Consider the following 54808-nt stretch of genomic DNA (forward strand, 5'->3'; position numbering starts at 1 on the left):
GCGCCCCTGGACTGGGCCGCCGACCAGATCGGCCTCGCCGACCTGGCCCTGGCCCGCCATCGTTTGGGCGGTCCCGCGCCCCGCCATCTGAACCTCATCCTCAACGAGGCCGTGGCCACGGCGAATGAAATGGGCGTGCCTGTTCTGGCCGAACGGGCCGGCGTCCTGCTGTGGAAGTCGAGCCTGTCCCCCTCTTCCTGACGCGCTCGAACTCGGCTACCGGCTTCGGGCCGCGTGTTGCGAGACCCCTGAGTATGTTTGGATCCAAGCCCGCCTCTCCGGCCGATCGACGCGGCGAACCCCGCCGGTCCGCCAACGCCCGAGGGGTGGTCTGCGCGCCCGGCATCGAAACCGCCTGTCTGATCGTCGATCTTTCGGGGGCGGGCATGCGGCTGAGGCTCGATCGGGGCGCGGCCCTGCCGTCCGAGGTGGTGGTGGTCGATGTCGCCGAGGCCGTGGCCTATCCCGCGACCGTCGTCTGGCAAAAAGGACAGGAGGCGGGCCTGAAACAAACCGGCGCCAAATCGCTCCGCGGCCTGGCGCCGGCCCGCCTTATCCCCGCCCGCGACGCCTGGCTGAGGGCGGGGGGGCGTTAGCCTCGACGGCTCACCTCTCTTTCCTTTCGTCATTCCGGGCGAAGCGCAGCGGAGACCCGGAACCCAGCGGCGCCGAAGGCGAAATGGGTCCGCCGCAGGATGCTGAAAGATCGAGACCGCGACAGGTTCGCGCTCTCGCGCGCCGCTGGGTTCCGGGTCTTCGGGCCAAGCGGCCCTCCGCCCGGAATGACGAAAGATGTTGGGGGTAGCGCGCACAATGACGCTGCTTCCACCTCAAAGAATTCAACGCGCTAACAGAATCTCACCCCCCGCTCCTAACCACCCCTCAACCCCCCCGCATAATCTCCCCGGTCTCGTCGCTAGGAGGGCTCGTAAGGCCTGCGACCTTGCGGCGGCGGGAGCGTAGGGATCAGGGGCGGGGGTGAGATTCCCTCGCGCCGCATGACGGTGCATCGGTGGGCTCATCCCGCGCAGAAACGTCGGCGGAGGACTCGGGGTTAGGAACCCGGTCGCACTCGGGACGGTCCTTCGCAGGGATCGCCGACCTGACGCAGGCCTTGGGGAAGAGGCATCACAACTGCCGCTTCAATATCCCCGGCCGGCAGAAACACCCTGCGCGCGGAGCGTCTGTCTTCGTCGAAACGGTAAAAACTAATCCATCCCGGGCGAGGCCCGGCGCTCCGTCCTGCCCTCCACACTTCGCAGCGAAAGCGCGTCGTCGCCTCCGCACGCCCTGTAGCCTTCCATCGCCCAAACCCTTAAATGCCGTCCCCTGACGAAAGATCGCCCCGTGACGCCCGACGATTTCGAACTCGATCTCCCGCAAGACCTCCAGGACGGCCTGATCGCCGTCGGCGAGGCTGCGCGCGATCTCGATCAGCCCTGGTGGATCTTCGGCGGGGCGGCGATGGCCCTGTACGGCCTTACCGACCTGCATGTGCCCGACATCGACGTCCTGTGCGCCCCGCGTGACGCCCGCGCCCTGCTGGCGGCCCTGGACGGCCAGATCGTGCCCGATCCGGGCGAGGGCCTGTTCCGCTCGGCCGTCTTCGGCCGCGCCCCGGACCAGCCGATCCTGGTCGAGGTCATGGCCGATCTGGAGACCCGCGACGGCGCCGAATGGCGGCCGGTCGCCTTTACGTCGCGCCGTCCGGTCTTCATCGACGACGTGCCGCTGTTCGTGCCCGACATCCGGGACCATATCGCCCTTTACCGCCTGTTCGGCCGCCCCAAGGATCTGGCGCGGATCGAACAGCTTGAACGACTGATCGCCTGATGCCCTTCCCCTTCGAGATTTCCGCCAAACAAGGCCGCGCCCGCACCGGCGTGCTGAAGACCGCGCGCGGCGACATCCGCACCCCCGCCTTCATGCCCGTCGGCACTGCGGCGACGGTCAAGGCCATGACGGTGGACCAGGTCAAGGCGACCGGCGCCGACATCATCCTTGGCAACACCTATCACCTGATGCTGCGCCCCGGCCCCGAGCGGATGGAGCGTCTGGGCGGGCTCCACAAATTCATGGGCTGGGACAAGCCGATCCTGACCGACAGCGGCGGCTTCCAGGTCATGTCCCTGGCCGGGATTTCGAAGGTGAAGGAAGAGGCCGTGACCTTCTCCTCCCACATCGACGGCTCCAAACACGTCCTGACGCCCGAACGCTCGATCGAGATCCAGGCCGACCGGATCGGCGCCGACATCTCGATGCAACTGGACCAATGCGTCTCCTGGCCGGCCGAGCGGGACGCGGCCCAGAAAGCCATGGAGCTGTCGATCCGCTGGGGCGCCCGGTCCAAGGCCCGGTTCGGCGAGCGGGAGAACCAGGCCCTGTTCGGCATCCAGCAGGGCTCGACCTATGAGGACCTGCGCCGCCAGTCGTCGGATCAGCTTCAGGAGATCGGCTTCGACGGCTACGCCATCGGCGGCCTGGCCGTGGGCGAGGGCCACCAGGCCATGTGCGCGGTCCTGGACTATGCGCCCGAGATGCTGCCCGCCGACCGGCCGCGCTATCTGATGGGGGTGGGCAAGCCGATCGATCTGGTCGAGGCCGTCTATCGCGGCGTGGACATGTTCGACTGCGTCCTGCCCACCCGCGCCGGTCGCCACGGCCAGGCCTGGACCTGGGACGGGCCGCTGAACCTGAAGAACGCCCGCTTCGCCGAGGACCAGGATCCGCTCGATCCCGCCATCGACGGGCCGTCGTCGCAATATTCAAAGGCCTATCTGCACCACCTGATCCGCGCCGACGAAATCCTCGGCAAGGTCCTGCTCAGCTGGCACAATATCGCCTTCTACCAGGCCCTGACCGCCGCCATGCGCACCGCGATCTCCGAAGGCCGATTCGAACAGTTCCGCCGCGACTTCCACGCGCGGCATGTGTCGAACTGACCATGCGCATCGAGAAGTCAGGCTTCCACGCCTACAACACCTATCTGGAAGAGCCGCCCCGCGACGCGGGGAATGAGACGGCCCTGCACCGCCACGTCATCATCATCGGCGGCGACAAATATTCCTTCTTCGCCCACTGGTCCGGCAAGTTCGCGCACAAGGGCGAACGGATCTCCTTCAACTGGGACTGGGACCGGACCGGCGAGTTCCGCAACATCGACAAATCCTCCTTCGAGGCCTTCGCCAAGGACGGCGCGGTTCAGATCAGAGGCGATCGCACCGACAAGCGCCGGCCTGCCGGCAGACGTTAGATCCCGTCGGTCATGGGTCGAACCGCTAAGCCGCCCCTCCCCTTTCGTCATTCCGGGCGCAGCGCAGCGGAGACCCGGAACCCAGCGGCGCGCGAGAGCGCGAACCTGTCGCGGACTCGATCTTTCAGCATCCTGCGGCTTACAGATTTCGCCTTCGGCGCCGCTGGGTTCCGGGTCTTCGGGCCAAGCGGCCCTTCGCCCGGAATGACGAAAGGTGTGGGAATTCTACCGCTTCGGCCGGAACCAGCTCGGCGCCGCCGGCGGGGCGCAGTTCCTCTGCATGCCGATCCCCTTCAGAAACGCCCGCCGCATCCGCCCCGACTGGATGGCCGACTGGACATGGCGACTGTGCTGGTCGGCCCCGCTCAGCCGGCGGATCCAGCTGCGGCCCGGAATGAAGTCGGTGGTCGTGCCGCGAATGGCGTCCAGCGTCGCCTTGGCCGCCGCATCGGCCGCCCGTTCGCTGGCGTAGGAGCCGTCCTGGCGCGGCGGTTCGTCGGTGTCGGGCCCCAGGGCCTCGTCCAGCCGCGCCACCTCGGCCCCGATGGTGGTGCACTGGTTCAGATTGCGCAGGTCATAGGGATTGGCCTCGGCCTGCAGCAGGACCGTCGGAATCAGCTGGCGGCGCAAATTGAAGTCGTCCAGCGGCGCGGTGACCGCCTCGCCAAATCCAGCGCCCACCTGCTCCGCCCCGCCCATGGCGGACCGGCCGGCGTTGCAGCTGGACAGGACGACGACGGCCGCAAGGGCCGGCAAAAGGATCGGCTTCATCCGGCCCTTAGAGCACGCAAGCCGTTCCGATCAAAACATCCGGGCCAGGCCCACGACCATGACGCCCCAGGCGAGCAGGCTGAACACCAGGCCCAGGGCCAGGCCTCCCGCGAAGTCGAATTCGTGATGTTGATCGTGTCTCATACTCGCTCCCTAGGGTCTTTTTTGTTTATCCCCGGAGCTAATCCCAAAATGGGCCGATCTGCAATCAGGCTTCTTACGGATTATCCATCACGAAACCGTCGTCTTCATAGGCGACCGATGCGGAAAGGGTCAGTTCACCCCATCCCGCGCCATCAGCATGGCGCCGTCCAGCCCGGCGTGCTCACGCTCGGCGACGACCAGATAGCCGCCCTCGCCCATCACAACCGCCGCGCCATAACCGTTGATCCGGCGTCGCGCCGCCGCCTCGACCTCGGCGATCAGCCCAGGCGTCGACATCACGCCGCCGCCCATGACGATTCGGTCGGGGGACCAGGCGAACACCAGGCCGGCGACCAGCTGCCCCAGATAATCGGCGGTCACGGCGCGGACCTCGTCCGCCTCTTCCAGCCGACGCCCCGCCAGTCTGGCCTGAACCGCCGGCCCCGCCGCCAATCCTTCGGCGCAGTCGGGATGGAAGGGGCAGGCGCTGGGCTGGACGTCGCCCTCGGCGCGACGCACGAACATATGTCCGATCTCCGGGTGCAGCGCCCCCTTCAGGGTTCGGCCGTCCACGCACAGCCCGCCGCCGATTCCGGTTCCCACAGTCACATAGGCCACGGCCCGCGCGCCACGGCCCGCCCCCAGTCTCGCCTCGGCCACGGCCGCCGCGTTGACGTCGGTGTCCACCACGAAGGGCGCCTGGAGCCGCTCCGCCAGGGTTTTCGAGAGATTGAACCCGGTCCAGCCCGGCTTGGGCGTCGCCAACATCAGGCCGCGATCCTTCGACGCCGGATCGACCACCAGGGGACCGAAACTGGCCACCCCCAGGCCCGCCACGGTCCTGTTTCCCGCCGCCGCGACCAAAGCCTCCACCGCCGCCTCGGGCCGGCCCGTGGCGAATCGTCCTTCGTCCAGCACCACGCCGGCCGCGTCCTCGATCCGCCACACGATCTTGGTCCCGCCCGTCTCGACGGCGAAGAAGACAGACTGGTGCATTGGAGCTCCGCAAAAGGGAGAAATGGTACGTCCTCTCGGGCTCGAACCGAGGACCCTCTGATTAAAAGTCAGATGCTCTAACCAACTGAGCTAAGGACGCACCGCGCGACGTCCGGGGCTGGCCCGAACCGTCGAAGGGCGCCTTCTGTTGCAATCCGCCCTTCCGGTCAAGACCAGGTCTGCTACTCGATGCACATGAAACCGCTGAATGGACTTCGCATCCTCGAATTCGACGGCCTGGGACCCGTCACATTCGCGGGCATGATGCTGGCGGACATGGGGGCCGAGATGTTGCGCCTGACCCGCTCCGCTTCAGCCGGAGCCTCCGCCTTCGACGAAGTCGGCGGGGCCCTGCTGCACCGGGGTCGGACCGCCGTCCCGGTGGACCTGAAGTCGAACGCCGACCGCGAAGCCGTCCTCGCCCTGGCCGCCCACGCCGATGCGGTGATCGAGGGCTTCCGACCCGGGGTCATGGAACGGCTGGGCTACGGTCCCGAGGCGCTCCAGGCGCGCAATCCGGCCCTGGTCTACGGTCGGGTGACGGGCTGGGGCCAGACCGGGCCGCTGGCGAACCAGGTCGGCCACGACCTGAACTACATCGGCCTGACCGGCGTCTTGCACGCCATGGGCGAGCCTGACCGTCCCCCCTCGCCGCCGCTGAACCTGATCGGCGACTATGGCGGCGGAGCCATGATGCTGACGACCGGCGTCCTTGCGGCCCTGCTCGAGGCGAAGACGACGGGCCGGGGCCGGATCGTCGACGCCGCCATGACCGACGGGACCGCCCTGCTCGGCGGCCTGTTCCAGGCCCTGCGCGGCCAAGGCGTCTGGAGCGATCGCCGGGCCGCCAACCTGCTGGACGGCGGAGCCCCCTTCTATCGCTGCTACGCCTGCCGCGACGGCGGCTTCGTCGCGGTGGCGGCGTTGGAGCCGCGCTTCTACGCCGCCCTGCTGGACGGTCTCGGCGTCGACCCGTCCGACGCGCCCCAGTACGACACCGCCGCCTGGCCCTCGCTCCAGGCCCGGTTCGCCGCCCTGTTCGCCACCCGCGACCGGAACGACTGGGCCACGCATTTCGCGCAAACCGAAGCCTGCGTCACCCCCGTGCTTACCTTTGCCGAGGCGCCGAACCACCCTCACAACCTGGCCCGCGCCACATTCGACCAGGGCCTGCCCGCCCCGGCGCCCCGCTTCGACGGCCCCACGCTCGAGACCGCCGCAAAGCCCCCTGTCGCCTCGCTGAACGACGCCCTGTTCGCCTGGCGTCCGGAGGCGGGATGACCCCCGGCTTTTTCGGCGCTATGGAACGAAACGACGCCCACGGCGTTGCAACGGTCGATACCCCGGGGACTTGGTTTGATGAGACGCTCGATTTTCGTTCTGGCCGCGACCGCGCTCGGCGTGCTGGCGCTTGCAGGCTGCGACGACTTCCAGTCGGGTTCGCAGGACGACTACGCCGACGCCCCGCCGATCAAGGAGCAGGCCCCCTCCGCCGAGGATTCGGCCGAACCCGTCGTCGCCCCCGAGGTGACCGATCCCGCCCCTACGCCTGCGACGCCTCTCCCGCCGGAAGAGCGGACGTCCGAACAGTCGGTTCAGCCCGAAAGCGAAACCCTGTTCTATTGAGGCGCGCCACGTCGTCGCCACATCGGCACGCCAGGGCGTATACAGGCGCCGACTTGGAGTCCGCGCCCTTGACGAAAGCTAGAGTTTGACGTTCCGGCCCATCCTGTTTCTCGCCGCTCTGGCGACCTGCAGCCTCGCCGCCCAGGCCGCCGCCGCCGAACCGCGCGCCGCCATTCGGGGCGACATGGACGCCGAGTTGCGCCGTCTGTTGGAACGGGCGGTCGGCGAGGTGGACGGCGCGCCGGAAAGCCGGTTCGAAGCTCGCCGCCGCGCCCAGGGCGCCATGTCCGCCGCCGAAGCCCTGCTGCGGTCAGAGGCCTATTACCAGCCCGTGCTCGAAGACGTGGTCGAGGGCGAGGATCGGCCATCAGCCATCGTCGCCGTCCAGCCCGGCCGCCGTTTCCTGCTCACCCAGCCGACGATCTCCTGGATCGAGACCGCCCCCGACGCCGACAGCGCCGCCGACGCTCTGGAGGCCGTTGGGCTGAAGCCCGGCGACCCCGGCCGCGCGGTGGACGTCATCGCCGGCGAGGGCCGAGCCGTGGCGACCCTGTCCCGCAACGGCTACGCCGACGCCAGAGCCGAGGCTCGCCGCGTGGTGGTCGATCACGCCGCCTTCACCGTCGCCCCGGAATACCGCATCAACTCAGGCCGGCTGGTTCTGTTGGACGGGGTCGTTCTGCAACGGGCCGGGCGTACCAATCCCGCCTGGGTCGCCGGACTGGCGCCATGGACGGAAGGCGATCGTTACGACCCGGAACAGGTCGCCGAGCTGGAACGCCGTCTGCTGGACACGGGCGTCTATGACGGCGTCGGAGTCGCCCTCAGCCCGATTGGTCAGACCAATGCCGACGGCCACCGGCCCGTCATCGTCAATCTGACGGACCGTCCCCGTCGCGTCATCGAAGCCGGCGCCACTTGGTCGACGGCCGAAGGCGCGGGCGTCGACTTCATTTGGACCCGATACAATCGCTTCGGCCGTGGCGACACCCTGCGGCTGGAGACCCGCTGGGCCGACATCGACAGCCGGATCGGCGCCGACCTGTCCCTGCCCCACTGGCGCAAGCCGGGGCGGACGCTGAAGCTGAGCGCCGGCGTGGTCCAGGAAGACACCGACGCCTACGACCGCACCGCCCTGGTGCTGGCGGCGGAACTGCAGCAGCGGATCGGCCGGACGTCCTACTTCAACTACGGCCTCGGCCTGGACGCGGGCCAGTACAACGAGAACCGCTACGACTTTACCTCGACCCCGCCCAGCGCCGTCACCTTCGACCGCGACCTGGCCATCGTCACAGGCCGGACCAGCGCCTATATCGACAACTCGAACGACCCGCTGAACCCGACCAAGGGTTGGCGGATGACCGTCTCCGTCCAGCCCACCGCTGTGGCCGGCGAGGACACCGTCCTGTTCCTGCGCAGCGAGAGCCAGGCCACGGCCTACCTGCCCCTTCAGGACCAGGCCAGGACTGTGTTGGCCGGCCGCCTCCGCATCGGCGCCATCATCGGCGGCGATGAACTCAGCGTGCCGTCCGACCGTCTCTTCTATTCGGGCGGCGGCGGCTCGGTGCGCGGCTATTCCTACCAAGGCGTCAATCCGGAACTGCCGGACGAGACTCCGCGCGGCGGCCTTTCCCTCTTCGAAACCTCGCTTGAGGTGCGTCACGACATCGGCCAGAGCTTCCAGGCCGTGGCCTTTGTCGACGCCGGCGCCGTCGGCTTCCAGGAAACGCCGAACCTGACCAACATGCGCTACGGCGCCGGGGTCGGGGTGCGCTACAAGCTGCCCTTCGGACCCATCCGCGCGGACATCGCCGTGCCCCTCGACAAGCGCGAAGGCGACTCGGCCTTTCAGATCTACATCAGTATCGGGCAGGCGTTTTGACCGAAGCTCCGCCCGACAACACGCCGGACGCCGTCCCACCGGAAGAGACCGCCGCCGAGGTCCGCAAGAAGCGCAGCCTGTTGCAGTTGCTGGCCCTGATCGCGGGCGGCGTGATCGGCGGCCTGCTGGTCCTGCTGATCATCGCCCTGATCGGGGGCCGGATGTACATCGTGTCCGACGCCGGACGCGACCTGGTGACCGGCTTCGTTCAAGGCCAGAAGATCAGCCGCTATGGGCGCATCAACGTCTACGGGCTGAAAGGCGACCTGTTCGACGACTTCACCCTGGACCGGGTCACGGTGACCGACCGCGACGGTGTCTGGCTAGACGCCCGCAACGTCCGGGTCGACTGGTCCTATCTGCCCCTGATCACCCGCCGGTTCCACGCTACCGAAATCAGCGCCGATGTAATCCAGCTGATCCGTCGCCCGATCCTCGACGCCCCCAGCGGCGCACCAGGCGGGCCTCAGCCCATAGACGTGGACATCGATCGTTTCGCAGCGCGCGTTGAACTGCTGGAAGGCTTCTCGAAAGAATACGGCCGCTGGAATCTCGCGGGCGATGTCAGCCTGCCGCGCCGCGGCGCCAAGAGCGCCACGGTCAACGCCGCCAGCCTGAACCGTCCCGGCGATTATCTGCGGCTGGCGGCGACCTTCGGCGGCAAGCTGGAGGATACCCGCGTCAACCTGCGGGCCAACGAGGCCCAGGGCGGTCCCCTGGCCGGCGCCATGGGCTATTCGCCGGACCAACCTTTCTCTGCCGTCGCCGTGGTCAACGCCGACATGGTGCACGCCAAGGTCCAGACGGGCCAGTTTACCCCCCTGATCGTCGATGGCAGGTTCGGCGAGAACGGCTCGCGCGTCTCTGGCTATTTCGACTTCAGCGGATCCGACCTGTTCGCCCCCTTCATCGAACGCGTCGGCCGCACCGCCCGCTTCGGCTTCGCGATGGTCCCGACCGGGGACAAGGCCTATCAGGGTGTCGGCTGGAAGCTCACCTCGGACAACATCGCCTCCGAGGCGCGGGGCGTGATCCGCATGTCCGACCGCAGTTCGCCAGACGGGATCCGGCTTGAGGTTCAGGCGGCCTCGCTCAGCCGGCTGATCGGCTCGGACATCGCCGGACCGGCCGCCTATTCCGGCCTGTTTAAGGGCGACGCCCAGACCTGGACCCTGCAAGGTCAGGCCACCCTGCTGAACGCCAACCTGGCCAGCTATCGGGCCACCCGCATCACCGGCCCGCTGAACGTCCAGATCAAGGACGGCCGTATGGATCTTGACGGCGACATCCGCGCCAACGGCGGCTCGACCGAGGGTCTTATCGGCGGTCTGCTCGGCGCCGCGCCGCGCGTGCAACTTGAGGCCGCCCGGATGAAGGACGGGGCCATTTTGCTGGAGCAGGTCGATCTGCAAGGCCAGGGCCTCACACTGAAGGGCTCCGGCTCCCGTAACCTGCTGGGCGGCATGGGCTTCCGTGGCGAGGCCCAGCTGACGGACGCCTCAAGAATTCTGCCGAACGCCGGCGGAGGCTTCGGCGGCCCGATCCGCGCCTCTTCCGCCAAGACGGGCGCGCCCTGGGTGCTGAACTTCGACGGTCGCGGCCGGAACCTGACCGTAGGGCTTGATGAACTGAACCGCCTGCTGGGCCGCACGCCCCGCCTGCAATTGGCCGGTAAGCTGAACGGAGGGCGAATCGAGGTTGATCGGGGCGAGTTGACTGGCGCGGCGGGCCGCGCCGGCGCCAAGGGCCTGATCGAGACCAACGGCCGGCTACGGCTGGCGCTGAACTGGAACGCGCGCGGACCGTTCGCGGCTGGACCGGTCGAGATCGGCGGCGACATGAACGGGCAAGGCGCCCTGACCGGAACCCTTTCGCAGCCGCGCGTCGATCTGACCGCCGGCTTCGACAAGGTCACGGCCGGCGGTCTGACCCTGACTGATGCGGACCTGATCCTCAGCTTCCGCCGCGGCGCCGACGCCTCGGACGGCCGGATCACCGTGACCAGCGGCTCGAACTATGGCCCGGCCCGCGCATCGGGGAACTTCTTCCTCGGCGGCGACCGGATCCGCTTGACCGACCTCGACGTCAACGCCGGCGGCGTCACGGCCCAAGGCGCGGTGGCCCTGTCGGACAACATCCCCTCCAGCGCCGACCTGACCTTCACCGCGCGCACAGGGGCGTTCCTGGCTTCGGGCGAAGCCAACGGCCGCATCCGCCTGACCGAGGGCGGCGGCTCTGACAGCGCCATCCTGGACGTCAGCGGTCGCAACATCCGTCTGGCCGGCCAGAGCTGGAACATCCGCACCATCGACCTTGACGGGCGCGGCACGCTGGACAACCTGCCCTTCACCCTGGCCTTGGATGTCGGCGGCGGCACGCCGGCTCAATTCAACGGCACAGGCGTCTACTCACGGCGCGGCGACGCCCAGACCCTGACATTGCGCGGCGGCGGCCGGGTGCGCGAAGTGGCCTTTACGACCCGCAGCCCCGCTTCGATCATCCTAGACGGTGCGACGCGCACCGCCCACCTCGATCTCGGCGTCGGCAGCGGCGTGCTCTTGGCCGATTTGCGCCAGGACGCCCGCACGGCGATCATCCAGGCCGACCTGACCAGCGTCGATCTGCAGACCCTGTCGCCGCAACTGCGAGGCCGCGCCACCGGCCGGGTGGCGCTGCGCGGCGCCGGCGAGGACCTGTCCGGCTCGGCCAACGTCACTCTGGAAGATGTCCGCAGCATCGACGCCCCGCGCGGTCTGGCCGTCGATGGCCGGCTGGACGCGACCCTGATCAACAACAGCCTGACGCTGAAGGCGACCGCTACCGACGAAGGCGCGGTCCAGGCGTCTGCAGACCTGGTCCTGCCGGTCGAGGCCTCGGCCGCCCCCCTGCGCCTGGCCATCGCCCGTCAGCGCCCCATGTCAGGCACAGTCTCGATCAACGGCCAGATCCAGCCGATCTGGGACCTTTTCCTCGGCGGCGAACGCAGCCTGGCCGGACAGGTAGCCGGACAGGCCACGATCGCCGGCTCCCTGGCGGCGCCGCGCCTGAACGGCCGCTTCGACCTGACCCAGGGTTCCTATCGTGAAAAGAGCGTAGGCCTGGTTCTCGGCGACCTGAACCTGCGCACCAGTTTCGACGACACCGTCGCCCAGATCGAGACCTTCGCGGCCAACGACACCTCCGGGGGAACCGTCACGGGCCAAGGCCGCATCGGCCTGCGAGAAGGCTCGGGCTCGACCGCGCGACTGACGCTCAATCGTTTCCGCGTCATCGACAACGACATTGGCGAGGCGCGCGCCTCTGGCCCCATCACCATCGTGCGGGGCCAGGATGGCAACATCCAGCTTTCGGGCGAGATGACGGTCGACGAAGCCCGCATCGAGCCGGAAGTTCCGGGTTCGACCGGGATCGTCTCCATGGACGTCGTCGAGATCAATCGCCCCGGCGGCGATCCAGAAGAGACTGTGACGCGTCGAACCGGTCCGCAGATCGGCATGGACATCAGCCTCCGTTCCGCCGGCGGCAAGGTGCGGGTCAGCGGACGCGGTCTGAACGTCGTGCTCGACGTCAACGCCCGGGTGCGCGGGACCATCGCCCAGCCCCAGCTGACTGGCTCGGCCAATGTGGTGCGCGGCGACTACGAGTTCGCGGGCAAGCGGTTCATCTTCGACGATACCGGCCGCGTGACACTGTCCACCGATCCGAAGCAGATTCGCCTTAACCTGTCGGCGACGCGAGAGGACACCTCTCTGACCGCCTCGATCAATGTGACGGGCACGGCGGACCAGCCACAGATCGCCCTGACCTCGACCCCCGCCCTGCCCCAGGACGAAATCCTGTCGCAGGTGCTGTTCGGCCGATCGGCCTCTCAGTTGTCGCCGTTCGAGGCGGCCCAACTGGCGGCGGGCGTCGCGGCCCTGGCGGGCGGCGGCGGGTTCGACGTGATCGGGAACCTGCGCGAACTGGCCGGGCTCGACCGCCTGTCCTTCGGCGGCGAGGCCTCGGCCGTGACGGTCGCCGGCGGCCGCTACATCACCGACGACGTCTATCTAGAGGTCATCGGCGGCGGCGAAGGCGGAGCGGCGGTCAAGGTCGAATGGCAACCACGCCGCAACCTGGCCATCAGCTCGCAGTTCGGCGGCCAGGGCGACACCAGCCTGTCGATCCGCTGGCGCCGCGAAAGCCGCGAGGCCGGCCAGCGCGCCGACCGCCGCCCGAACCGGAACTAGCGTCAGGGCTCCCGGCGCAGGCGGTGCAGCAACATGGCGCCCTGCAGGGAGGCGACATAGATCACGGTCGAAACAACAGACGCCGGCCAGACCACGGCGAGGATCCACAGCGGCAGCTCCGGCGTCGGCATGCTTCCCAGCAGCCGCATGCCGACGTTGGCGACCAGGCTGTAGGCGATCATGGCCAGCATGATGATCGGAATGACCCGCGTCATCATCCGCCACTGCACAGCGGCGAGCACACCGTAGAGCAGGACCGAAAAGATCGCCCCGAAGCCGACCATAAACGGCCACATCGCCTTCATCACCGCGCGTTGGGTTGCGATCTGGTCCGAGGACAGGTTCATACGGGCATATTCGTCATTCATCGCCGTCTCGAACCAACCGGACGTGAACATCCACCAGGTCGGGACCAGACTCACGACCAGGGCGATCCCCAGGCCGACGACCATGGCCCGCGCGGACCGCTGCGCCTCCGCCATTCCCCTCGGCAGAATCAGCGGGTTCATCGCCCTGAGCCAGAGATCGATCGTGGAACGCGTCATAAAGCCATCCTGAGTTTCGCGGCGCGAACCTAGCCCCGATCGCTCGGAACTTACAGCGCTCGACCTTCACCTTTGGCGCGGTGACGGCTAGGGTCCGCCGATGCGGATTCTGACCACGGACCAGGCCGTCCTCGACCACGTCGCCGCGCGACGCGAGGCGATCATCGGCCGCACCATCGACTGGGCCAATATCAACTCCGGCAGCCGCAACGCCGCCGGACTGAACACCGTGCTGGACGCGCTGGAGGCCGAGGCGAAGACCCTGCCCGCCGTCGTCGAACGCATCCCGACCCAGCGCTCGACCACCGTCGCCGACGACGGCTCGGTGCGGACCGAAGCCCACGCCGACGCCCTAAAGATCACAGCTCGTCCTGAAGCGCCGATCCAGGTCGTCCTGACCGGCCACTACGACACCGTCTTCCCCGCCGACAGCCGCTTCCAGACCGTGACGCCCCGTGCTGACGGCGCGCTGAACGGCCCTGGCGTCGCTGACATGAAGGGCGGGATCAGCGTGCTGCTGGCGGCGCTCGACGCCTTCGAAACCCATCCCGACCGGCACGGCGTCGGCTGGACCGTCCTGCTCAGCCCCGACGAAGAAATCGGCTCGCCCGCCTCGGCCCCGCTACTGGCCGAACTGGGCGCGCGGGGGCATGTGGGCCTGACCTATGAACCGGCCCTGGCGGACGGCACCCTAGCCGGGGCGCGCAAGGGCAGCGGCAACTATCATCTGATCGTGACGGGCAGGGCCGCCCACGCCGGCCGCGCCTTCGACGAAGGCCGCAACGCCATAGCCGGGGCCGCCATCATCGCCGCCGCCCTGCACGGGCTGAACGGCCAAAGGGACGGCGTCACAGTGAACGTAGCCAAGATTTCCGGCGGCGGCGCACTGAACGTCGTCGCCGACAACGCCGTGGTCCGCTTCAATGTCCGCGTCCCGGACAAGGCCGCCGCCGACTGGATCGACGCTTCGGTTCGGGCCATCGCAGGCGCGCCGCCGTTCGAGGGTCTGACCCTGGATCTACACGGCGGCTTCACCCGCGCACCCAAGCCGATGGACGCCGCCCAGACCGCCCTGTTCGAAGCGGTGAAACAAGCCGGCGCCCTGCTGGGCCAGCCCATCGCCTGGAAGCCGTCGGGCGGCGTCTGCGAAGGCAATAATCTGCACGCCGCCGGCCTGCCCAATATCGACACCCTGGGCGTCCGGGGCGGCGAGATCCATTCGGACCAGGAGTTCGCCTGGCCCGACAGCTTCGTCGAACGCGCCCAGCTCAGCGCTCTCCTTCTGTGCAAGATCGCCTCGGGCGAGATCGACGCGGCCAAACTCAAAGCCCTGCGGATGGAAACCCTCTGAATGCTTGTCATCCGTCCCGCCGGTCCTGCCGATCTCGACTATCTGCTGGAGCTGGCCATCCTGTCCGGTCCCGGCTTCACCAGCCTTCCTGAAGACCCCGACGCCCTGGCTGACCGGCTTGAACTCAGCCAGGCCAGCTTCCGCGGCGAGGTCGCCTGGCAGGAGGCCTGGTACACCCTGATGCTCGAGGACGGCGACACCGGCGACATCGACGGCGTCGGCTCGGTCAAGGCGACCGTGGGTCTGAAACGGCCCTTCTTCTCGTTCCGCGTCGTCAACAACACGGCGTCCTCGCCGTCCTTGGGGGTCAAGCTGGACCACCAGACCCTGGTGCTGGTCAACGAATGCACCGGCTGGACCGAGGTCGGCTCGCTGTTCCTCAAGGCCGACCGGCGCAAGGGCGGCGCGGGTCGCCTGCTCAGCCAGTCGCGCTATATGCTGATCGGCGCCCAGCCCGAACTCTTCGCCGAGAATGTGCTGGCTGAGTTGCGCGGGGTCTTCACCCCCGACGGCGCATGCCCCTTCTGGGACCATGTCGCGCACAAGTTTTTCCCCATGGAGTTCGACGACGCCGACCGGATGAGCGGCTCGACCGACAAGCAGTTCATCCTCGACCTGGCGCCCCGCCACCCCATCTATACCGAGCTTCTTCCCGAGCCGGCCCGCGCCGTGATCGGCAAGGTCCATCCCCAGGGCGTACCCGCCATGGCCTTGCTGGAGAGCGAGGGCTTCCGCCCCAACGGTCTGGTCGACATCTTCGACGCCGGCCCCACAGTCTCGTGCGGGCGGGACAATATCCGCACCGTCCGCGACGCCCGCCGCCTGACAGTCGAGTTGGTCGATACAGTCCAGGCCGAACTGCCGGCCCTGATCTCGACCGACAGAATCGCCGCCTTCCGCGCCGTCCGCGCCAAGGCCGACATCGAAGGCGACATCGCCCGCCTGACCGCCGAAACCGCCGCCGCGCTGAAGATCAAGACCGGCGCCATCGTCCGCGTGAAATCATGACCCTGTTCAAATCCACCGATCCCGCCACCGAAGCGACCAACTGGGAGGGCGAGGCCGCCAGTCCTGTCCAGGTCCAGGCCGCCGTTGACGCCGCCCGCGCCGCCTTCCCCGCCTGGGCCGACGCCCCACGCGCAGACCGCATCGACGCCGTCAAACGTTATCAGGCCGTGCTGAAGGACCGCGCGCCCCAGATCGCCGAGGCCATCGCCCGCGAAACCGGAAAACCGCTGTGGGAGACGAAGACCGAAGCGGCCGCCATGATCGGCAAGGTGGACATCTCCATCCGCGCCTATGACGAGCGCACCGGCGAGCGCACCAGCGACACCGCCTTCGGCCGCGCGACCCTGCGTCACCGTCCGCATGGCGTGGCGGCGGTGCTGGGTCCGTTCAACTTCCCCGGCCATCTGCCCAACGGCCATATCGTCCCGGCTCTGCTGGCGGGCGATACCGTCGTGTTCAAGCCGTCGGAGGAGACGCCCCTGGTCGGCCAGGTCATGGCCGAGGCCTTTGCCGCCGCCGACCTGCCGACCGGCGTGGTCAATGTCGTCCAGGGCGGCCGCGAGACCGGCGCGGCCCTGCTGGACGCCGGGATCGACGCCCTGATGTTCACCGGCTCGGGCGCGGCCGGCGCGCATTTCCGCCGCAAGTTCGCCGACGATCCTCACGTCATCCTGGCGCTGGAGCTGGGCGGCAACAATCCTCTGGTCGTCTGGGACGCCGCCGACGCTCAGGCCGTAGCGGGCATCGCGGTGCAGTCCGCCTTCATCACCACCGGCCAGCGCTGTTCCTGCGCCCGTCGCCTGATCGTGCCGGAAGGGCCTCAGGGCGACGCCATCATCGAAGCCATCGCCGCCCTGTCCGACCGGCTGGTGTTCGGTCCTTGGGACAGCGATCCCGAACCCTATGCTGGACCGCTAATCTCCGCCCGCGCGGCGGAAGCGGCGCTGAAAGCGCTGCAGGAACGGATCGACGCCGGAGCCAAGGTCATCCGCCCCTCGGGTCCCGTCGCCAACCTGCCGGGCGCCTTCGTCAAACCCGCCATCATCGACGTAACCGGGATCGACGTCCCGGACGAGGAGATGTTCGCCCCCTTCCTGTCGGTCGTCCGCGTCCCAAGTTTCGACGCTGCGATCCAGGCGGCGAACGCCACCCGCTACGGCCTGTCCGCCGGTCTGGTCAGCGACGATCCGGCGAACTGGGACCACTTCATACGCCGCATCCGCGCGGGCGTGGTCAACTTCAACCGCCCGACCACCGGCGCCGCCGGCGACATGCCATTCGGCGGCCTGGGCGCCAGCGGCAACCACCGGCCCAGCGCCTACTACGCCGCCGACTACTGCGCCTATCCGGTCGCCAGCTTCGAGGCCGACGCGGTCGCGAACATCGAAGGCGAGATCAAAGGGCTGCAATGATCCACGCTGTCGAAGCCAATGCCGACGGCCTGATCGGGCCAACGCACTCCTACGCCGGTCTGTCGCCGGGCAATCTGGCCTCCAGCCTGAACAGGGGCGAGGCGTCGAAGCCGCGCGCCGCGGTGTTGCAGGGGCTCGACAAGATGAAGACCCTGGCGGACCTGGGCCTGCCCCAGTTCGTCCTGCCCCCGCACGAGCGGCCGAACATCCCCTTCCTGCGGACGCTCGGTTTCACCGGCTCGGACGCCCAGGTGCTGGAGCGGGCCTGGAAGGACGCGCCCTCCTTCGCCGCCGCCGCCTGCTCAGCCTCGCCCATGTGGGCCGCCAACGCCGCGACCGTGACGCCCAGCGCCGACGCCGCCGACGGGCGGGTGCATTTCACCCCCGCCAATCTGCTCACCAATCTGCACCGGTCGCTGGAACACCAGCAGACGAAACGGGCCCTGGACGCCCTCTTCCCCGATGCCGACCGGTTCGCCGTTCATGACGCCCTGCCCTCCGTCGCCCATCTGGCCGACGAAGGCGCCGCCAACCATGTGCGCCTGTGCGCCGACCACGGGGCGCGGGGCGTCAATCTGCTGGTCTGGGGCCGCGAGGCGTTCGAGTCCTGGGACGGTCCCTATCCCGCCCGTCAAACGCGCGAGGCGTCGCAGGCCGTGGGTCGTCGCCATAGCGCAAGCGGCGTCGTTCTGGCCCAACAGTCGAAGGCCGCCATCGCCGGCGGAACCTTCCACAACGACGTGGTCTGCGTCGGGGCGCTGGAGACCCTGTTCTTCCATGACCTGGCGTTCGAGGACACGGCCGGGACCCAGGACGCCATCCGACGCGCAGCCGAAGGCCTGTTCGACCCGATCTTCGTCGAGGTCTCGTCAGCCGACCTGCCCCTGGCCGACGCCATCAGCAGCTATCTGTTCAACTCCATGCTGATCCAGATTCCGGGCGAGGACCGCCTGACCCTGATCTGCCCGACCGAGACCCGCGACAACCCGCGCAGCCATGCGGTGGCGCAATCCCTGGCCACCTCCAACGGCCCCATCGGCCAGGTCCGTTACGTCGATGTGCGCCAGTCGATGCGCAACGGCGGCGGTCCGGCCTGCCTGCGCCTGCGAGTCGTCCTGAACGAAGCGGAACTCGCCGCGGCCAACCCGGCCATGCGCTTGACCGACGCTCTACACGCCGAACTCTCGGCCTGGGCTGACCGCTGGTACCGCGACGAACTGCGGCCTGCCGACCTGGCCGACCCGGCCTTGCTGGACGAAAGCCGGGGCGCCCTGGACGCACTGACCAAGATCCTGAACCTGGGCGGCGGCTTCTATCCGTTCCAGCGAATCTAGGCCGCGAACCGGCCGCCCTTGGCCGCATAGGACTGGGTGCCGCGCGTGAAGACGTGATCGGTCGACAGAACGGTCTCGATCGGCAGGTCGGCCTGGCCTTTCAGGGCGGCGTAGACAGGGCCGAAGTCTTTCAGCGTCTCGTCCTTCAGCGCCTCCAGGCTGTCGATGACGAAATAGACCTGCTGGAAGTCATCGATCCGGTACAGGGTCCGCATCACCCGCTCCAGGTCGAAGCCCAGGCGGTTCGGCGACGCGTCTTCCAGGGCGAAGACGCTCTCGGTCGCTGACGAGACGATGCCCGCGCCATAGATGCGCAGGCCGTCAGCCTCCTTCATCAGGCCGAACTCGACCGTGTACCAGTAGAGCCGGGCCAGGTTCGGCAACATGCCCAGGCCGGCGGCCCGCTGCCCGCCCTTGCCATAGGCCTCCATATAGGCGGCGAAGTCGGGGTCGGTCAGCATGGGGACATGGCCGAAGACGTCGTGGAAGATGTCGGGTTCCTGGAGATAGTCCAGCTGGTCCGGTCTTCTAATGAACTGCCCCGAGACGAAACGGCGGTTGGCCAGATGGTCGAAGAAGACCTCGTCCGGCACCAGGCCCGGCACGCAGACGACGGTCCAACCGGTCAGGGCCTGAAGCTTGGGATTGATGACTTCGAAGTCGGGAATGCCGCCGGCGTTGAGGTCCAGCGAATCCAGGCCGCGCAGGAAGGCGTCGCAGGCGCGGCCGGGCAGGATCTTCATCTGGCGGGCGTAGAGCGTATCCCAGGTCTGGTGTTCGACCTCAGTATAGGCGGCCCAGTTCTGGGCGATGGTCCAGTCGGCGGCCGCGCCCTCGGGCGGCTGTTCGAAGACGTGTTCGAAGTCGGACATGGGGACGCTCCTCTTTTGCCCCATCCTAACGCCCGGTCTGCGCCCGTTCAAAGGCTTGGTCAGTGAATGGCTTCATGCAGGGGTGCGTGATGGCCTTGAGCATCGACGGTGAACCAGCGCTGGGCGTCGTCGGGCAGGAGGACCGACTGGCCGTCTTCAAGCACGGCTTCGGCGGCATAGGCCACGAAGCCGCCGTCCTCGCCGAGGGCGAAGACGCGGTAGAAGGGTTGGTGCGGCGAGACCGCGCCCGTGTCGATGGCCGGGCCGTGGTAGGCGGGGTCAACGTCCATCACCACGCCCCGGAAGGCGTCGTCGCGGTGGCGGACGATCTGGCCGATGGCGAAACGGGCTGTGTGAACCTGGGTCATGCGATCCTAATACGCTTGGCGCGATGACCCTGATCCACGCAGGCCTGTTCATCTTCCTGACAGAATGGCTTGGCGCGGACGATCTTGGCGGGCTAGGTTGATCGGGACGGGCGCCGCTTTGGACCGCCCACATCGGAATGACGGCCCATGCCGGAGACCCACGGCGCGCCCAGGAGGCGCGACGAGCGGTCCCAGCCTTCCCGCGAGCGGGATGCGTCGGGTCGGGATGCGCCCCTGTATGGCGCGCTCGATCTGGGGACCAATAATTGCCGGCTGCTGATCGCCAGACCCTCACGGGACGGCTTTCGGGTGGTCGACAGCTTCAGCCGCATCGTGCGGCTGGGCGAAGGCTTGTCTCGCACAGGCCGGCTGGACCCCCGCGCCATGGACCGGGCCTATGACGCCCTGGCCCTGTGCGCCGACCGGATCGTCAGGAAGGGCGTCGACTCGGTCCGACTGAGCGCGGTCGCCACACAGGCCTGCCGGGCGGCCGAGAACGGGGCGGAGTTCATTGATCGGGTGCGCAAAGGCACTGGGCTGAGGCTGCGGATCATCGATCCGGCGGAAGAGGCGCGGCTGGCGGTCGAGGGCTGTCTGAACCTGATCGACCCCAGGGCCGAAGGGGTGGTGATCATCGACGTGGGCGGAGGGTCGACCGAACTGTCCTGGCTGAAGCGCGAGGGGTCGGACTGGAAGACTACCGGCTGGATGTCGGCGGCCCTGGGGGTCGTCACCCTGGCGGAACGGCACCCGGAGCCGGAGGGCGCGGGCGAAGACTGGTACGAGGCCATGGTCGCCGATATGGGCGCGGCCCTGGCGGGCGGCGGGATCGAGGATCCCGCCATGCTGGACCTGCTGCGGCGGGACCGGGCGCATCTGATCGGGACGTCCGGCGCGATCACCAGTCTGGCGGGCATCCACCTGAACCTGCCCCGCTACAATCGCGACCGGGTCGATGGGCTGTGGATGACGCGCGGCGACTGCGAGGCGGCGGCGGAACGGCTGAAGGCCCTGGGGCCGGAAGGGCGGGCCAAGGAGGCCTGTATCGGGCCGGACCGGGCCGATCTGGTCCTGGCCGGGGCGGCGATCCTGGAGGCTATTCAGCGGGCCTGGCCGTCAGAGCGGGTCCGTGTGGCCGACCGGGGCCTGAGGGAAGGCCTGCTGCTACAGCAGATGCGGGAGGACAAGAAGCCGCCCAAACGGCGCAGGCGCCGTCGAGGTCGAGGCAAAGGCCCGGCTCAGGCCTGAGGGTCAGCCCGGCGTCGCCATCCGCACGGGCACGTCGATGTCGCAGACCGAGAAGTCGGCGCCCTTGGCCTGGCGCGCCCCATCGATCAGTGTACGGAAAGTTTGCGAGGCCGTGTTCAGCATCTGCACCGCCGGACGTTCGGCGGCGGGCAGGTCGGAGGCCAGGCGGACGCGGGTCATACGGTCGGGATCGGCGACGATGCCGCTGGGCTCGGGGCTGGCCTTCAGGGCGCGCACGACCTCCAGCCCCACGACCACGCGGCCCCAGACCGTGTAGCGCTTGTCCAGGGCCGGATAGGCCTGGCGCATCAGGAAGAACTGGCTGTTGGCGGTGTCATTGCCCTCGTCCCGCGCCATGCCGGCGACGCCCGGGCAATAGAGGCCCCAGCCGTGGACCTTGCGGTCGGTCGTGCCGGCCATCAGGGCGTCGGGCTGGGTCTGGACCGGAACCGAATGATAGAAGCCGACCAGGGCCCCGGCCGGCGCGGCGGCGGGGGTGAAGGCCATGTCCGGTCCGCGTCGGAAGGTGAACTCGGCCTTCAGGTCGGGATACCAGCTCTGGCCGTCGCCGGTGCCCAGAGGATCGCCGGTCTGGGCCATGAACCAGTCGATGACCCGGTGCCAGGCCAGGTTGTCGTAGAAGCCGCGCGAGGCCAGCAGCTTGATCCGCTCGACATGGGCGGGGGCGATTTCGGGGGCCAGCTCGACCAGGATCCGCCCCTTGGTCGTGTCGATGACCAGCAGATTGTCGGGGGCCACGGCCCGCCATTCGCTCGGGCCGGGCGGGGGCGGCGGCACAGCCGCCTGCTGCGCCACGACGGGACCGGACACCAGAGCGGTCAGTCCCGCCGCGATCAGTGCGTTTCGAACAATCATAGCCCCTGCCCCCTTGCCGATATCTAACCGCCGACGACCTCGGCCACCGGCTGGACGTCGCAGATGCTGAAGCCGCCGCCGCGCGCCGTGCGGGTCGCGGCGATACGCTCGGCGAAGGCGGCGCTGGCGGGATTCAGAACCCGCACCGTGGGACGTTCGCCTTCCGGCAGGGCCGAGGCCATGCGAACCCGCGTCATGACGTCGGGGTTGGCCACCTTGCCGTCGTCGGCGTCCGAGCCCTTGTTCAGCTTGTTCACCACGTCCAGGCCGGAGACCACGCGGCCGAAGGCGGTGTAGACGCCGTTCAACTGGTCCCGGTCGCCCATCATCAGGAAGAACTGGCTGTTGGCGCTGTCCGGCGCGCCGGCGCGGGCCATACCCAGGACGCCGGGGCAGAACAGGCCGTGCGCGCCGACCTTGAAGTCAGCGGTGATCATCATCTGGGCGTCGGGCTGGGTCTCGACGGGCAGGACGCCGACCAGGCCGCGCACGCCCTGACCGGCGTTCGGCACGACGACGAAGCCGGCGTCGCGGCCGCGACGGAAGTTGAACTCGGCCTTCAGGTCGGGCAGTTCGCTGCCGCCCTCGCCCGTGCCCTGGGGGTCGCCGGTCTGGGCCATGAAGTCGGGGATGACGCGGTGGAACTTCAGCCCGTCATAGAAGCCCTGGTTGGCCAGGATGCGGATGCGTTCGGCGTGGGCGGGCGCGGCCACCGGGGTCAGCTCGACCAGAATTCGGCCCTTCGGGGTGTCGATGACCAGCAGGTTCTCGGGCGCGACCGTGCGCCAGTCCGCAGCGGGAGCCTGAACCGGGGCTTGGGCCGGGGCCTGAGCTTGGGCTACAGCCGGAGCCTGGGTCGCAACCGACGCCAGAAGAGCGGCGGCGGCGGCCGCGATCACACCAAGACGCATTGACGCACTCATCCTCTGTTCTTGACCTTGTCCCGTACGCGCGCGGCGATGGCGGGGCTGACGAAACTGTCGATCGCGCCGTCCAGACGGGCGATTTCCTTGACCAACCGCGAGGCGATGGCCTGATGCCGGGGATCGGCCATCAGGAATACCGTCTCGATGTCCTGATTGAGGCGCTGGTTCATGGCCGTCATCTGAAACTCGTATTCGAAATCGGCGACCGCGCGCAAACCGCGAATGATGACATTAGCGTTCAGCTCTTCCGCGAAATGCATCAGCAGGGTCGAGAAGGGCTGGACCACGATGTCGCCGCCCAGACCCGCGACCTCCGCCTGCAGCATCTCGACCCGCTCGACCGTGGTGAACAACGGCCCCTTGTCGTCGTTCTGAGCCACGCCGATGACCACGCGGTCCACCAGCTTCAGCGCCCGCTTGATGATGTCGGTGTGACCGTTGGTCACTGGATCGAAGGTGCCCGGATAGAGTCCGATGCGCATGGCGTGTCTCCCCAGCCTGTCGCCCGCTGTTCGGGTGACTTAGCAGGTGCGAAAGGTTCGGCCTAGCAGCCGGTTGGCGTAGTGACGTGTCGTAAAAACAGGGTGACAAGGCGCCAAAAGCGCCAAAGCAGGCGGGTAAGACGGCGGGGCGGATTTTGGCGTCACATTGGTCATTGAGCAACCTTACACCCGCCGTAAACCCAGGCGCGCCGATTGCTGAATCTGCTAACAACGGATTTGATTTTACTGGATTTTTCTTGACGAATTAGGCGTGCTGGACTGTCAAAGGCAGCGGATCATTGGCGGCCCAGGCGGTTTCGATCGCCGTCATCACGGTCGGATCAACGGCGAAAACCGTGTCGTCAACGGCCGTGATGGGACAGGCCGGCGTGGCGCTGTTGCAAAGGAAAGCGCCATCGAAGCCTGCGATTTCCGAAAGATGCACCGGGCGGGTCTGCGACGATAGGCCCAGGCCGGCTAAGCCTCGCTCGATCAGGACTTGGGTGACGCCCGCCAGCATCGGCGCCTGGGGCCAGATGATGCGGTCACCCTGGATGAAGCCGATATTCCAGGTCACGCCCTCGGACACATGGCCCTGATCATCGACGAACAGGGCGTCGTCGAAGCCCGCCGCGCGCACGGTGCGGCGGGAGCGCGTGGCGCCGAAGGTGGCGACATGTTTCAGGTGCGCCGGCTCGCGTTCGTAATTGACGGCCGTCACCCGCATTTGGGCGGCCAACGGCGGCGGGGGCGGCGAGACGACGGTCATCACCTTGGGCCGCCCGACGAAGGACGGGTTGCGATGGCCGATCTCGGGCGAGAACAGGCTGACCCGCATCCAGGCCTTGTCCCGTCCCTCGACAGCGCGCGCCAATAGACGCCGGAACTCGGCCTCGCCGGGGCTTTCGCCGAACAGTTCGACGGCGGCCAGGTCCAGACGGGCGAGATGCAGGTCGAGGCCCCGGACGGCGCCGTTCTCGACGCGAAATGAGGTGTAGGCGCCGTAGTTGACCAGGGCCTGGTGGGCCAGGTCGTCAGGGGTGGCGGGGAGGCCGTCGATCAGGATTTCAGACGTCATGGCCGCTCCCCTCTTTCTTCCCTTCTCCCCTTGCGGGAGAAGGTGGCCCGAAGGGCCGGATGAGGGGTCCGCCGGTGGGCCAGTTCGCACCACCGCGCCCCTCACCCTTTCGCGCAAGGACAACGGCTTCGCCGCCGTGCGCTCAAGCCCTCTCCCGCTGGGAGAGGGTGTGAACTCAGTCCTCGCCGCCCTCTTCACTCGCGACGTCCGCCTCATCCGAACCGCCGCTTTCCGGCAGGCGTTCGACCGAGACGACCTTTTCGTCCTTGCCGGTGCGGAAGATGGTGACGCCCTGGCTGGAGCGGCCGACGATGCGGACCTGATCAATGCGAGTGCGGATCATCTGACCGCCCGAGGTGACCAGCAGCAGGTCGTCGGTTTCCTCGACCGGGAAGGCCGCCGCCAGGCGCGTGCCTGCACGACCGCCCAGGCCGTGGGCCGTAAGGCCCTGCCCGCCGCGGCCGGTGCGGCGATACTCATAGGCCGAGGATCGCTTGCCGAAGCCGGTCTCGGTGACCGTCAGGATGAACTGTTCGGCGGCGCCCAGTTCGGCGATCCGTTCGACCGTCAGGGCGGCGTCCGCGACCTCGTCCTCGGCTTCAGCCGGAGCCGCGACATCCTCTTCCGCCTCCGCGCCGGCCAGGGCCTTGCGCATGGCGTTGGCGTGTTTGACGTAGGCCGAACGTTCCTCCGGCGTCGCATCGACGCGGCCCAGGATGGCCATGGAGATGACCTCGTCGCCGTCTTGCAGGCGCACGCCCCGGACGCCGGTCGAATCCCGGCCCTTGAACACGCGCACGTCATCGGCCTTGAACCGGATCGCCCGGCCCAGCGCCGTGGTCAGCAGCACGTCGTCATCGGCGGTGCACAGGCCGACGCCGACCATGCGGTCGTCGCCTTCCAGCTTCATGGCGATCTTGCCGGCGCGGTTGACCGTGGCGAAGTCCGACAGCTTGTTGCGGCGCACGTCGCCCGAGCTGGTGGCGAACATGATGTCATAGTCGCCCCAGGTCGTCTCGTCCTCGGGCAGGGGCAGGACGTTCATGATGCTGTCGCCCGGCTCGATGGGCAGCAGGTTGACGAAGGCCTTGCCGCGCGACTGCGGATTGCCCAGCGGCAGGCGCCAGGTCTTCAGCTTGTAGGCCTTGCCGTTAGTGGCGAAGAACAGGACCGGGGTGTGGGTCGAGGCGCTGAACACGCCGGTGATGGCGTCCTCGTCCTTCATCGACATGCCCGAACGGCCCTTGCCACCGCGATGCTGGGTCCGATAGGCGTTCAGGGCGACGCGCTTGACGTAGCCGCCGTGGGTGACGGTGACGACCATGTCCTCGCGCGGGATCAGGTCCTCGTCCTCCATCTCGCCGTCGCCTTCCCCGATCAGGGTGCGACGCGGCACGGCGAACTTGGCCTTTACGTCGATTAGGTCTTCGCGAATGATGGCCAGGACGTTCTTGCGGTCCGACAGGATGGTCAGGTGGCCCTGGATGGTGTCGGCCAGGCCGTTCGCCTCGCCGAAGATGTCGTCACGGCCCAGGCCGGTCAGGCGCGACAGGGTGAGGGCCAGGATGGCGCGGGCCTGTTCGTCGGTCAGTTGCAGGCTGTCGCCGTTGATGACGACGCTGCGGGGGTCGGCGATCAGCTCGACCAGGGCCATCATGTCGCCGACCGGCCAGGGCTTGGCCTGCAGGCGTTCGCGCGCCTCGGTCGGATCGGCCGAGGAGCGGATGATGTGGATGACCTCGTCGATATTGGCGACGGCGACGGCCAGACCGACCAGGACGTGGCCGCGGTCGCGCGCCTTGTTCAGCTCGAACTTGACGCGGCGAACGACGACTTCCTCGCGGAAGTCGAGGAAGATCTGCAGCAGGTCGCGCAGGCCCATCTGCTCGGGCCGGCCGTGGTTCAGCGCCAACATATTGACGCCGAACGAGCTCTGCATCGCCGTATAGCGCCACAGCTGGTTCAGGATGACGTCGCCCGAGGCGTCGCGCTTCAGCTCGATGACGATCCGCATGCCCTGGCGGTCGGATTCGTCGCGGACGTCGGAGATGCCTTCCAGACGCTTTTCGCGCACCATTTCGGCGATGCGTTCGATCAGGGTCTGTTTGTTGACCTGGAACGGCAGTTCGGTGACGACGATGGCTTCGCGATCCTTGCGGATCTCTTCGACCGAGGCGCGACCGCGCACGATGACCGAGCCGCGACCGTCGCGCAGGGCGTTGCGCGGCGCGGTGCGGCCCATGATCTCGCCGCCGGTCGGGAAGTCGGGACCGGGCACGATGTCCAGCAGGGCGTCGTCGGTGACGTTGGGATCGTCCAGCAGGGCCAGGGCCGCATCGACGACCTCGCCCAGATTATGCGGCGGGATATTGGTCGCCATGCCGACGGCGATGCCGCCCGCGCCATTGACCAGCAGGTTCGGAATCCGCGCCGGCAGGACGACGGGCTCCAGCTCCTTCTCGTCGTAGTTGGGCTGGAAATCGACGGTGTCCTTGTCGATGTCGGCCATCAGGGCGACGGCGGCCGGGGCCATCTTGGCCTCGGTGTAACGCATCGAGGCGGGCATATCGCCATCGACCGAGCCGAAGTTCCCCTGGCCGTCGACCAGCATCAGACCCATCGAGAAGGGCTGAGCCATCCGCACCAGGGCCATATAGACCGAGGCGTCGCCGTGGGGGTGGAACCGGCCCAGCACGTCGCCGACGACGCGGGCGCATTTCGAATAGCTGCGCTCGGGCGTCATGTTCAGGTCGTGCATCGAATACAGGATGCGACGGTGAACCGGCTTGAGGCCGTCACGGGCGTCAGGCAGGGCGCGCGAAACGATCACGCTCATGGCGTAGTCGAGGTACGAACGCTTCAGTTCGTCCTCGATCGTGATCGTGGAAATGTCGGAGCCGCCGCCTCCCGGAACGATCGGAGTTGCGGCGTTTTCGTAGCTGTCGTCGGTCAAGGAAGCGTGGCTTTATGCGGCCGGAATCGGAACGTGATCCGCTGTGACGATTTCTAGCATTCCAGGGCCTCGGTGGCAAAGCGACGTCGCCATGAAAGCCCGTCTCTGAAAGGACTTTTCTTATGCGCGCCAACCGCCTCGCCGCCGCCCTCCTCCTCGCCTCCCCCCTGGCCCTGATCGGGGCCTGCGCTTCGACCGCCGACGCGGCCCAGATGCAGGCCGAACGGGCGCCCGTCGGCGCCACCGGACAGGCCGTTCTGATCAACGCCCAGGGCGCCAATATCGGCCGGGTCGATCTGCGTCAGGGGCCGACCGGCCTGGTGATCAAGGTCGAGGCCTCGGGCCTGACGCCCGGGTGGCACGGCATCCACATCCATGCGACCGGCGAATGCGCCGCGCCCTTCACCTCGTCCGGCGCCCATATCAACCACGGCGAACCCAAGGCGCCGCACGGCCTGCTGAACGCGGCGGGGCCGGACGACGGCGACCTGCCGAACGTCTATGCCGGCGCCGACGGCAAGGTGAATGCCGAACTGTTCACCACCCGCGCGCGGATTTCCTCGGAAGGGCCGGGCCAGTGGCTGTGGGACGCCGACGGGTCGGCGATCATCATCCACGCCAATCCCGACGACCACTCGAGCCAGCCCATCGGCGGCGCCGGCGACCGGGTGGCCTGCGCGGCGTTGAGCGCGAGCTGACGCCTCACTCCCTCCGTCATCCTCGGGCTTAACCCGAGGATCGGACGCCGGTCGGGCTGTGCGTCGCCCCTTATGCAATGCGGCTGAACCTCCGGTCCTCGGGTCAAGGCCGAGGATGACGGAGGTGTGGCGTCACCGGCCCTTGTCGGCCAACAACCGCTCGATCATTTCAGTCTGTTCCTGCTGGCGGGCGGTCAAGTGCTCCACCTTCTCCAGCAGGGCCATGATCTCGATCTCGGCCTTCAGATTGACCTGGTAGTCGTTGCCGGCGTCCAGCCGGTCCTTCGTCGCCTGACGGTTCTGGCTCATCATGATGATGGGGGCTTGGGCGGCGGCCACCATGGACAGCATCAGGTTCAGGAAGATGAAGGGATAGGGGTCGAAGGCCTGACGGCCCAGGATCAGGTTGAGAACCGTCCAAACCCCGAGGAATGCCGCAAAGGCGATCAGGAAGGTCCAGGATCCGCCGAAGCTCGCCACGCGGTCTGCCAGCCGGTCGCCGAAGCTCTGGCGGTCGTCGAAAGTCTCGTTGATGTCGCGCGACACCGGCCGGCGCGCGGCGGCGCTGTCGACCACCTGCCGTTCGTCGGCGTCCAACTCAGCATGGCCGCGGCCCAGCCAGCGGCGGGACAGATGATCGGGGTCGAGGGGGGTGTGCATGGCCGGCTCCGGAAACTGCGGCCCTAGATCAAGCCTTGGCGGCGCCCGCGCGCAAGCCCCGTTCGGCCAGGGCGACCAAGGCCACCCCGCCCATGGTGATGGCCGAGCCGGTCAGGATCTGTGGCGTCAGCACGTCCCCCATCAGGCCCCAGCCGATCAGCATCGACACCACCGGCGTCACCAGCAGATAGGGCGTCACCCGCCCCGCCTCGCGCCGTTGCACCAGCCAGAACAGCAGGGTCGTCGCCAGAACCGACGAGGTGATCCCCGCCCACAGCAGCGCGGCCCAGACCATGGGGCTGGCGGCCTTCACCGCCTCCCACTGCCCATGTTCGAACACGGCCGAGCCGAAAGCCATGACCGGGAAGGCGCCCAGCGCCAGCAGACCCTGCATCTTCAGCGGCGGGATAGAGGTGGTGCGTCGCGCGACGACGGTCGTCACGCCCCAGGCGGCGCCGGCGGCGATGGCGACCAGAATGGCCTTCCAGTCCTGCAAGGCATGGGCGTCCAGCGTCATCCAGGCCACGCCGACGAAGGCCACGCCCATGCCGATCAGGGCGGCCTTGCTGAGCCGCTCGCCCAGGATCAGGAAGGCGAATAGGGTGGTGAAGGGAATCCATAACTGATTGGCCACGGTCACGGGGCTGACGTCGGTCGCCATCCAATAGGCGGTGTAGGCCAAACCGTACTGGATCGGTCCCCCCAAGATGACGATCAGGGTCAGGCTTTTCCAGTCCGGGAAAGGCGGGCGGACGAAGACGAGCAGACAGGCGGTGGCGATCCCGAACCGGATCGCCCCGACCAGCAGGGGCGACAGTTGCTCTGTCGCCAGCTTGGCCCCGGCGTTATTCACCCCCCACACGACGATGATGGCGACGATGGCGGCGATCTCGAGCCCGGTCAGGGCGTGAGGCTTGGCGGGCGGCGCGGCAGGGGGGACGGCGGTCATAGCCGCCCTATCGCACGGCGCGGGCCTGAGCGCCCTTCACATGCCGTGTCCAGGCGTTGCATTGACATGTACAGCCTCCACGCCCAACATGTACATATGACCGAAGTCACCCTGACCGCCCTGCGCAAGGACCTGTTCCGGCTGGTCGACAGCGTGCTGGAAACCGGCGAGCCGCTGGTGATCCGGCGCGGCGGACGGCGGCTGACCCTGGTCGCCGAGGCGGTCGAACGCAAGGTGACGCCCGAAGAACGCTGGGACGCCTATATGGCGCAAGGCGTGCGGGAAGGTTGGGAAGACTGCCCCGACGATATCGACACCAACAAGAGCCATTGGACCTGGGATCCGGACACCAAGTTCGATTTCGGCGACAAGTGACCCATCTCGACACCCAGGTCGCCCTCTGGCTCTACTATCGGCTGGATCGGCAGATCAGCCGCCCGGCGCAGGCGCAGTTGGCGCGGGCCCGCGATTTGCGTTTGTCCCCCTTGGTGTTGGTAGAGATCGAAATCCTGATCGAGATCGGCCGGGTCAAGCTGAAGACGGCCGATCTTCTGCTGCGGGACCTTCAGGACCGGCTCGACCTGTCGCTATCGGACGCATCGACCGCCGCCGTATCCGAGGCCGCCTGCCGTTTCGCCTGGACGCGCGATCCGTTCGACCGGCTGATCGTCGCCAACGCCGTGGTCGACGGTGCGAAGTTGATCACGGCCGACCAGGTGATCCTGCGCCATTTCCACCAGGCGGTCTGGTAGGCTCAGAAAGTCGGCTTGGCGACCATCAGCCAGTAGATGGCCAGGACGCCGGCGAAGGCGGGCCAGCCCAGAGCGAACCACCAGCGGAACAGCCGATGATAGGCGGGGGGAAGCGGCGCCCCCTGCCCGGCCGCCTGTTGGGCCAGTTTCATCATCCGGTACTGGATCCAGACGACCGGCAGCCAGCAGACGCCGACGAACACATACAGACCATAGGCCGCCAGCAGCCACGAACTGGTCAGGGACCAACCCTGCAGATGGATCAGGCCCAGACCGCTGATCGGCTGGACTACCACGGCGCTGGTGGTGAAGACGAAATCGGCCAGGACCACTATGCGGCCGACCTCCGCCACCGTGCGGGCGTCACGCGTGGCGTGGGCGCGCAGCATGAAGAAGGCGATGCCTGCGCCTGTGCCGAACAGCACGGCGCCGGACAGGATGTGGATGATCTTCAGCGCGAAATAGAGGCTCATCGGCGGGCGTCCGTTGCAGCGACGAACAGGCACAGCGCCATCATCGGCAGGACCTTGAGCCACGGGCCCAAGGGGTCGATCCAGTAGTGCGGCAGGCTGAGCGTGCCCGCGATCAGATAGCCGACGGTGGCCAGGCACATGAAGATCGCCACCCGCGCCGTCCACGGTCGCACGAACAGGGCCAGTCCCAGAACCACGTCAAGCAGGGCGCCCCACCCAGCCACCGGTCCGGCCCAGTCGCCGTAGCCGCCCTCGTGCAGGATGGCGACGGCGCCCGCCCATCCCGGCCCGAAACTGATCAGGCCGGTGATCAGCCAGAACAGACCCAGGGTCAGGATCGAAATCGGGCGGACGAACCACAGGCGGGCGTGCCAGACATCCTGGACCGAGGCCGGGGTCTCGGCCAGAAAACGGGTGAAGCCACGCGACGACACGCCCAAACGCTCGGCCCAGCCGCTGTCCTGGCCGGAGACGTCGTGGTCCATCTGGCGCATGGCCGTGGTGCGGATCGGCGAGGACCAGCCCAACCGCCCCAGCAGATCGCCGACCGCCAGGGCCGGAGCGGCCAGGGCGCGCGGGACGCGCGCCACCGGTGCCGGCTTCAAGCCGAGCCAGCCGCGATAGAGGCGCACCGTCTGGGCCAGGGTCACCGCCTCTGGTCCCGGCATGTCCAGGGTCAGACGCGAGGGGGCGTCGGGCCGCAGTGCCGCGACAATGGCGGCGGTCAGGTCGCCCAGGGGGATCGGACGGAAGGTCTGGTCGCCGCCCACCACCGGTGAGAACAGCGGGAAGGCCGCCAGCGCCCGGATCAGGCCCGTGCCGCCGAAGGCCGCCCGGTCCACCACCAGCGACGGCCGCAGGATCAGCCAGTCGAGCGCGCTGTCCTCGACCAGGCGTTCGGTCTGCGCCTTGGTGCGGGCGTAATCGGTGCCGGCCGCTTCATCGGCGCCGACGGCGGAGATGTGGATCAAACGAGACACGCCCGCCGCCTCGCACGCGGCGATCAGGGCGCGGGGGCCGTCGATGTGAGCGGCGCAAGTGCTGTCGCCGCCGCCGTCCTGCAGGACGCCGACGCAGTTCACCACGGCCGACACCCCGTCCAGAAAGGGCGCCCAGGCCTGGGCCGTCGTCAGTTTCGAAAAGTCGGCGGCGATCCAGTCGAAGGACGGGGCGCGACGGGACGGTTCGGCGACACGCCGCGCGCCCGCGCGCACGCGCCAGCCTTCGACGGACAGGGCGGCAGCGACATGGGAGCCGATGAAGCCGTTGGCGCCCAGCACCAGAACCCGTGCGCTCATCCCAGCACTCTATCCTTCAGATCGACGCCCGCCGGAGGAAGGGCGCACCAGGTCGAACCAGGAAACCGCCGACGGCGACACGCCACGAAATCATACAGGCGGTCGCGAATGAACTGCGGGACGATCCGACCGATGATCGCCCACCGATACGGCGCGGGCAGTTGGGCGGCGATGGCCAGAACCGCGTCGGATCGCTCGCGCGCCACCCCGTCCTGGATCAGCAGCATGGTGGAGGGATCTTCGGGGTTCACGCCATAATGCGCGAGCAGCGCCTGTCCCAACGCGGACTGGGTCGGGGCTAGCCGGAACACCCCAGCCCGGTCGGCCTTCAGCATCTTGCGCGCCGAGCCGGAGCAGAGCGCGCAATCACCGTCGAACAGGACCAGGGACCGGTCGTCCGGGAAGGCCGGGACGGCGGGATCCTCACGATAGCTGTAAGGCCCCCGCCCCACGTCGAAATCTTAGAACGGAATGTCGTCGTTCAGATCGTAGCTTTCCTTGGGACCGCTCGGCTTGTTGGCGCCGCCGGTGGAGAAGCCCGAGGAATAGTCGTCGTCGCCGCGACCACCGCCGCCGCCGTAACCGCCGCCTTGCGAGGCGCCGCCTTCCGCGCGGCCGCCCAGCATGGTCAGTTCACCCTTGAAGCGGCTGACCACGATCTCGGTCGAATATTTCTCGACGCCCTGCTGGTCGGTCCATTTGCGGGTCTGGAGCGCGCCCTCGATATAGACGGTCGAGCCCTTCTTCACATAGTTCTCGACCACCTTGACGATGTTGTCGTTGAAGATGACGACCCGGTGCCACTCGGTCTTTTCCTTGCGCTCGCCCGAGGACTTGTCGCGCCAGGTTTCCGAAGTGGCGATCGACAGGTTGGCGATACGGTCGCCGTTCGGCATGGACCGGATTTCGGGATCGCGGCCCAGATTGCCGACCAGAATGACCTTGTTGACGCTGCCCGCCATGGAAACTTCCTTCTCGTAGGGAGCGGCGAGTCCCTCGCCCGCTCCGTAATTCAGCCGGATGTCTTAGAGCCGCCGCCGGTCACCGCCAGCCGCTTTCGACATCAGACCCGCCAAACCGGTGGATTAACAAAATGTTCCACCTTTGTTCACGCCACGCAAGTCTCTTCTGCGATCAGACCGGCGCTCTATTTCGTTTCGGGCGGCGGGGCCGCGATCGCGATCGGACGCCCTGTCTCGTCGCGCTGCATGGCGCCGGGGATGGCCAGACGGCCGTCGCCTGTACGGGCCATGGCGAAGAAGCGGCTGCCGGTCAGGCTCTTGCCGAACTTGACCCCCTCGCGGTCGACAAAGATGAAGCGGCCTTGATAGGCGCCCGCCACCTCCTGGTTCGACCCGCCCATACGCAGGAAGCGCAGACGCATCTCCTCGAGCTGACCGGCGCAAAGTTCGATCTGGGCGACGTTTTCGCCCATCTTCTGCAGGCGCGGCGCCTCGCCGTCCGGCGTGGCGACGAAATAGCAGACGCCGGGTTCGAACTCGAACTTGGGCTGGTTGCTGCACGCCGCCAGAACGGCGGCGGCGGCGATGGCGGAGACAGTGAAGACGCGCATCAGTTCAGACCCGGGAATTGGCAGTTGCGGTCCTGCTCCGCCAGGGTGCGGAAACGGCTGTTGTCGCCCGACTGTTCCACCCGACGCGGCACCAGACGCAGCGTCGTGTCGCCCCAGCGGCCGTACTGGGCGTCGCCGGGACGGACGCAGGTTCCGGCGTACAGGGCCTGGACGCAGGCGTTCAGGCTCATGCCGCTGGACAGGACGCGCCAGTCGGAACCGGAGTGACGCAGGCACTGGGCGCCCGACGGCGCCGGCGCGGGACTGCTGGGCGCGGCCGCGCCCGGTTCGGGGCTCGGCATGGGATCGGCCTCGGCGATCTCAATGGAAGGCAGTTCCGGCGGCGGGGCGAAGGCGGCGGTCGGGGCGGCGGCCAGGGCCCCCGTCTCGTCGATGCCGACATCGAGGGCGTCGGTGGCCAGACCGTTGCGCTGGGCGCAGTCGGCCAGGGTCGCCATGCCGACGAACTGACCGTCGACGAAGCAGCGCAGCTCGCGCGTCGGCTCCAGCGAAGGGGCGTCGGCCAGATCGACCGTCAGCCCGCCCTTGGCGGCGGGCGGGGCCTCGGGCGTCTTGTCGCCGCCGCCGGTGAAGATCAGGGCCAGCACCACGGCGGCGATGATCACCAGACCTGCGCCGATGGCGATGATGACGCGATTGTCGTTCGGAAGGGCCATAGGGGGCTTTCGCAACTGAGGCGCCCAATAACCCGGAACCGGCGCCGGGCGTCAACCGCCTAGCCGCACGCACCCGACGTCACGCCGCCGATCAGGCCGTGAGACGGGTCAGGGCGGCCTGGAAATTGGCGAGTTGGGTCTGCTGATAGGCGGTTGAAGACCCGTTGCCCGTCTGGGTGTTGGTGATCGTGCCGGTGGTCGGGGCCAGGGACTTGTAGGCCGAGCGAATGGCCGTAAACGCGCCGGCTATGCCCTCGATGGCCGCCTTGATCCCGGCCGGGTCGTTCAGGTTCAGCTTGTTCGACAGGTTCAGGCCAAAGGTCTTGGGCGCGTCCTTGTCCGCCGTCGTCGGACCGATGAAGCCAGGACTCAAGCCCAGGGCTCCCAAGGCGTCCTTGCCGACGGCGCCGGACGATATGATCGCCCCTTCGCGGTTCGCCGCTGTGGAGATCTGCAGCCGCTGGGTTACGGGCACGGTCTTGAGGTCGGTCACGACCTTGGCGTCCAGCTGACGGCCCGAGGCGGTGACGATCTTCTTGGCCAGGGTCTCCAGCGTATCCTTGGCGTCGATGGTCACGGTCACGGCCCGTCCGCCGCCGACGGGGGAAATGCTGAACTGATCGCCGACCCGCGCCGCCGTGCTGATGGTCAGCAGTTTGGAGTCCGCCTGCATGATCTCGCCCTGGGGCAGGCCCAGCCGATCCAGAACGCTGGCGCCGCCCGAGGCGATGCTGAGGCTGGTGGGTTTGGCCTGGTCGTCGGCGGCGCGCCAGGTCTGGTTCTTCTCGACCGCGCCGGTCGCCAGGTCGATGCGGGCCAGATAGCCCTGGGTCGGGTCTTCCTTGACCGCGCCCGCGGCCCGGCTCGTACCCGTGATCCAGACCTTGCCGTCCTTGATCTCGACATCGGCGGCGGTGTCGTCCCCCGCCCCGCCGAAATAGGTCAGCCGGTCGGCGCCCGAGGCCTGAAGATCGGCCGACAGGCTGGCGACGAAGACGTCCTTGCCGCCCGCATGGGCGTTGGTCACCGTGCCGATATCCAGGGCCGTATTGTCGGTGTGGCCGGTCACGACGATCTTGCCGTTCTCGACGGAAATTCCCGCGACCTCCCCGCTGGCGAAGCCCAGGTCGCGGGTCGAGGCCAGGGTCGGAACGCCCGAGGCGTCCAGGGTGAAGCGGCGCACGATCATCTGACCGTTCTCGACGCCGGCTGTGTAGAGGTCCGACCCGGACACGGTCATGGCCTGGACCGAGTCATCGCCGGCCGTGCCGAACTGCAGGGTCGAGACGTTCACCCCCGTTTCCGGCCCGGTGACCGTAAGCTGCTTCTCCTCAAAGGTCTGGAGATAGGAATCCCAGCCGCCCAGGGCCGCGGTTCCCGGAAGGGCGGACTTGGACCGGCCGGCCACATAGACCACGCCGTCCGCGCCGAAACTGACCTCGGTCGCCTCGTCGGCCGCCTTGGCCCCGCGACGCTGGGTCCACAGTTCCTTGCCGGTGCTGTCGAACAGGGTGACGAAACTGTCCGCGGTCGTCGCGCTGTCGCCGCTCTTGCCAGGCTCGAGCGCGCCCGTGACGGAACCGGCCAGGGCCACCCGGCCGTCGTCGTCGATGGCGATTGAGAAGCCGTTGGCGGTGGAGGCGGCGCCCAGAAGCTTGGTCTGCACCAGATTGCCGGCGGAATCATATTTCATCAGGGCGACGTCGCGCGCGCCCTTGATCGGCTGATTGGCGTCGCCGGATTTCAGATCCGCCACGACCCAGACCGAACCGTCCGGCGCGACTGCGCTGGCGCGGACCGTCTCGACGCCGTCCGGGAGATTGGTCAGGCCCGCGCGGCCCTCGACCCAGAAGGGATCGTCGACGCCCTGCTGAGCCGCGGGCGCGGCGCCGCCCTCGGCCTGAAACTTCAGCAGCTGGCCGGCGCCGGCCTTTCCCGCGCCCTGGGTGACATAGACGGCGTCAGAGGTGTCGGTCGCCGCGAAACTGACCGTCTCGCCCGAACCGCCTGTGATCTTAAGGGCCCACTGGTCGGGCCCGGCCGGCAGGGTGATGGTCTTTTCGCCGGATTTGATCGTCTTGGGCTCGCCGGGGATGTACTGGGTGCCGACGCGGGTGGCGACGCCTGCCGCCTCGAGCTTGCCGTTCATATAGTTGACGACATTGACCATCGACCTTTCGGTCGCGCCCATCTCGGACAGGTCCATGGCGACGGTCTGGGTTCCGGTCGCGGTCTTGGCGGTCATGGAGAATTTGACGTCGCCGTCAAAGGCCGCGACGGGCGTGGTGGCCAGGCCGGTGTGGACCGGCTGGGTCGTGAAGGTGGTGGGGGCCCGTTCCTGGGCGTAGCCGGTCTTGACGGTCGTTTGCGACACGCCCTGCACCAGGCGGACATCCTCGAAGTCGGCGGTCTTCAGATAGGCCGAGATTTCGGCCAGACCCTCGCTGAAGCGTTTGGACACCTGAGCGGCTTCCGCCGACGTCAGGCCTTTGACGCCCGCCCGGTCGGCCAGGGCGCTGAGACTGGTAAGCCCCTCGTAGACGGCGAACATCTTGCGATAGTCGCTGGACGCGCCCGACAGGTCCAGTTGGACCGCGCCCTCGTTGACGATCCGCCGTCCCGCGAGGGCCGCCCGCACCAGGTCGCTGGCCTTGGGCGCCGAGGCGATTTCGGTCGAGGCCCAGGGCGCGGTGGGTTGGGTTTTTCTTGTCGTGGAGCCAGACGTGGTCGAGCCGATCAGCGACGTCGTGTCCGTCGTGATCCCGTAGAGACCCAGCAGATAGCTGTTGTTGATCATCTCACATGGCTCCGGCGGCTAAGATGCAGCGGAGCCCGATAACGAAGTCTTAAGCTGCGGTATCAGTTCTGAAACAGCGACAGGATCATCTGCGGCGCCTGGTTGGCGATCGACAGAGCCTGAACGCCCAGCTGCTGCTGCACCTGAAGCGCTTGAAGGCGGGCGCTTTCCTTGGCCAGGTCCGCATCGACCAGATTGCCGATCCCCGCTTCCAGCGAGTCGGACAGCTTGCCGACATAGGTGGTGTGGCGTTCGATCTGCTTGGCCTGGGCGCCCAGTTCGGACAGACGCGAACTGGCGACGGCGATGGCGTCATCGACCCGCTGCAGGGCGAACTTGGCCTTTTCCTGCGTCAGCAGGTCCGGCGCGGCGTTCAGCAGGGTTTCGTCTTCGGGCGTGCCCGCATTATTGGTCCAGGCGTCGATCGCCGGCGTCGCCGTATTCGAATCGTAAGAGTTGGCCGCCAAGCCAAGACCCACGAGCGTCAGATTCTGACGCTTCATCGCGATGGTTTCATTGCCGTCCGCGCTGGCCAGGAAGGTCAGGTCGGTCGTGGCGGTTCCGTCCAGGATATTGGCGCCGTCGAAGATCGCATTGTCCGCGAACGACTGGATCGAGCTCAGAAGAGACTGGAATTCCTGGTTGTAGGAGGCGCGGGTCGCCGCGCTCTGGCTTGGGTCGGCGGCCGCGGTGGCCTTCTGCTTCAGCTCAAGCAGAATGTCCGATATCTGTTCGCCCGCCGCCAGGGACACGTCGGCGATCGAGGTCGCGCGGTTCAGGCTGGTGGTGACGGCTTCCAGCGAGCCCTTGTCCGCGCGCTGCCCCTGGGCGACGGCCCAGACGGCGGCGTTGTCCTTGGCGCCCTGCACCTTCAGGCCCGTATTCACCCGGCTCTGCGTCGACGCCAACTGCTCGTTGGTGCGATTCAGGTTCTGCAGGGCGATCATCGCCGAGGTGTTGGTGTGGATACTGGTGGTCATGGCTTCAAGCCCCGGACGTTCTGTTCCCTGCAGGATTAACCATGAATCGTGAGCGTATGGTTAACGACAAAGAAACCACGTTTGCGCCGTCCGGCAAGCCGGCGGCGTCACTTTATCCGGACTGAACAGCCTCGACTAGATCGAGGTTTTCAGCAGATTTCCGCCCTTGTAATCAGGGTCCTTCGCAAGATTCTGCACGACATCTCGTGGCAGTTTCAGCACCACCTTGCCGGTAATCGGGTCGCTGACCGTGTAGACAAATCGACCGTCTTCTGCGGTTTCGATCGTCAGCCGATACTTGTTCGCCTCGGACCGCTCGACCACCTTGGCCACCTCGGTTTGAGGCGGTTGCTGCGGACGGGGGACAGACAGGCTGTCGGCGCTCTCCGATTTGAAGAGACCTACAGGGGTGATGCTCGCAACATTCTCAGCCATGGCTCCTTGCGCGACAGAATCGCGCCCTTCTGGATAAAAACGAGAGCGAAGAGCCGGAGCGGCGTGAACCGCCCCGGCCTATCGCCTTAACGGAACAGGCTCAGCAAGGTCTGGCTGGACGAGTTCGCGATCGACAAGGCCTGCACGCCCAGCTGTTGCTTGGTTTGCAGGGCCGTCAGCTTGGCGCTTTCCTTGGCCAGATCGGCGTCCACCAGATTGCCCACGCCGGCTTCAAGAGCGTCCTGAAGCTTGTTGACGAAGGTGATCTGACGGCCCAGCGACTTGGACTGGGTGCCCAGGGTCGAAAGGGCGCCCGTGACCGTGGTGATCGCCGTATCCACCGCAGCGGTGGTAGCGGCGCCGGCGGCCAGGTTGCCGGCCGTAATCGTCGACAAGCTGGTCAGAGGCGTGGTCAGGCTGTTGACGCCGTCGAACGAGGCGCCGGTGATCGCCGAGCCGATTTCAGTGCCTAGGGCGTTGAACTCGGCCAAATAGGCCGTCTGCGCGGCGCCGGTGGATCCGGCGATGCTGACAGCCAGCCCCTTCATCTCTTCCAGAGCGGTCGTGATGGTGTCGCCGGCGGCCAGGGCCACGTCGGTGATCGACTGGGTGCGTTGAAGACCCGAGCGAACCGCATCCTGGGATGAGGCGGTGGCGCGTTGGGACGTGGCGATCGCGAAGATCGCCCCGCTGTCCTTGGCCGAAGAGACCTTCATGCCGGTGTTGATGCGGTTTTGGGTCCGCTCCAGCTCCGAGTTGGTCTTGTTCAGGTTTTGCAGCGCGATAGCGGCGCCGTAGTTCGTATTCACACTCGCCATTTTGGCGGTTCCTTTTCACTTCGTGATGGCCGTCGCCATTTTGGCGACGGGAGCGTTTTGCTCGGGGTTCAAGACCTACGACCCGGCCGTCGAGACGACCGGGTCTCCGGGCCTTAGCGGAAGAGGCTCAGCAGGGTCTGGCTGGAGGAGTTGGCGATCGACAGCGCCTGCACGCCCAGCTGTTGCTTGGTCTGCAGGGCGGTCAGCTTCGCGCTTTCCTTGGCCAGATCCGCGTCCACCAGATTACCCACGCCGGCTTCGATCGAATCCTGAAGCTTGTTGGTGAAGCTGATGCTGCGGCCCAGCGACTTGGACTGGGTGCCCAGGGTCGAAAGGGCGGTGGTGACGGCCGTGATCGCCAGATCGACGTTGGCGGTCGTGTACTGAGCGGTCGTGCCTGCGGTGAAATAGCCCAGCTCCGTATTGGCGCTGAGGGCCGCCGCCGTACCCAAGACCTTGGTGTCGCCCGCGCCCGTTCCGGTCCGGACCGTGGTGGTCGCACCGGAAGCAGTGTTCAGCAGGTTGACGCCGTCAAAGCTGGCGCCGGCCAGAGCACTGTTGATTTCCGTACCCAGAGCCGTGAATTCGGCCTGGTAGGACGTCAATGCGGCGCCGGTGGACCCGGCGATGCTGACCGCCAACCCCTTCATTTCTTCCAGGGCGGACGTGATCGTATCGCCGGCGGCCAGGGCCACGTCGACCATCGATTGACCGCGTTGCATCGAACTCCGAACCGCGTCCTGAGCGGAAGCGTTGGAGCGTTGAGCCGTGGCGATCGCGAAGATCGCCCCGCTGTCCTTGGCCGAAGAGACCTTCATGCCGGTGTTGATGCGGTTTTGGGTCCGCTCCAGCTCCGAGTTGGTCTTGTTCAGGTTTTGCAGCGCGATCGATGCGCCGTAGTTCGTATTCACACTCGCCATTTTGGCGGTTCCTTTTCACTTCGTGAGGGCCGTCGCCATTTTGGCGACGGGAGCGTTTTGCTCGGGGTTCAAGACCTGCGACCCGGCCGTCGAGACGACCGGGTCTCCGGGTCTTAACGGAAGAGGCTCAGCAGGGTCTGGCTGGAGGAGTTAGCGATCGACAGCGCCTGCACGCCCAGCTGTTGCTTGGTTTGCAGGGCGGTCAGCTTCGCGCTTTCCTTGGCCAGATCCGCGTCCACCAGATTACCTACGCCGGCTTCCAGGGAGTCCTGGAGCTTGTTGACGAAGCTGATCTGACGGCCCAGCGACTTGGACTTGGTGCCGAAGTCGGAGAGGATGGCGGTGAAGGCCGTGATGGCTCCATCCACCGTCGCGACGATCGTGCCCGCGTCGCCCGCCACGGCTGTCGTCGTGGTCGCGACCGAGGTCGCGGCGCCGGCGATAGCCTTCAGGGTGTAGGAGGTCGACGTCCCGGTCTGCACGGTGATGGCGGCGGCGTTCGCGGAGAACAGATTGACGCCGTCAAACGTCGCGCCGGACAGTGCGCTGGCGATTTCCGTACCCAGGGCGTTGTATTCCGCCAGATAGGAGGTCTGGGCGGCGCCGGTGGATCCGGCGATGCTGACCGCCAGGCCCTTTTGTTCTTCCAGAGCCGCCGTAATCGTGTCGCCGGCGGCCATGGCCACGTCGACGATCGATTGACCGCGCTGGATGGAGCTGCGGACCGCGTCTTGCGCCGAGGCGTTGGCGCGTTGACCCGTGGCGATCGCGAAGATCGCCCCGCTGTCCTTGGCCGAAGAGACCTTCATGCCGGTGTTGATGCGGTTTTGGGTCCGCTCCAGCTCCGAGTTGGTCTTGTTCAGGTTTTGCAGCGCGATAGCGGCGCCGTAGTTCGTATTCACACTCGCCATTTTGGCGGTTCCTTTTCACTTCGTGATGGCCGCCGCCATTTTGGCGACGGGAGCGTTTTGCTCGGGGTTCAAGACCTACGACCCGGCCGTCGAGACGACCGGGTCTCCGGGCCTTAGCGGAAGAGGCTCAGCAAGGTCTGGCTGGAGGAGTTGGCGATCGACAGCGCCTGCACGCCCAGCTGTTGCTTGGTCTGCAGGGCGGTCAGCTTGGCGCTTTCCTTGGCCAGATCGGCGTCCACCAGATTGCCCACGCCGGCTTCAAGAGCGTCCTGAAGCTTGTTGACGAAGCTGATCTGACGACCCAGCGACTTGGACTGGGTGCCCAGGGTCGACAGGGCGTCGGTAACGGTGGTGATGGCCGTGTCCACAATCGCCGTCGTCGCCCCGGCGCGCGCCTTGCCGCCGCCGGCGACGGCGGTGACGCCGGCGACGCCCAGAGGAGTCGTCAGGCTGTTGACGCCGTCGAACGAGGCGCCGGAGATCGCCGAGGTGATTTCCAGGCTGAGGGCGTTGTATTCAGCAAGATAGGCGGTTTCAGCGGCGGAGCCGGCGGTCGATCCCTGGATCGAAACAGCCAGGCCCTTCATCTCTTCCAGAGCGGTCGTGATGGTGTCGCCGGCGGCCAAGGCCACGTCGGTGATCGACTGGGTGCGTTGAAGGCCCGAGCGGACCGCGTCCTGAGAGGCGGCGGTGGCGCGTTGGGACGTGGCGATCGCGAAGATCGCCCCGCTGTCCTTAGCCGACGAGACCTTCATGCCGGTGTTGATGCGGTTTTGGGTCCGCTCCAGCTCCGAGTTGGTCTTGTTCAGGTTTTGCAGCGCGATGGCTGCACCGTAGTTCGTGTTTACGCTCGCCATTTTGGCGTTCCTTTCACTTCGTGATGTCCAACGCCATTTTGGCGGAGGGAGCATTTTGCTCGGTTGGTAAGAAGCAATTGCCGGGCCAGAGGCGTCGGCTTAAGTCATTGATAAATCACGTTTACCTTTGATTCACCCTCCCTCTAGCTCGGCAGTTTTTGCCTGTTGAGCCACATACCCCGGCAGATCTTGCCGAGCGCGGCTTAGAAAAACGGCGCGGTCGGCGGACGACCGCGCCGGCAAGACGGCTATGCTCGAGGGCGGCGAGCCTTAGTTGCGGAACAGGCTCAGTATGGTCTGGCTGGAGGAGTTGGCGATCGACAGCGCCTGCACGCCCAGCTGTTGCTTGGTCTGCAGGGCGGTCAGCTTCGCGCTTTCCTTGGCCAGATCCGCGTCCACCAGGTTGCCGATGCCGTTCTCGGTGGCGTCTTGCAGCTTGTTGACGAAGGTGACCTGGCGGCTGACCGACTTGGACTGGGTGCCCAGGGTCGACAGGGCGCCCGTGATCTCCGTGATGGCCGCGTCGATGGCCGCAGTCGTGGCCGCGCCGGCGGCGATGGACTGGTTGGTGATGGTCGTGATGTCCGTATCGGCCGCCATGCCGCCGGCGACGGTGAAGCCGATCGCAGTCGTGCCGCCGCTGACGTCCTTGATCAGGTTCGTCGCGGTGGCGCCGGTCCACAGATTGACGCCATCGAAGGTGGCGCCGGCCAGGGCCGAGGTGATTTCAGCGCCCAGAGCCCGGAATTCGGTCAGATAGGAGGTCTGGGTGGCGCCGGTCGAGCCGGCGATGCTGACCGCGAGGCCCTTCATCTCTTCCAAGGCGGCCGTCACAGTGTCGCCGGCGGCCAGGGCCACGTCGACGATGGATTGGCCGCGCTGCAGAGACGCCCGCACGGATTCCATGGCGCCCATATTGGCGCGTTGGCCGGTCGCGATGGCGTAGATCGCGCCGCTGTCCTTGGCGGAGGAGACCTTCATGCCGGTGTTGACGCGGTTTTGCGTCACTTCCAGCTGAGCATTGGTCTTGTTCAGGTTCTGGAGCGCAATTGCTGCGCCGTAATTCGTATTGATGCTCGCCATTTTGGCTGCCCTCTTTCACTTCTGTGCATGTACGACGCCGTTTTGGCGCCGGGAGCGTTTTGCTCCGCCCTCCTAAGAGCAAGGGCGGGGCCAGGGCAAAGCGACAGAAACGACGCTTAGAGTGCTTGATTTTATTCAGTTTATTTGAGGCACACCCAAACGAACCCGGCAATTTCCGACGCTTGGCGGCAGAAGTTGCCGAGTCGTTTTTGCCGCTGTGCTCAGCGGGGAGGCTTCGGCGCAGTCAAACCGACGCGAGCTTCACTGATAGACCCTCCGGTCCAGCTCGAAATGCGGGCCGTCGCGCAAACTCTTCCAGTCGCCGCCCCAGACGATGGAGGTGTTCAGTTCCAGCGCGGCGGATTTGAAGGCCTGGGCGATCCGGCCGTAGAGCGGCCAGTCCCACCGCACCTGACCGTCCACCAGGGCCGCGACATCAACGGCGTGGCCGGTCAGATGCCGGGACTTGAGGGTGCGGCTGGCCCCGGCCTTGACCAGGCCTGCCTGCCGCGCCGGTGTCCGCAGACCTTCGGTGATCATGAAGTCCACCGAACTGCGCGTGAGCGCGGCCTCGACCACGGCGACCAAGGCGGGATGGACGCCGTTCAGACGCGAACGGGAGCGGGCGGACAATCGCGCGCTCATGAGCGGCCGCCCGTCAGGCGCAGCCGTGCATTGGCCAGCAGGGCGACCAGTTGTTCAGCCGTCGGCGCCACCAAATAGAGGATCAGGATCAGGGCCAGCAGCCCCATCAGCCCGTCGGTGATCTTGGGCAGCATCTCGGCCGGCATTCGCGCCACCGTCCGCATCAGCAGCAGCCACAGGCCGGCGCTGACCGCGAAGGCGTAGAGCCTGCGCCACAGCCAGCGGCCTTCAGCCAGAGCGCCTTTTTGGGCGCGGCCCGGCGCCGGGGTTCGGGTTCCGGTCATTCCTCATCCTCCTTGTCCTGAATTTGCCGATCGCATCGACCATCGAAGCCGGTGTGGGCGCGGCCGGCTGTGTCGTTCAGAGTCCTGGGAGCGTCCCAGGCTTCGGGATCGAGCACCTCGATCGGCTGGGGCAGATAGGGTCGCCGGCTCATCCGACGGCCGTGATGCGAACCACGCCTCCTCCACCTGCGCCGCCCGCGCCCGACTGGGTCAGACCCGCCCCGCCCCCGCCGCCGCCGGCTCCGAACAGGGCGCCGACGCCGCCTGAAGCGCCCGCGCCTGTGGCGGAGGCGTCGCCGCCCCCGCCCCCTCCACCGACCCAGGACAGACCGGGCGCGGACGAGGCGTGGCCTGCTGCGCCTGCGGCGCCGCCGTCGGCTCTTCGCCCTGCCCAGGCCCCTGCCCCGCCGACGCCGCCGGACCGGGCCGTATCGCCGGCGCTCAGCCCGCCTCCGGCGCCGCCGCCGCCGGCCCCCTCGGGACAGATGGTTTCGCCGCCGCCGAAGGCTGTGGCTGTGGTCCGGCTGTCGCCGCCTGGGTTGCCGACGCGCAGGCCCAGGCCGCCTGCGCCGCCCAGGCCCGCTGCGGCTGTTCCGTCGACGCCGCGAGCGCCGCCTCCGGCGCGAAGCAGCACGACGCCGTCCAGGCTGACCGTCGTCGGACCGCCCGCGCCGCCGGTTGCGGTCAAGCCTCCGCCGCCGACGGCGATCGCCAGGGCCTGCCCCAGATCGGCGACCGCCCAGCCGGCTTGGCTCAAACCGCCCGCCCCGCCGCCGCCGCCGCCGAAGCGCGCAGTTCCGGCCGGTCCCGCCATGCCCGCCCCGCCCGCGCCGCCCCCGCCGACACAGACCGCCTCGATCCATCGGGCCCAGGCGGGCGGCGCATAGACGCCGTCGGCGTCGAAGACCGTCGTCTCGCGCCGGATCGCACCCCGGTCGAACGCGACCCGACCGGTGGCGCGATCCACGCCGAAGGCGCGACGCCAGGTCGATCCGTCCGGGCTGACCTTGAGGCTGAGATCATCGTCGCCGACCAGGCCCAGCTCGGCCCGGCCGCCGTAGCCGCTCTGGAACAGCAGCGACAGGACGTCGCCCGCCGCCGTCTTGTTCAAGGTCAGACGCAGGTCGCCGTCGCCGCCTTCGTCTTCGGCGCGGGCGGTGAACAGGGCGGTGTTGGTCTTGACCGCCAGCGGATTGGCGGCGTCGGCCGTCGTGCCGACCCCCAGGCGCGACAGTCCCTGAACCTCGTCCAGGCGCCGCCCCAGAGGCGCCCAGCCGTCTTCGCCCCGCACCACCAGGACCGCGGCGTCCAGCACCAGCGCGATAAGGCCGACGGACGTGGCGACCCGGCTCCAGCCGCCCGCCTCGAACCGCATCAGGGCGCCGGCAGGCTGACCGCTCCAGACCGCGCCGTTCGCCCCGTCCGGCAGGATGTAGAGGTCGCCGTCAAACGGCGCCGACGGCTGGACGGCCGTCGTCGCGCTGACCACCGCCGTCTGCAACAGGGCGTCCAGCCGCGTCAGCGCCGCGTTCAGGGTCACATGTTTCTGCATCTGCCCCGCCGCCAGATAGGGCAGGCTCAAACGCGCAGTGAAATCGTCGCTCATCAGGATCTCCGTTCTTGTCGGAGATCAGTCTGCGAGCACCGCCAACTCAGGCGCGCTGGACGGTCGGATTTTTATTCAAGCCATTGATAGGTTGTGTTTCTGGCTGAAGAATTAGGAAATCAGGCGACCGCCAGCGCGCGTAATTCAGTCGTGCAGATAGACGATGCGCCGCAGCTTCTTGTCGTTGCGAACGGTCTCCAGATGCCGGTCGTGGTCGCCGCTGGCCCTGGCCGCCGCCTCAGTGTCCTCGACCCAGTGGGTCGTCTCTATGTCCTTCTGCAGGGCTTTGGCCGCCAGCAATTGTCCGGGGAAGAAGGTGTCGACCACGTCGCCGGCGATGGGCACCGTGCCGGTCGCCGTGTCCACCGCCATATAGGCGGCCATGCGCGCCAGGGTCGCTGGCGACGCCTTCGCCCGCAATGCCTGCATCACCAGCCAGGCCCCGGTTCCGACCGTATAGACGGTCCCCACGACCGGAACCCAGGTCAGCAGGCCGTCCATGCCGATCCCGAACGGCCCGATGCCGATCACCCGGTCGGACAGTTTCTTGATCCCCTCGACATTGGACCAAATCTTTTCGATATCTGTGATCGACCGTCTGGCCATGTCGCCCTCTCCCAAGCGTCGCCCTAACGCGGCATAGGCAACAGCGTTCACCAAGAAAGGCAACACAAGATGTCCCTGCTCAAGCTGGCCGCCAATACGGCTGCCTGCCTGGTCCTGATCGGCCTGTCCGTGTTCGGCGTGGCGGCGCTCAGCGGCGTGGATCATCGGTGGGTGGACATTCTGGCCCAGTTCACGGCGCCGGTGCTGCTGGCGGCGGCGGGACTGACCCTGGCCTGCGCGCTTCTGCGTCTGTGGCCGGCGGTCGGCGTCGGAGGACTGGCGATCCTGATCCTGTTCGCAGCCGTCTGGCCGCAATGGATGACGCCCATGGGCCTGCGCCAACCGGACCAACCGGTCATCCGGGTCTATTCCGCCAACCTCTGGGCCCCAAATACCGACGTCGACGCCATGCGCGCCTCGATCAAGGGGGCCGACGCGGACATCGTAATCCTGGTCGAGGTCGGCGACGCGCCGATCGCCCAACTCGACCGCCTGCTTGCGGGCTATCCCCACCGTCGCGTGAACGGACGACTGACGCCGGGGCCCTCCGCGGCGCGGTCTATCATCGCCTCCCGCTATCCGATCACGACGAAACTGCCAGGGCGGGCGGACGGGCTCAGCGCCGTCGGCGCCGTCGTGGCCACGCCGCTGGGACCGATCACCGTCTTCGGCGTCCACCTGACCCGTCCCTGGCCCTATGAATATCAGTGGGGGCAGATCACCCAGGTGATGGCCCTGACCGAACGGCGCAAGGCGGCTGCGCCGGGCGCCACCCTCGTCGCGGGCGATTTCAACAGCGTCTCCAGCGCCCGCATAGGGCGTCAGATCAAGAAGGATCTGGGCCTGGTTCCCGCGCCGGGCTTTCCGGGCACCTGGCCGACCCGCCTGCCCGCCGTTTTGGGCATCACCATCGATCAGGTGTATCGCTCGCCCGACCTGGCCCTGGTCAGCCGCCGCATCGGACGCCCGACCGGTTCAGACCACTATCCGGTCGTGACCGAGTTCACCCGAGCGAAGCCATAAGCGATTTCAGCCGGTCTTCATGGCCGTCGGTGGGGAAGTCGTCCGCGATCCAGCCGTCCTCAAAAGCTTTCAGGATACGCCCGGTCTCGGGTCCCGGCGTCCGGCCCAGTCGGGCCAGGTCCCGTCCGCCGACCGGCATGGACGGCGGCGTCCAGGCGGTCGCAAGGCGGCGCAAGGCCGCGCCGTCGCGACCGCTCATCGCCTCCGCGCGCGTCAACCGATCCTCAAAGGCGGCGCGCCCCAGCCGATAGATCGCCGCCCGCGTCGCCGCGCCAGTCATGTCGGGCGTCACAACCGGACCTTCGGCGACGGCCGCCGCCATCCGATCTCGCACCGCGTTCGACAGTCGCAGATCCTGGGCAATCCGCACGACCACGGCCGCATCGTCGGGCAGCAGGGCCGACAGACGCATCACCGGATCATCGGTCAGCCCACACGTGGCCTCGAACAGATCCAGCGGCTGGACGTCCGGCAAGACGACGGCGAGCACCCCGGTCTCCGCCATGGCGCGCACCGAAGGGCGGGGATCGACCGCCGCCAGCAGCTTCAGCAGTTCCTTGGACACCCGCTCTGCCGACAGCCGGGCCATCCCGTCCTTCAGCGCGGCGCAGGCGGCCAGACCGGTCGGATCGGGTTCGCCGCGCCCGTACCAGGCCTGGAAGCGGAAGAAGCGCAGGATCCGCAGATAATCTTCGCGGATCCGCGTTTCGGCCTCGCCGACGAAGACGATCCGGCCCTCGGCCGCGTCCGCCAGACCGCCGCCGGTGGGATCGAACACCCGCCCGGCCGCGTCGGCGTAGAGGGCGTTCAGGCGGAAGTCCCGTCGCGCCGCATCCTCGGCCCAGTCCTCGGTGAAGGCGACCACCGCGCGTCGCCCGTCGGTCTCCACATCCCGCCGCAGGGTCGTGATCTCATAGGGTTTGCGCTCGGACACCCCGGTGATCGTGCCGTGCTCGATCCCAGTCGGCACGGCCTTCAGCCCCGCCGCCTTCAGCGCTGCAACCGTCTCTTCCGGCCGCAGCCGCGTGGCGATGTCGATATCATCCACGGGCCGGCCCAGCAGACTGTTACGGACGCAGCCGCCGACGAACCGGGCGCAGTCGGGGCCGCCCGCCGCTTCCAGAGCCGCCATGACGGCGCGGGTGGCTGAGGCCTCCAGCCACGGCTGACCGAGCATGGACACGCTCACGCCGCGTCCTCTTCGGCTGCGACCTGGGGCGCAGGTTCGTCACCGTAGAGCCGGGCATGAAGCCCCTTCAGGATGCCGGCCGTGACGCCCCAAATGTAACGTTCGCCCCAGGGCATGGCCCAGAACCAGCGCCGCAGCCCCTCGTCCATGTCGTAGAAGTCCTGCCGGTGGTTGGCGGCGTCCATCAGAAAGTCCCAAGGGGTTTCGAACACCTCGGCGACCTCGTCCGGCGACGGCGTCGTGACAGGCGCCTCGTGCAGCCAGCCGATCACCGGCGTCACCAGAAACCCGGTTCCCGTCTCATAGGCGTCGGATAGGCCCAGCACCTCGACCTTCGCCGGGTTCAGCGCCACCTCCTCGTCCGCCTCGCGCAACGCCGCCTGGACCGCGTTTTCGCCGGGATCCAGCCGTCCGCCTGGAAAGGCGATCTGCCCCGTATGCCGCACCAGGGTGTCCGCCCGCCGCGTCAGCAGCACCGTCGCCCCCTCCGGCCGCGCCACCACCGGAATCAGCACCGCCGCCGGCCGAAGCTCCCGCACCGGCCGCGCCGCCTTGGGGTTCAGGTCGAAGTCGGACCGCGCCGCGACCAATTCCGGCCGCCAGGTCTCCACCGGGTCCAGCCGCTGAACCAGCCGGCTCCTCAAGGTCGCCAGCGTCACGCCACTGCCCCCAAGGAAAACGCCCGTCCGCCGGACCGCAAGATCAGCCGCCCGTCGACCTCCTCAGCCATCTCGACCAGTTCATAGAAGACCGAGCGCGCGATCCGCGCCCACAGGTCGCGCCGCACATGGACGCGCGGCGACGGTTCGCCCGTGGTAGGGTCGGTCTCGACCACGATGGGATCGGCCTCGCCCGCCCGCACCTCGTCGCCGACATCGGTAACGAAGATCAAATCGTCGCCCTCGCGCCCGACCGACACGGCCCGGAACGGCAGATCCTCGACGACGATCTTCAACTTCTCGACCGGCGTGACCAGGTGATAGCCGTCCGGATCCTTGCGCAACACGGTCGAGAACAGCCGCACCAGTTCCTTGCGACCGATGGGCGAGCCCTCGTGCATCCAGACGCCGTCGCGGCCGATGACGATGTCGATCTCGCCGCAGTGCTCGGGGTTCCACAGATGCACGGGCGGCAGGCCGCGGGCCGGCGCCTGTTTAACCGCCTCGGCGACGGCGTTCAGTCCTGACTTGGAGTCATCGGCGTTTGTCATGTCCGACATGACTTAGGCCCAGCAGACCGGCCGGGAAAGGTCAGCCGATACGGACCCGCCCCGAAACTGTCTCGGCCCTGGTCGGCAGCCACAGGACGCGACGACGATCCACCGGCCCCGGCAGGATCGCCTCAGGCGCGCCGACGAAGCCGAACCGCTCGAAATAGGCCCGGTCGCCGACCAGCAGAACCCCGCCGACCGCCATGGTCCGCGCCTGATCCAGGCAGGCCTGCACCAGTTCCGCCCCCAGGCCGTCGCTGCGACTGGCGGCGTCCACGGCGATCGGCCCCAGGAACAGGCCGCTCGTCTCGCCGATCAGGACCGGCCACAACCGCACGGACCCGATGATCCGTTCTCCCCGGCGGGCGATGAAGCCTGCCGCCGGTCGCGACCCTTCGCGCAGCCGCTCCGCCGTCTTGGTGAAACGGCCGGGACCGAAGGCGGCCATGATCAGGGCCTCGACGCCTGCGGCGTCGGCCGGGGTTTCGGCTTCGATCCGGCTGGAAGCCGCCGGCATGGCAAAATTCAGAACGGGGGCGTGCGACATGGGCGCTCCGACGGCGAGGCGCGCGCACTAGGACCAAAGCCGCGCCAAATCAAGGCGCGGTCTTGGAAGGGTCAGCCGATCTTGGAGAAGTCGGGGGCCCGTTTCTGGGTGAAGGCCATGAAGGCCTCCATGGCCTCGGGGCTCTTCATCTGCGACCCGAAGGCCTCGCCCTCGCGCTGCATCAGCGCCCACAGACCCTCGGCGTCGCGCATCAGCCGCTTGGTCTTGCGGATGGAGTTGGGCGCGCGCGCCGCCACCTTGGCCGCCAGATCCGCCGCCGCCGCCTCGACCTGATCGGCCGGGACCGCGCGGTTGGCCAGGCCCCAGGCCAGGGCCGTGCGCCCGTCCAGCGGCTCGCCCAGGGCGAACATCTCGAACGCCCGCTGATGCCCGATGACCGCCGGCAGCAGCAGGCTGGACGCCGCCTCGGGCGCCAGGGCAAGATTGACGAAGGGCACCGACAGCAGGGCGTCCTCGGCCACCACCACCAGGTCGCAGTGCAGCAGCATGGTCAGGCCGATGCCGACCGCCCGCCCCTTCACCGCCGCGACCAGCGGCTTGTCCAGGTCGGCCAGCGCCTTGAGGAAGCGGAACACCGACATGTCGAACGGCTGTTCCGTCTGGGCGCCGATGGCGATGAAGTCGCCGATATCGTTGCCGGCCGAGAAGCTGTCGCCCTCGGCGCGCAGCAGCAGGACTCGGACTGCATCGTCGTTGCGCGCCTGTTCCACGGCCTCGGACAGGGCCGAGTACATGGCCTGGGTGATGGCGTTCTTCTTGTCGGCCCGGTCCAGCGTCAGGGTCAGGACGCCGTCGGCCAGTTGGGTGCGGATATGTTCGCTCACGTCGTTTCCTCGTCCCGTTTGACGGCTGTCCACCAGTCGACGCCGTTCTCATCGCGCGTCCGCTCGGCGCGGCCACGTCGTTCCAGATAGTTCAGATGCGCCTGAGCCTCGCCCGTGGCCATGCCCAATACGCCGTCTCCGACCGCCCGACCGAACACGGCCGGGAAGCCGTCGATCACCCTAGACGGTTGACGCAACGTCCGCTCAAGCCGTTTCAGCGCTGTCTCATGACCGCGCTTCAAGGCGTCGAGCCGGGCATGAACGCCGTAGAACGGTTCGCCATGCGCCGGCAGGATAAACGCCCCCTCGGGCAGCAGCCCGCGCAGCTTGGCCAACGAATCCATCCAGTCGCCCAACGGATCGGCCTCAGGCTCGGTCGGCCAGACAGAGACGTTCGACGAAATCCGCGGCAGGATCTGGTCTCCCGCGATGAAGACGTCGTCCGACCGTCTCCACAAGCAGACATGTTCGGGACTGTGCCCGGACCCGACCACCACGGTCCAGTCGTCGCCGTCGATCTGGATCACGTCCTGGTCCGACAGCCGCAGATAGCGGCGCGGCATCGGGGCCACGCCCTTGGCGAAGCCGCCGTAGTCGTTCCTCCACCGGTCGATCTGGGCTTCGGTCCAGCCGGCGGCGCGGTAGTGACGTTCCCCGTCTTCAGGCGCGTCGCCGGCCTGTTCGGCCGTCAGCATGCGGGCGGTGACATATTCCAGCCGCGACATCAGCAGCGGCGCCCCGCTGCGTTCGCACAGCCAGCCCGCAAGACCGATGTGGTCGGGGTGCATGTGAGTGCAGATCAGCCGTTTCACCGGCCGGCCCTCCAGCGCGCCGGCCAGCGCGACCTCCCAAGCGGCTATACTGTCCGGGGTGCGCAAGCCCGTATCGATCACGGTCCAAGCGTCGCCGTCGCGCAGGACATAGACGTTCACATGGTTCAGCTGGAACGGCAGGGCGAACCGAAGCCACAGCACCCCGCGCGCGACCTCGATCGCCGCGCCGGGCGCGGGCGCATCGGGCATGGGATAGGTCAGGCCTCGCGCCCCTATCCCCGGTTCCAGGGCCGCCGCATCGTCCGCCAAGTGCGTCTCCAATTGAAACGAACAACCTTAGTCAGGTCTTGCCCAAGTCGTCCACAGTCGCCTTGACCCCGCCCGATTAGATCGCCACGAAGCCTTCAGCCGTTCCCAACCGAAGGTGTTCCATGAAAGCCCGCATCGCCGCCGCCCTCGCGGCGCTCCTGTTCAGCGCCATATCGGTCGCTCCCGCCTTCGCGCAAGAGCAGCGCGGCCCCGATAACCAGCCTCCCACCGTTGACGGCTCCTCGCGCGCCTCGGCCTCTCGTCAACGCCGCGAACGCGCGCCCGCCGCCCCCACGGCCGAGCAGATCCAGGCCGCCGCCCAGGAACAGGCGACGCTCGCCAACACCAACTGCCAGGTCACCGAGGCCAAGCTGCTCGGTCAGACCGAAGCCAAGACCTCTGTCTATGAAGTCGCCTGCGCCGTCGGTCCGGGCTTTATGATCGAGTCCAAGACCCCGCCCGAGGCGTCCAACTGCGTCCTGCTGGCCTATTCGGCCGCCGTCCTGCGCGCTCGCGACCCGGCCGCAGATCCTGGCCCGCAGTGCACGATCACCGCCAACACCGACACGCAGAAATTCCTGCGCGAATACGCTGTCCAGGCCGGCGTCGCCTGCACGGTCGATGAGGTCAAGGTTCTGGGCAAGTCCAACGACGGCGGCATCATGTACGAAGCCGGTTGCTCCGACGGCGCCGGTTTTTGGCTCAAGCAGCTGAACAACGCCTGGACCAAGACCCCCTGCATCCAGGTGCTGGCGGAAAGCGGAACCTGCGCCTTCACCACATCGGCCGAAAACGCCGCCATGGTGAAATCCTACTTCGCAGGTTCGGAGGCCGCATCATGCGATGTGACCGAGGCTCGTCTGATGGGCCGCAACGCCAATGGCGTCTTCTATGAAGCCAAATGCGCGGCCGGAGACGGCCTCATCGCCCGCCTCAACACCGAAAATGTCGTGCAGCAGGTCTATCCCTGCGCCACCGCCCAGCAGATCGGCGGCGGCTGCAAGCTCACCACCGCGCCCGCCGCCGCTCCGGCGCCGGCCGGCGGCCGCCCGTAAGCGACCCTCGCAGACCAGACGAAGGGCCGTCGGAGCGATCCGGCGGCCCTTTTGTTTTGCGCGGCCTCTTTTCCGAGACCGTGACGCGCCCTACCGTCGCCGCCATGCGCATCGCCACCTGGAACGTGAACTCGGTCAACGCCCGCCTGCCCACTGTGTTGGCCTGGCTGGAGCAGGCCGCCCCCGACGTCGCCTGTTTCCAGGAGATCAAGTGCGTGGACGAGAAGTTCCCGCGCGAGGCCTTCGAGAGCCTGGGCTACAATGTCGAGACCCACGGCCAGAAGAGCTACAACGGCGTGGCCCTGCTGTCGAAATACCCGCTGTCCGACATCCGGCGCGGCCTGCCGGGCGACGAGACCGATGAACAGGCCCGCTATCTGGAAGCGGTGGTCGAGGCGCCCCGACCGATCCGGGTGGCGTCCATCTATCTGCCGAACGGCAATCCGATCGGAACAGAGAAGTTCGACTACAAGCTGGCCTGGTTCGAGCGGCTGAACCGCCACGCCCGCGACCTGCTGGCCTTCGAGGAGCCCCTGGCCCTGTGCGGCGACTATAACGTCATTCCCGAGCCGGAAGACGCCAAGAACCCCGCCGCCTGGACCGACGACGCCCTGTTCCAACCCCAGAGCCGTCAGGCGTTTCGCGCCCTGAAGAACCTGGGCCTAGCCGACGCGCACGAGGTCGGGGGCGAACCCGCCGGGACGTACAGCTTCTGGGACTATCAGGCCGGCGCTTGGCAGAGGGATCACGGCATCCGCATCGACTTCGCCCTGCTGTCGCCCCAGGCGGCGGATCGGTTGCGGGGGATCGAGACCCATCGCGACGCACGCGACATGGACAAGCCCAGCGACCATGTGCCGGTGGTGGTCGATATCGACCTGTCGGCCGGGACGGAGGCCTGAGCCATGGCGGAGGTCGTGCGGGTGATCCTGCTGATCGCCTTGGCGGCGGCCCTGCTGACGACCCTGGCCCTGGCCCTGTCCTGGTGGATGGAGCCGCCCCGCCGCATCCGCCGCGCCCTGCTGAAGGCCCTGGGCGCTCCGCCTGAGGTCGAGGCCGTTTCGCCCCGCGAAGGCCGGGCCTGCGCCCTGAACTTCGACATCGAACAGGTGGTGGTGCTTTGGGCCAACGGCGCCCACGGCCTGGCCTACGCCTTCGAGGAGGTCGAGGGCGGAGAGATCATCGTCGACGGCCATGTGGTCGCCCGCATCCGGCGTGGCGAGGCGCGCAAGGCGCTGGACGTGCTGGCGCCCGACGCCGAACAGGTGGTGCTGCGGCTGATGTTCGCGGACGCCCGCCATCCCGAGTTCGAGCTGGCCCTGTGGGACGCCGCCTTGACGGGCGGGACCGGTTCGCCGGGCGAGGCGTTGCGGCTGGGCCGGCGGTGGCTGTCGCACCTCGAAGCCCTGTTGAAGAGCTGACCGCCCCCCTTCCGATTGGGCGGCGAGAGGTCTAGAACCCCCGCTCATTCCTATCGACAC

At 67.7% G+C, this 54808-nt stretch carries 58 protein-coding genes and 1 tRNA gene (1 of these 59 running past the window's edge); 21 read left to right on the top strand and 38 right to left on the bottom strand.

What is annotated here, in order from left to right:
• The 5 genes from PKE72_RS04245 to PKE72_RS04265 form a co-directional block, all read left to right on the top strand.
• Positions 1-201, top strand: the final stretch of a protein-coding gene (locus PKE72_RS04245; RefSeq protein WP_271164144.1) for a hypothetical protein. The gene continues 1035 nt to the left of window position 1, outside the view; 201 of the gene's 1236 nt are visible here — the last part of the coding sequence; its start codon lies off the left edge, out of view; its stop codon occupies positions 199-201.
• A 53-nt stretch (positions 202-254) separates the two neighbouring features.
• Positions 255-596 carry a PilZ domain-containing protein gene (locus tag PKE72_RS04250; RefSeq protein ID WP_271164145.1) on the top strand — a complete coding sequence of 114 codons (342 nt, stop codon included), beginning with the start codon at positions 255-257 and terminating at the stop codon, positions 594-596.
• A 751-nt stretch (positions 597-1347) separates the two neighbouring features.
• Positions 1348-1833 carry a hypothetical protein gene (locus PKE72_RS04255; protein WP_271164146.1) on the top strand — a complete coding sequence of 162 codons (486 nt, stop codon included), beginning with the start codon at positions 1348-1350 and terminating at the stop codon, positions 1831-1833.
• A complete protein-coding gene (gene tgt / locus PKE72_RS04260; protein ID WP_271164671.1) occupies positions 1830-2942 on the top strand; it encodes a tRNA guanosine(34) transglycosylase Tgt in 1113 nt (370 codons plus the stop codon). The genes PKE72_RS04255 and tgt overlap by 4 nt, the downstream gene beginning before the upstream one ends.
• 2 nt (positions 2943-2944) lie before the next feature.
• Positions 2945-3253, top strand: coding sequence for a hypothetical protein (locus tag PKE72_RS04265; protein WP_271164147.1), 309 nt, complete (start codon positions 2945-2947; stop codon positions 3251-3253).
• A 225-nt stretch (positions 3254-3478) separates the two neighbouring features.
• On the opposite strand, the gene PKE72_RS04270 is transcribed toward PKE72_RS04265, so the two are convergent.
• The 3 genes from PKE72_RS04270 to PKE72_RS04280 all read right to left on the bottom strand — a co-directional run bounded on the left by PKE72_RS04270 (position 3479) and on the right by PKE72_RS04280 (position 5264).
• Complete coding sequence (locus tag PKE72_RS04270) at positions 3479-4024, bottom strand: hypothetical protein (RefSeq protein WP_271164148.1); 546 nt, start codon at positions 4022-4024, stop codon at positions 3479-3481.
• 273 nt (positions 4025-4297) lie between these two features.
• Complete coding sequence (locus PKE72_RS04275) at positions 4298-5164, bottom strand: ROK family protein (RefSeq protein WP_271164149.1); 867 nt, start codon at positions 5162-5164, stop codon at positions 4298-4300.
• A gap of 23 nt (positions 5165-5187) precedes the next feature.
• Positions 5188-5264 (bottom strand) — tRNA-Lys (locus tag PKE72_RS04280).
• A 95-nt stretch (positions 5265-5359) separates the two neighbouring features.
• Here PKE72_RS04280 and PKE72_RS04285 point away from each other — a divergent pair.
• The 4 genes from PKE72_RS04285 (at position 5360) to PKE72_RS04300 (ending at position 12901) form a co-directional block, all read left to right on the top strand.
• The gene (locus PKE72_RS04285; RefSeq protein WP_271164150.1) at positions 5360-6445 is read left to right on the top strand and encodes a CaiB/BaiF CoA transferase family protein; all 1086 of its coding nucleotides are present in this window, start codon (positions 5360-5362) and stop codon (positions 6443-6445) included.
• Between the two features lie 78 nt (positions 6446-6523).
• The gene (locus PKE72_RS04290) at positions 6524-6790 is read left to right on the top strand and encodes a hypothetical protein (RefSeq protein ID WP_271164151.1); all 267 of its coding nucleotides are present in this window, start codon (positions 6524-6526) and stop codon (positions 6788-6790) included.
• An 85-nt stretch (positions 6791-6875) separates the two neighbouring features.
• On the top strand, positions 6876-8672 hold the full coding sequence (locus PKE72_RS04295; protein WP_271164152.1) for an autotransporter assembly complex protein TamA: 1797 nt from the start codon (positions 6876-6878) through the stop codon (positions 8670-8672).
• A complete protein-coding gene (locus PKE72_RS04300; protein ID WP_271164153.1) occupies positions 8669-12901 on the top strand; it encodes a translocation/assembly module TamB domain-containing protein in 4233 nt (1410 codons plus the stop codon). The genes PKE72_RS04295 and PKE72_RS04300 overlap by 4 nt, the downstream gene beginning before the upstream one ends.
• A 2-nt stretch (positions 12902-12903) precedes the next feature.
• Here PKE72_RS04300 and PKE72_RS04305 read toward each other — a convergent pair whose 3' ends face one another.
• The gene (locus tag PKE72_RS04305; RefSeq protein WP_271164154.1) at positions 12904-13446 is read right to left on the bottom strand and encodes a hypothetical protein; all 543 of its coding nucleotides are present in this window, start codon (positions 13444-13446) and stop codon (positions 12904-12906) included.
• 100 nt (positions 13447-13546) lie between these two features.
• Here PKE72_RS04305 and PKE72_RS04310 point away from each other — a divergent pair, with 100 nt between their 5' ends.
• Genes PKE72_RS04310 through astB form a run of 4 tightly spaced genes read left to right on the top strand, consistent with a single transcriptional unit; the run spans position 13547 to position 18551 of the window.
• Positions 13547-14797 carry a hydrolase gene (locus PKE72_RS04310; RefSeq protein WP_271164155.1) on the top strand — a complete coding sequence of 417 codons (1251 nt, stop codon included), beginning with the start codon at positions 13547-13549 and terminating at the stop codon, positions 14795-14797.
• The gene (gene astA, locus PKE72_RS04315; RefSeq protein ID WP_271164156.1) at positions 14798-15805 is read left to right on the top strand and encodes an arginine N-succinyltransferase; all 1008 of its coding nucleotides are present in this window, start codon (positions 14798-14800) and stop codon (positions 15803-15805) included.
• The gene (gene astD / locus PKE72_RS04320) at positions 15802-17217 is read left to right on the top strand and encodes a succinylglutamate-semialdehyde dehydrogenase (protein ID WP_271164157.1); all 1416 of its coding nucleotides are present in this window, start codon (positions 15802-15804) and stop codon (positions 17215-17217) included. The genes astA and astD overlap by 4 nt, the downstream gene beginning before the upstream one ends.
• On the top strand, positions 17214-18551 hold the full coding sequence (gene astB, locus PKE72_RS04325) for an N-succinylarginine dihydrolase (RefSeq protein ID WP_271164158.1): 1338 nt from the start codon (positions 17214-17216) through the stop codon (positions 18549-18551). The genes astD and astB overlap by 4 nt, the downstream gene beginning before the upstream one ends.
• Here the strand turns inward: astB and phhA are convergent.
• A complete protein-coding gene (gene phhA / locus PKE72_RS04330) occupies positions 18548-19423 on the bottom strand; it encodes a phenylalanine 4-monooxygenase (RefSeq protein WP_271164159.1) in 876 nt (291 codons plus the stop codon). The two genes, astB and phhA, sit on opposite strands and share 4 nt — an antisense overlap.
• A gap of 59 nt (positions 19424-19482) precedes the next feature.
• Positions 19483-19791, bottom strand: a complete 309-nt coding sequence (gene hspQ / locus PKE72_RS04335) for a heat shock protein HspQ (protein ID WP_271164160.1) — start codon at positions 19789-19791, stop codon at positions 19483-19485.
• A gap of 147 nt (positions 19792-19938) precedes the next feature.
• Between hspQ and PKE72_RS04340 the strand changes: the two genes are divergently transcribed.
• The gene (locus PKE72_RS04340; protein ID WP_271164161.1) at positions 19939-21039 is read left to right on the top strand and encodes a Ppx/GppA phosphatase family protein; all 1101 of its coding nucleotides are present in this window, start codon (positions 19939-19941) and stop codon (positions 21037-21039) included.
• Positions 21040-21042: 3 nt separating this feature from the next.
• Here PKE72_RS04340 and PKE72_RS04345 read toward each other — a convergent pair whose 3' ends face one another.
• The 5 genes from PKE72_RS04345 to gyrA all read right to left on the bottom strand — a co-directional run bounded on the left by PKE72_RS04345 (position 21043) and on the right by gyrA (position 27354).
• Positions 21043-21915 carry a peptidylprolyl isomerase gene (locus PKE72_RS04345; RefSeq protein ID WP_271164162.1) on the bottom strand — a complete coding sequence of 291 codons (873 nt, stop codon included), beginning with the start codon at positions 21913-21915 and terminating at the stop codon, positions 21043-21045.
• A gap of 23 nt (positions 21916-21938) precedes the next feature.
• Positions 21939-22826: a peptidylprolyl isomerase gene (locus PKE72_RS04350; protein WP_271164163.1), complete on the bottom strand. Its 888-nt coding sequence runs from the start codon at positions 22824-22826 to the stop codon at positions 21939-21941.
• 8 nt (positions 22827-22834) lie between these two features.
• Positions 22835-23323, bottom strand: coding sequence for a pantetheine-phosphate adenylyltransferase (gene coaD, locus PKE72_RS04355; protein WP_271164164.1), 489 nt, complete (start codon positions 23321-23323; stop codon positions 22835-22837).
• A gap of 265 nt (positions 23324-23588) precedes the next feature.
• Positions 23589-24401: an aminotransferase class IV gene (locus PKE72_RS04360; protein ID WP_271164165.1), complete on the bottom strand. Its 813-nt coding sequence runs from the start codon at positions 24399-24401 to the stop codon at positions 23589-23591.
• A 175-nt stretch (positions 24402-24576) separates the two neighbouring features.
• Complete coding sequence (gyrA, locus tag PKE72_RS04365; protein WP_271164166.1) at positions 24577-27354, bottom strand: DNA gyrase subunit A; 2778 nt, start codon at positions 27352-27354, stop codon at positions 24577-24579.
• Between the two features lie 122 nt (positions 27355-27476).
• Between gyrA and PKE72_RS04370 the strand changes: the two genes are divergently transcribed.
• Positions 27477-28052, top strand: coding sequence for a superoxide dismutase family protein (locus tag PKE72_RS04370; RefSeq protein ID WP_271164167.1), 576 nt, complete (start codon positions 27477-27479; stop codon positions 28050-28052).
• A 132-nt stretch (positions 28053-28184) separates the two neighbouring features.
• Here the strand turns inward: PKE72_RS04370 and PKE72_RS04375 are convergent, their stop codons facing one another.
• Both PKE72_RS04375 and PKE72_RS04380 read right to left on the bottom strand, forming a co-directional pair.
• Positions 28185-28712 carry a DUF1003 domain-containing protein gene (locus PKE72_RS04375; protein WP_271164168.1) on the bottom strand — a complete coding sequence of 176 codons (528 nt, stop codon included), beginning with the start codon at positions 28710-28712 and terminating at the stop codon, positions 28185-28187.
• A 28-nt stretch (positions 28713-28740) separates the two neighbouring features.
• Positions 28741-29661, bottom strand: a complete 921-nt coding sequence (locus PKE72_RS04380) for a DMT family transporter (RefSeq protein ID WP_271164169.1) — start codon at positions 29659-29661, stop codon at positions 28741-28743.
• Between the two features lie 96 nt (positions 29662-29757).
• Between PKE72_RS04380 and PKE72_RS04385 the strand changes: the two genes are divergently transcribed.
• A complete protein-coding gene (locus PKE72_RS04385; protein WP_271164170.1) occupies positions 29758-30036 on the top strand; it encodes a type II toxin-antitoxin system Phd/YefM family antitoxin in 279 nt (92 codons plus the stop codon).
• A complete protein-coding gene (locus tag PKE72_RS04390; RefSeq protein WP_271164171.1) occupies positions 30033-30413 on the top strand; it encodes a type II toxin-antitoxin system VapC family toxin in 381 nt (126 codons plus the stop codon). Before PKE72_RS04385 ends, PKE72_RS04390 begins: the two co-directional genes overlap by 4 nt.
• Positions 30414-30415: 2 nt before the next feature.
• Here the strand turns inward: PKE72_RS04390 and PKE72_RS04395 are convergent, their stop codons facing one another.
• From PKE72_RS04395 to PKE72_RS04485, 19 genes are all read right to left on the bottom strand, one after another.
• The gene (locus PKE72_RS04395) at positions 30416-30886 is read right to left on the bottom strand and encodes a DUF2269 family protein (protein ID WP_271164172.1); all 471 of its coding nucleotides are present in this window, start codon (positions 30884-30886) and stop codon (positions 30416-30418) included.
• Entirely contained in the window at positions 30883-32184 is a 1302-nt protein-coding gene (locus PKE72_RS04400) for an SDR family oxidoreductase (RefSeq protein WP_271164173.1), read from the bottom strand. The genes PKE72_RS04395 and PKE72_RS04400 overlap by 4 nt, the downstream gene beginning before the upstream one ends.
• Complete coding sequence (locus PKE72_RS04405; protein ID WP_271164174.1) at positions 32181-32636, bottom strand: thiol-disulfide oxidoreductase DCC family protein; 456 nt, start codon at positions 32634-32636, stop codon at positions 32181-32183. The genes PKE72_RS04400 and PKE72_RS04405 overlap by 4 nt, the downstream gene beginning before the upstream one ends.
• Before the next feature lie 9 nt (positions 32637-32645).
• Positions 32646-33146, bottom strand: coding sequence for a single-stranded DNA-binding protein (gene ssb / locus PKE72_RS04410; RefSeq protein WP_271164175.1), 501 nt, complete (start codon positions 33144-33146; stop codon positions 32646-32648).
• Between the two features lie 185 nt (positions 33147-33331).
• Positions 33332-33757 carry a PDC sensor domain-containing protein gene (locus PKE72_RS04415; protein WP_271164176.1) on the bottom strand — a complete coding sequence of 142 codons (426 nt, stop codon included), beginning with the start codon at positions 33755-33757 and terminating at the stop codon, positions 33332-33334.
• The gene (locus tag PKE72_RS04420; protein WP_271164177.1) at positions 33757-34434 is read right to left on the bottom strand and encodes a hypothetical protein; all 678 of its coding nucleotides are present in this window, start codon (positions 34432-34434) and stop codon (positions 33757-33759) included. Before PKE72_RS04420 ends, PKE72_RS04415 begins: the two co-directional genes overlap by 1 nt.
• Positions 34435-34525: 91 nt before the next feature.
• Positions 34526-37231 (bottom strand): transcriptional regulator, encoded by a 2706-nt coding sequence (locus PKE72_RS04425; RefSeq protein WP_271164178.1) that lies wholly within the window; start codon positions 37229-37231, stop codon positions 34526-34528.
• Between the two features lie 62 nt (positions 37232-37293).
• On the bottom strand, positions 37294-38211 hold the full coding sequence (locus PKE72_RS04430; protein ID WP_271164179.1) for a flagellin: 918 nt from the start codon (positions 38209-38211) through the stop codon (positions 37294-37296).
• Positions 38212-38346: 135 nt separating this feature from the next.
• On the bottom strand, positions 38347-38646 hold the full coding sequence (locus PKE72_RS04435; protein WP_271164180.1) for a hypothetical protein: 300 nt from the start codon (positions 38644-38646) through the stop codon (positions 38347-38349).
• Positions 38647-38732: 86 nt separating this feature from the next.
• Positions 38733-39464: a flagellin gene (locus PKE72_RS04440; protein WP_271164181.1), complete on the bottom strand. Its 732-nt coding sequence runs from the start codon at positions 39462-39464 to the stop codon at positions 38733-38735.
• Between the two features lie 113 nt (positions 39465-39577).
• Positions 39578-40384, bottom strand: a complete 807-nt coding sequence (locus PKE72_RS04445) for a flagellin (RefSeq protein ID WP_271164182.1) — start codon at positions 40382-40384, stop codon at positions 39578-39580.
• A gap of 113 nt (positions 40385-40497) precedes the next feature.
• Positions 40498-41295, bottom strand: coding sequence for a flagellin (locus PKE72_RS04450; RefSeq protein WP_271164183.1), 798 nt, complete (start codon positions 41293-41295; stop codon positions 40498-40500).
• A gap of 113 nt (positions 41296-41408) precedes the next feature.
• Positions 41409-42152: a flagellin gene (locus PKE72_RS04455; protein WP_271164184.1), complete on the bottom strand. Its 744-nt coding sequence runs from the start codon at positions 42150-42152 to the stop codon at positions 41409-41411.
• Between the two features lie 270 nt (positions 42153-42422).
• Positions 42423-43235 carry a flagellin gene (locus PKE72_RS04460; protein ID WP_271164185.1) on the bottom strand — a complete coding sequence of 271 codons (813 nt, stop codon included), beginning with the start codon at positions 43233-43235 and terminating at the stop codon, positions 42423-42425.
• A gap of 261 nt (positions 43236-43496) precedes the next feature.
• On the bottom strand, positions 43497-43868 hold the full coding sequence (locus PKE72_RS04465; RefSeq protein ID WP_271164186.1) for a M15 family metallopeptidase: 372 nt from the start codon (positions 43866-43868) through the stop codon (positions 43497-43499).
• Positions 43869-43876: 8 nt separating this feature from the next.
• On the bottom strand, positions 43877-44164 hold the full coding sequence (locus PKE72_RS04470) for a hypothetical protein (RefSeq protein ID WP_271164187.1): 288 nt from the start codon (positions 44162-44164) through the stop codon (positions 43877-43879).
• Positions 44161-44316 (bottom strand): hypothetical protein, encoded by a 156-nt coding sequence (locus PKE72_RS04475; protein WP_271164188.1) that lies wholly within the window; start codon positions 44314-44316, stop codon positions 44161-44163. Before PKE72_RS04475 ends, PKE72_RS04470 begins: the two co-directional genes overlap by 4 nt.
• A complete protein-coding gene (locus tag PKE72_RS04480) occupies positions 44313-45770 on the bottom strand; it encodes a DUF2793 domain-containing protein (RefSeq protein WP_271164189.1) in 1458 nt (485 codons plus the stop codon). Before PKE72_RS04480 ends, PKE72_RS04475 begins: the two co-directional genes overlap by 4 nt.
• A gap of 144 nt (positions 45771-45914) precedes the next feature.
• On the bottom strand, positions 45915-46376 hold the full coding sequence (locus tag PKE72_RS04485) for a DUF4112 domain-containing protein (RefSeq protein ID WP_271164190.1): 462 nt from the start codon (positions 46374-46376) through the stop codon (positions 45915-45917).
• Between the two features lie 69 nt (positions 46377-46445).
• On the opposite strand from PKE72_RS04485, the gene PKE72_RS04490 reads away from it, so the two are divergent.
• The gene (locus PKE72_RS04490; RefSeq protein ID WP_271164191.1) at positions 46446-47399 is read left to right on the top strand and encodes an endonuclease/exonuclease/phosphatase family protein; all 954 of its coding nucleotides are present in this window, start codon (positions 46446-46448) and stop codon (positions 47397-47399) included.
• On the opposite strand, the gene PKE72_RS04495 is transcribed toward PKE72_RS04490, so the two are convergent.
• The 6 genes from PKE72_RS04495 to PKE72_RS04520 form a co-directional block, all read right to left on the bottom strand.
• Positions 47380-48588 carry a CCA tRNA nucleotidyltransferase gene (locus PKE72_RS04495; protein WP_271164192.1) on the bottom strand — a complete coding sequence of 403 codons (1209 nt, stop codon included), beginning with the start codon at positions 48586-48588 and terminating at the stop codon, positions 47380-47382. The genes PKE72_RS04490 and PKE72_RS04495 overlap by 20 nt on opposite strands.
• A complete protein-coding gene (locus PKE72_RS04500) occupies positions 48585-49247 on the bottom strand; it encodes a CoA pyrophosphatase (RefSeq protein ID WP_271164193.1) in 663 nt (220 codons plus the stop codon). The genes PKE72_RS04495 and PKE72_RS04500 overlap by 4 nt, the downstream gene beginning before the upstream one ends.
• Positions 49244-49798, bottom strand: coding sequence for a DUF1285 domain-containing protein (locus tag PKE72_RS04505; protein WP_271164672.1), 555 nt, complete (start codon positions 49796-49798; stop codon positions 49244-49246). Before PKE72_RS04505 ends, PKE72_RS04500 begins: the two co-directional genes overlap by 4 nt.
• A 40-nt stretch (positions 49799-49838) precedes the next feature.
• Positions 49839-50345 (bottom strand): GNAT family N-acetyltransferase, encoded by a 507-nt coding sequence (locus PKE72_RS04510; RefSeq protein WP_271164194.1) that lies wholly within the window; start codon positions 50343-50345, stop codon positions 49839-49841.
• A gap of 71 nt (positions 50346-50416) precedes the next feature.
• Complete coding sequence (locus tag PKE72_RS04515; RefSeq protein WP_271164195.1) at positions 50417-51190, bottom strand: enoyl-CoA hydratase; 774 nt, start codon at positions 51188-51190, stop codon at positions 50417-50419.
• On the bottom strand, positions 51187-52272 hold the full coding sequence (locus tag PKE72_RS04520; protein WP_271164196.1) for an MBL fold metallo-hydrolase: 1086 nt from the start codon (positions 52270-52272) through the stop codon (positions 51187-51189). Before PKE72_RS04520 ends, PKE72_RS04515 begins: the two co-directional genes overlap by 4 nt.
• A gap of 122 nt (positions 52273-52394) precedes the next feature.
• On the opposite strand from PKE72_RS04520, the gene PKE72_RS04525 reads away from it, so the two are divergent.
• The 3 genes from PKE72_RS04525 to PKE72_RS04535 all read left to right on the top strand — a co-directional run bounded on the left by PKE72_RS04525 (position 52395) and on the right by PKE72_RS04535 (position 54748).
• Positions 52395-53327: a hypothetical protein gene (locus PKE72_RS04525; RefSeq protein WP_271164197.1), complete on the top strand. Its 933-nt coding sequence runs from the start codon at positions 52395-52397 to the stop codon at positions 53325-53327.
• A 104-nt stretch (positions 53328-53431) separates the two neighbouring features.
• Complete coding sequence (gene xth, locus PKE72_RS04530; protein WP_271164673.1) at positions 53432-54229, top strand: exodeoxyribonuclease III; 798 nt, start codon at positions 53432-53434, stop codon at positions 54227-54229.
• Positions 54230-54232: 3 nt separating this feature from the next.
• Complete coding sequence (locus tag PKE72_RS04535) at positions 54233-54748, top strand: hypothetical protein (RefSeq protein WP_271164198.1); 516 nt, start codon at positions 54233-54235, stop codon at positions 54746-54748.
• Positions 54749-54808 lie beyond the last annotated feature (60 nt).

This window comes from Brevundimonas intermedia, from assembly GCF_027922165.1.
Lineage (GTDB): Bacteria > Pseudomonadota > Alphaproteobacteria > Caulobacterales > Caulobacteraceae > Brevundimonas > Brevundimonas intermedia.

What these genes read in the sequence shown, in the direction of transcription:
- PKE72_RS04250 (WP_271164145.1), top strand. Translation starts at nt 255, where the DNA reads ATGTTTGGATCCAAGCCCGCCTCTCCGGCCGATCGACGCGGCGAACCC.
- PKE72_RS04265 (WP_271164147.1), top strand. Translation starts at nt 2,945, where the DNA reads ATGCGCATCGAGAAGTCAGGCTTCCACGCCTACAACACCTATCTGGAA.
- PKE72_RS04270 (WP_271164148.1), bottom strand. Translation starts at nt 4,024, where the DNA reads ATGAAGCCGATCCTTTTGCCGGCCCTTGCGGCCGTCGTCGTCCTGTCC.
- PKE72_RS04275 (WP_271164149.1), bottom strand. Translation starts at nt 5,164, where the DNA reads ATGCACCAGTCTGTCTTCTTCGCCGTCGAGACGGGCGGGACCAAGATC.
- PKE72_RS04285 (WP_271164150.1), top strand. Translation starts at nt 5,360, where the DNA reads ATGAAACCGCTGAATGGACTTCGCATCCTCGAATTCGACGGCCTGGGA.
- PKE72_RS04290 (WP_271164151.1), top strand. Translation starts at nt 6,524, where the DNA reads ATGAGACGCTCGATTTTCGTTCTGGCCGCGACCGCGCTCGGCGTGCTG.
- PKE72_RS04305 (WP_271164154.1), bottom strand. Translation starts at nt 13,446, where the DNA reads ATGACGCGTTCCACGATCGATCTCTGGCTCAGGGCGATGAACCCGCTG.
- PKE72_RS04310 (WP_271164155.1), top strand. Translation starts at nt 13,547, where the DNA reads ATGCGGATTCTGACCACGGACCAGGCCGTCCTCGACCACGTCGCCGCG.
- astA (WP_271164156.1), top strand. Translation starts at nt 14,798, where the DNA reads ATGCTTGTCATCCGTCCCGCCGGTCCTGCCGATCTCGACTATCTGCTG.
- astD (WP_271164157.1), top strand. Translation starts at nt 15,802, where the DNA reads ATGACCCTGTTCAAATCCACCGATCCCGCCACCGAAGCGACCAACTGG.
- astB (WP_271164158.1), top strand. Translation starts at nt 17,214, where the DNA reads ATGATCCACGCTGTCGAAGCCAATGCCGACGGCCTGATCGGGCCAACG.
- phhA (WP_271164159.1), bottom strand. Translation starts at nt 19,423, where the DNA reads ATGTCCGACTTCGAACACGTCTTCGAACAGCCGCCCGAGGGCGCGGCC.
- hspQ (WP_271164160.1), bottom strand. Translation starts at nt 19,791, where the DNA reads ATGACCCAGGTTCACACAGCCCGTTTCGCCATCGGCCAGATCGTCCGC.
- PKE72_RS04340 (WP_271164161.1), top strand. Translation starts at nt 19,939, where the DNA reads ATGCCGGAGACCCACGGCGCGCCCAGGAGGCGCGACGAGCGGTCCCAG.
- PKE72_RS04345 (WP_271164162.1), bottom strand. Translation starts at nt 21,915, where the DNA reads ATGATTGTTCGAAACGCACTGATCGCGGCGGGACTGACCGCTCTGGTG.
- PKE72_RS04350 (WP_271164163.1), bottom strand. Translation starts at nt 22,826, where the DNA reads ATGCGTCTTGGTGTGATCGCGGCCGCCGCCGCCGCTCTTCTGGCGTCG.
- coaD (WP_271164164.1), bottom strand. Translation starts at nt 23,323, where the DNA reads ATGCGCATCGGACTCTATCCGGGCACCTTCGATCCAGTGACCAACGGT.
- PKE72_RS04360 (WP_271164165.1), bottom strand. Translation starts at nt 24,401, where the DNA reads ATGACGTCTGAAATCCTGATCGACGGCCTCCCCGCCACCCCTGACGAC.
- PKE72_RS04370 (WP_271164167.1), top strand. Translation starts at nt 27,477, where the DNA reads ATGCGCGCCAACCGCCTCGCCGCCGCCCTCCTCCTCGCCTCCCCCCTG.
- PKE72_RS04375 (WP_271164168.1), bottom strand. Translation starts at nt 28,712, where the DNA reads ATGCACACCCCCCTCGACCCCGATCATCTGTCCCGCCGCTGGCTGGGC.
- PKE72_RS04380 (WP_271164169.1), bottom strand. Translation starts at nt 29,661, where the DNA reads ATGACCGCCGTCCCCCCTGCCGCGCCGCCCGCCAAGCCTCACGCCCTG.
- PKE72_RS04385 (WP_271164170.1), top strand. Translation starts at nt 29,758, where the DNA reads ATGACCGAAGTCACCCTGACCGCCCTGCGCAAGGACCTGTTCCGGCTG.
- PKE72_RS04395 (WP_271164172.1), bottom strand. Translation starts at nt 30,886, where the DNA reads ATGAGCCTCTATTTCGCGCTGAAGATCATCCACATCCTGTCCGGCGCC.
- PKE72_RS04400 (WP_271164173.1), bottom strand. Translation starts at nt 32,184, where the DNA reads ATGAGCGCACGGGTTCTGGTGCTGGGCGCCAACGGCTTCATCGGCTCC.
- ssb (WP_271164175.1), bottom strand. Translation starts at nt 33,146, where the DNA reads ATGGCGGGCAGCGTCAACAAGGTCATTCTGGTCGGCAATCTGGGCCGC.
- PKE72_RS04415 (WP_271164176.1), bottom strand. Translation starts at nt 33,757, where the DNA reads ATGCGCGTCTTCACTGTCTCCGCCATCGCCGCCGCCGCCGTTCTGGCG.
- PKE72_RS04420 (WP_271164177.1), bottom strand. Translation starts at nt 34,434, where the DNA reads ATGGCCCTTCCGAACGACAATCGCGTCATCATCGCCATCGGCGCAGGT.
- PKE72_RS04425 (WP_271164178.1), bottom strand. Translation starts at nt 37,231, where the DNA reads ATGATCAACAACAGCTATCTGCTGGGTCTCTACGGGATCACGACGGAC.
- PKE72_RS04430 (WP_271164179.1), bottom strand. Translation starts at nt 38,211, where the DNA reads ATGACCACCAGTATCCACACCAACACCTCGGCGATGATCGCCCTGCAG.
- PKE72_RS04435 (WP_271164180.1), bottom strand. Translation starts at nt 38,646, where the DNA reads ATGGCTGAGAATGTTGCGAGCATCACCCCTGTAGGTCTCTTCAAATCG.
- PKE72_RS04440 (WP_271164181.1), bottom strand. Translation starts at nt 39,464, where the DNA reads ATGGCGAGTGTGAATACGAACTACGGCGCCGCTATCGCGCTGCAAAAC.
- PKE72_RS04445 (WP_271164182.1), bottom strand. Translation starts at nt 40,384, where the DNA reads ATGGCGAGTGTGAATACGAACTACGGCGCATCGATCGCGCTGCAAAAC.
- PKE72_RS04450 (WP_271164183.1), bottom strand. Translation starts at nt 41,295, where the DNA reads ATGGCGAGTGTGAATACGAACTACGGCGCCGCTATCGCGCTGCAAAAC.
- PKE72_RS04455 (WP_271164184.1), bottom strand. Translation starts at nt 42,152, where the DNA reads ATGGCGAGCGTAAACACGAACTACGGTGCAGCCATCGCGCTGCAAAAC.
- PKE72_RS04460 (WP_271164185.1), bottom strand. Translation starts at nt 43,235, where the DNA reads ATGGCGAGCATCAATACGAATTACGGCGCAGCAATTGCGCTCCAGAAC.
- PKE72_RS04470 (WP_271164187.1), bottom strand. Translation starts at nt 44,164, where the DNA reads ATGACCGGAACCCGAACCCCGGCGCCGGGCCGCGCCCAAAAAGGCGCT.
- PKE72_RS04475 (WP_271164188.1), bottom strand. Translation starts at nt 44,316, where the DNA reads ATGAGCCGGCGACCCTATCTGCCCCAGCCGATCGAGGTGCTCGATCCC.
- PKE72_RS04480 (WP_271164189.1), bottom strand. Translation starts at nt 45,770, where the DNA reads ATGAGCGACGATTTCACTGCGCGTTTGAGCCTGCCCTATCTGGCGGCG.
- PKE72_RS04485 (WP_271164190.1), bottom strand. Translation starts at nt 46,376, where the DNA reads ATGGCCAGACGGTCGATCACAGATATCGAAAAGATTTGGTCCAATGTC.
- PKE72_RS04490 (WP_271164191.1), top strand. Translation starts at nt 46,446, where the DNA reads ATGTCCCTGCTCAAGCTGGCCGCCAATACGGCTGCCTGCCTGGTCCTG.
- PKE72_RS04505 (WP_271164672.1), bottom strand. Translation starts at nt 49,798, where the DNA reads ATGACAAACGCCGATGACTCCAAGTCAGGACTGAACGCCGTCGCCGAG.
- PKE72_RS04510 (WP_271164194.1), bottom strand. Translation starts at nt 50,345, where the DNA reads ATGTCGCACGCCCCCGTTCTGAATTTTGCCATGCCGGCGGCTTCCAGC.
- PKE72_RS04525 (WP_271164197.1), top strand. Translation starts at nt 52,395, where the DNA reads ATGAAAGCCCGCATCGCCGCCGCCCTCGCGGCGCTCCTGTTCAGCGCC.
- xth (WP_271164673.1), top strand. Translation starts at nt 53,432, where the DNA reads ATGCGCATCGCCACCTGGAACGTGAACTCGGTCAACGCCCGCCTGCCC.
- PKE72_RS04535 (WP_271164198.1), top strand. Translation starts at nt 54,233, where the DNA reads ATGGCGGAGGTCGTGCGGGTGATCCTGCTGATCGCCTTGGCGGCGGCC.